The sequence below is a fragment of the Pseudomonas karstica genome (assembly GCF_009707515.1).
GTDB lineage: Bacteria > Pseudomonadota > Gammaproteobacteria > Pseudomonadales > Pseudomonadaceae > Aquipseudomonas > Aquipseudomonas karstica.
On the sequence record NZ_WLYI01000002.1, the window covers coordinates 172,191 to 229,738 of the forward strand.

The window sequence follows — 57,548 nt, forward strand, 5'->3', positions numbered from 1 at the left end:
AGGTGCCGGGGCGCTTCGTCGAACAGCGTCGCCTCGGGCGGCATGAAGGCCCACCACTTGCTCTCGTCGCACAAGTGCAACGATTGACCCAGGATTGGATCTTTTTCCAGTACTTCGTGGAGCAAGGCTTCGCTCAGGCCACCGTTGATCATCTTCACCGCCGGCAAGTAACGCGAAGCACCCAGGGAATGGATCGCCATCGGCAGCTTGAGGTAATCGGCGCTGTTGAAGCATGGCGTCATGGATCGCAGGGACGAGGTGGCGAAGAAGGCCCCGTCATTGAAGCTCAGGCGTTGGCAGTCGCCCTTGGCAAATGCATCGCCCAGTTGTTTGTCGAGCACATGCTCCCATTGCCAAGGGTGGACCGGCAGCGCGATGTGGCTGTCGGCCAAGCCGCGCGCGTGCATTTCCTGGTCGAGCCGGGCCTGCAGATCCTGGGGCAGCAGGTAGTGTGCCGGATAGCACTGGGCCAAGTCGCCAACGCCTTCGCCGCATTGCAGCAAGGTGCGGTCCACCGCCACCCAGTTCAACGCCACCGGGCGGGCGAGTTCCGCCTGGTAACGCAGGTATTCTGCATCGCTGAGCCCCTGCTTGGCCTTCGCCAATGGGTGGTACGGACGGTCACGCAGCGACGCCCATTGCTCCATGGTGCGAAAAAACGTCGCGCCGTCCTGAGCCATCAACCCTTGGTCATCGACGGCGTGAGACAAGGACAGCGCCGTTTGGGTGACGCTGGTCTGCAGCACGTCGAGAAACAGTGCCAGGCCTTTATCGTTGTCCTTGAAGCGCTCGGCCATCGAGCCAAACACGCGCTTCATGAAGTCGTCCGGCGACAAAGTGGTCCACTGCTCATCCTGGCGCGCCAGCACCGGCGTGCCCGGCACCTTTTCCCATTGCTGGGTAATGCCAGGACGCAGGGCGATGCTGATAAAGCGCTGCTCGCTCGGGTCGCAGCTCCATTCCCAGACCTGGTGCGTTGCGCCCAGGGCCGGGGCTTGTGGATGGGCCTGCTGCCAGTCGTCGAGGCTCACCAGCGGCAGTGGATCGGTGCCGAAAAAATGCTCGGCCAGCAGGCAGTCGATCAAGTCTTGCATGACGATGTCGGCGGCTTGGGCCAAGGCCTGTGTGGTCAGGGTGTGCATGTTTCATTGTCCTTCTGAAGAAAGTGTGGCCAAGCGGCCTTGAAGCGCTCGAAACGCGATACCACGTTCGTCGCCCAACACAAAAGTGTTCACCCCGCGAGCCCGCCAGCGGGCGTGGTCATCGGGCTGGCGGGGAATCGCGCAATACGGCACCTGGGCCTTGCGAGCAGCCTGCCAGGTGTCCTGCAGCGCCTGCTGCACCGCAGGCTCGTTGATCCGCCAGGGCATGCCCAACGACTGGGACAGGTCGGCCGCGCCTTCAAGGATCATGTCCAGCCCCGGCACCGCTGCAATCTCTGCAGCCCGTCGCGCCCCTTCGACGCTTTCAATCATCGCCACCACCAGGATTTGCTCATTGGCCAGGCCAACGTATTCGGCCAGGCTGTGTTTACCAAACGATCCAGGGCGCCCGGCATTCAGGCTGCGTCGGCCCAACGGGTGGTATTTGCAAGCAGCAATCGCCTCCGCGAGCTGCTCAGGGCCCTCGATCATCGGCAGCACGATCCCCTGGGCGCCGCCGTCCAGCAGGCGCAACAGGGTTTTCGGGTTCAGGTCCGCAACCCGCACCAACGGCGTGATGGCATAGGCCTCGGCCATGCGGATCATGTGTTCCACTGTTTCCGGATTGATCAGCACATGTTCCATGTCGATGATCACGAAGTCGTAACCGGCCTCGGCGATCAGCTCAATGGCCGCCGCTGACGCAATAGAACTGATCAGGCCATAGGCGGCCTCCCCCGCACGGAGCTTGAGCTTGAGTTGATTGGTTCTCAGCATGCTTGCGACCTGAAGGCATGCAACGGGTTGGGCACCGATTTGAAGCGACGCTCACCATCACCCAGCAGACGCCTTTTGGTGAGTTCTTCCACTTCATAAGAAGGTGCGAACACGTCGAACAGCGCGAACCGCTCGCGATGCTGCGGATGGGCGGCCTGGTACGCGCTGATGACGTCGGCGGTCATCTGCCAGAAGCGGGTTTCGTCCAACTGATAGTGCTGGTTGAGGAAAATCGACATCTCGGCCAGACAGATGAAGAAGAAACAATCGCAGGAGAAGTCGCGCACCGCATTGACGTCATCGGTGAGGATGAACGAGTTGCGGTTCAGCCTGGCGTGGCTGGCGGGCAGCGGTACCAAGGTCGGGCACAGCTGCGGGCGCGCGAGGTGCGCGGGCGAATAACGCACGCCGTCGTGGAAATCCTTGAGGGCGATGCGCTGCGGCCAACCATCCTTGAGGATCAGCACAATGTTCTGCCCGTGGGACTCCATGCCGATGCCTTCGGCGTACAGCATGTGGATGATCGGCGGCACGGTGACTTCCAACAACCGCTGGGTCCAGGCCTGCAAGCCGTATTGGGCGATCCAGGTGTCGATGAAGGGGCTTTCCTCACCGTTGCTGTAACGGTTCTCCACATGGCTCAGGCCGTTGAACGGCACGGCATGTTCGTCCGCTTTCAGGTAGCCGTGGATGCTTTCGCGCCAGATCGCGCCCAAGGTGCCATAGGTTTGTGGCCCACGGGTGGCAGGCAGATGGTCATAACTGAAACTGACGCCGGCCACTTCACCGAGGATCACGAAACCCAGCGCTTGGGCGGTGCTGTCGGTGGCGATCAGTTGTTGCAGCCAGTCGGTGATGATCGGGCCGTTCATCACCGTGTGCCGCGCCAGGATTCGCGTGCTCGAGGTGTTGGTCATGCTCATCGCCAGCTTCACATAGGGCCGCAGCGGCGTACTGGCGTTGGCCAGGGTACGGATCGATTGTTGGGCCTTGTACTGATCGTCCGAAACGCCGAGGTAAATCAGCTCGCCATTGACCAGCTCGGGGTAAAAGTACGGGACAATGGTGTTTTCCCACTGCCACGGGTGGACCGGAATCACCCAGTAATCGTCCGGCGACTTGCCCTGGTTCTGCAGGGCTGTCGCCATTTGCTGCCAGCGGTTCTCCCCGGTTTCCTGGCGAATGAAAGCGTCGAAATCCATCTTCTGCGAATGGTTCATTGCCCCACAAGCCTTCGCCACGGCCAGCCATACAATGGCGATGGGCGTGGCGAATTCCGGCCCGTATTTGGTGTTGTCTTCCAGTGAAAAGCCGATCCGCGATTTGTAGCACGGGTGGTAGCTGTGGGCGTCCATGAAATGCTGTTCCAGCGCATCCACATCCAGCAAATGCACTGGGCGTCCAGCACTGTAGCCCTGGCTGCGGGCTTGCAGGTCCTTGAGCTGGGTCTGCTCCAGTTCCTGGATGAAACGCGGCAGATGGGCGCTGCCCTCGAACTCCCTCAGCAGCTCGGCCAGCGCCTGGTGAAGATTCGGCGCAGTGGCCTGGCCGGTGTGATCGACCCGCTCCAGGCTGGCATGATCCAGGCGAATAAGCTCGAAACTGGTGCTGCGCAGGCCGTTGCAACGGTACTCCACCGGTTGTTGTTCGGCGTCGGTGCCTTGCACAATGAAGCGACGATGGCCGTTGTCCAGCACTTGGTCTTGATAGGGCAGCACATCTTCATACAACAGGGTTTGCAGCAATTGGCCGACCACCCGCTGTTGCACTCGCTGGCACACATCGGGGTCAACGTTCGCCAGCCAGGCACCGGCCGTCAGGGAAGGTGTGGGATGCAGGTTTTTTTCGAAAGTCGTCATGGAAATTCCTTGTCAAATTATCGTTGTTCGAGGGCCACGGATGGCGTCTCGGTCGGCCGTTCGGGCATGGGGAAACGCCAGGCACAGGGCAAGGCCAGCAGAATCAGCACACCGGTGGCAATAAACACGTCACTGATGGCGCCGCTGGTTTGCAGCGCCGATCCGGCGTGGGTGGACAGGCGCATTTCCAGCCAGAGCGAGGCGATCACAATTGCCAGGGCGGACACGAGGCGGCGCGAGATGTTGTTCATCGCCGCGCCCTGGGTGACCATCGGCTCGGGCAAGGCGTTAAGCCCGGCGGTGGTCACCGGCATGTAGGAAAGCCCCAACCCCGCACCGCGCACCATCATCAGCAGGAACACCGTGGTGATGCTGGTTTGCGGCGTCAGCAAGCCCAGGCCCAGGGTCGCCGCGCCGGTCAGCAATATGCCCGCCGACACCACGGCCCGTGGCCCGTGCCGGTCCAGCAGCTTGCCGCCCAACTGGCCGAACAGGCTGGCGAACCCAGCGGTGCAGAGCAGTGCCAGGCCGGTCCAGATTGCGCTGTAGCCCAGCACCATCTGCACCAGTAGCGGCAACAACACCAGGCACTCGAACATGCCCACCGATTGCACCACGGCGATGATCACGCTCAACCGATACCCGCGCAGGGTAAAGATCCGCAGGTTGAGCAACGGCGCCGGCCGGCTCAGCTCCACCCGGACAAACGCCACCAGGCACAACACGCCCGCCAGCAGCATCGCGAGGTTGAGTGGATCGACCAAACCGCCTGCGTTATGCAAACGACTGGTGGCGATCATCAACAAACCAATGCCCGAGGCAATCAACAGGTAACCGGCGAGGTCGAAGGGCTTGCGCTCCGGTGGTTCGGAAGCCGGCAGCACACCAACGCCCAGGATCAGTGCCACCAACCCGATGGGCACGTTCATCAAAAACAGCGAACGCCAACTGAACCACTCCAGCAGCAGGCTGCCACACAGCGGCCCCACCGCCGGGGCGAGCATCACCGCTGCGCCCCACAACCCCGTCACCCGGCCCCGCTCATCCTTGGCATACACCGAGAAAATGATCGCCAACGACAACGGAATCATCAGCCCGCTGGCGATCCCCTGGATCACCCGGGCGGCAATCACCAAGGCAATGGAGCCGGCCAGCGCGCCCAGCAGCGAACCGCCGATGAACAGCGCCACGCCCCAGAGGTACAGGCGTTTGCGCCCGATCCGCTGGCTCAGGAAACTGGTCAGCGGCATGGTCATGCCCATGGCGGTCATGAAGCCTGCGACGATCCAGGTCGCCATCAGCGGCCCGATCGCGAACGCGCTCATGAACGCCGGCAGTGCCGGGTTGAGAGAGCTGTTGTTGAGGCTGACCGTGAGGGTGCCCAGCAATACGTTGATCACCACCCAGTGACGCGGCACCTTCACAGCGACACTCCACGCATGTGCTCACTGACAAACGTCTGCACCGGACGGGGATGGCAGAGAAAGTCGGCGTGGGAAATGTTGTAGCCGTAGGCTCCAGCCATGGGCAGTACCAACAGATCGCCGACCTCGACGCCTTCCAGCCGGCAACCGCGACTCAGCACATCCTTGGGCGTGCACAACTGACCGACCACGGTCCAGGTTTTCGCCGTGTCCGGCCGTGGCCGTGGCCGCTGGGGCAAGTGGATGACCGGGTGATCGTGGCTCTGCGCTACCGGCAGGCGGAACTGGTGGGTGCCGCCCCGGCAGACCAGAAAGTGCTCGCCATGGCTGGTCTTGGTGTCCAGCACCTCGATCACGTAGTAACCACAGAAGGCACTGATAAAACGCCCCGGCTCGAAACGCACCACCGGCGGTTGCTCATGGGCCGCCAGACTCTGGCCGAGGTGCCGACACAGGCGCGACCAGTCAAACCGCTGCCCGGTGAGGTAATCGACGCCGATGCCGCCGCCGACATTCAAGTGAGTCGGTGGTTCGGCTCCGGTCGCCAGCGCCTTCCACTCGGTCCAGCGTTGCAAGTAGAAGTCCAGCAGTTGTTCGTGGCGCTCCACCGAGTTCTGGTGGGACATCGCATGCACATGGAAGCCCTTGAGGCTCAGGTGGCTGAACGCTTCAACCCGGCGCACCGCCTCGGGCAGTTCCGATTCGTCGATGCCAAATGGCGTGGCGGTGCCAGCCATTGCCAGTTTGCTGGACAGCGATGGCGGCAATTGCGGGTTGATACGGATAAACACCGGTTGAACGCGCCCGGCCTGTTGTGCCAAACGCTGCAAGCGATCGATTTCGTTGAGGCTTTCCAGGTGAATGGCCTCGACCCGGTTCGCCAGGGCCGAGCGCAAATCCGAGTCGAGCTTGCCAGGGCCGGAAAACACGTACGGCTTGCGCGTTGGGCAAGCCACGACGCGGTCGATCTCGCCGCCCGAGGAAATCTCGAAACCGCTGACCAAGGGTGCCAAGGCCTCGAGCATCGGCGCTTCGCTGTTGGCTTTGATCGCGTAGTACAACTCCACACCGGCAGGCAGCGCGGCCATGACGTCGCTGACGTGCCGGGTCAAGGCATCCAGGTCGTAGACGAACAATGCCAACGGATCGTCGCTGCGGCGCCGTGCGTCGTCGATGGCGGCCAATACCGTCGCAGGCAGCTTACCCATAACGCACCTCCTCGCCCCAGGGCGAACGCAGGTTGACGTAACCGGCCTGGCGGTCGGCCTTGGCAGCCAGGCGCACCTTGAGGTTGGTCTTGCAGGCAATCGACTCGCCAGCAATCATCGCGTCCAGTTCCGGCGCGGGCCGTACCAGCTCATCGCGGATAGTGCGCAGTTGTTGTTCCACGCGCTGCCACATCAGCGGCGCCAGGTGCGCACGCTCCCAGCTCAGGGCCAGCACGGCTTCAGACAGGTTGTTGATCAGCAGGCAATAGCTGATGCGGCTCCAGCCCTGTTCGCGGGTGTAGAGCAGCGACTGGCGAACCCGGGGATGCAAGCCCACATCGATCCCTGCCATGCCCAGCTCATCGGTGAGCTTGACCCCTTCGAAATCCCGCAGCAGCAGTTGTCGGGGCTGTCCGTTGTCGTGAATCAGGATGCTGTTTTGCAGGTGCGGTTCCATCACCACGCCGTGGTTGAAAAACAGCGCCAGCACCGGGCGCAGCAACATCGCCTGGTAGCGGTCGAACCAGTCCAGCAACTGTTCGTCGTCCAGCGCCTGGCCGTTGAAGCCCTGCAGGAACCGGTGGACCAAGGGTTGTGAATGAATATCGTGGGCGAACAACGTGCCGGCCATCACGCTGAGATCGGCACCCGAGCGACGGCAGAAGTTCTCCCGCAGGATCGCCCCGGTCTGTTCGCGGAACCAGTGGCCGTCAACTTCCATGGCGTGTTTCGGCGCCCAGCTCAACGAACCAGGCTCGGCCACGGTGGACAAGCCACCCAGGGTTTCTGGCTGGGTCTGCTGCAAGCGCTGGAACAGTTGATCGATGATCAGTGTGCTTTCCAGTTCGTACCAGGCGTTCTTGCGCACGCAATTGGTAATGCGCACATTCAGCGAACCCTTGATGAAATAGTCATGCCCTTCGATGTACCAGGTGCGCATCGAAGCGGTGGGGCTGGCGAGTGCACCCGTGGTGCCCAGGTCCCGCAGCTCACCGAGCTCCAGCAATACCTGCACCCGTCGATCCTGCACGAACAACTGCGCCTGGACCGGGTGCAGGCAAATGATCGCCCGGCCTGGCCCGGCGCAGCTTTGGTCGGCAAACCCGGCCAGCACCTGGTCTTCAGTCAAGCCGTTGGCGGTGATGCGCAAACCTTCACGCGGCACATCGAACAGATGCAGTGCGGTGCGCGCCTGGAATTCCGGGGCATAGGTTTCCTGGGCGAGGTGTGCCGGCCACAGCCGTGCCTTGGGGGCCGGATGGTTCGGGTGACCGAACCACAAGCCTTGCTCGCTCGCCAGATAACCACTCAGGGGCGCCGGGCCGCTGCCACCCATGTTGTGGGCGACGATGGCGGCGGTCAGGGACTGGCTTTGCAGCACCTGGTCCAATAGTTCGTCGTTGCTGGCGCAGGTCATGTGCTCACAGGCGGCCAGCAGTTGCGCGACGAATTCGGGAAACATCAGGCAGCGCCAGTTATCGTCAGCCTTTCGCGCATAGACATCGGACAAATAGCGATGGCTGCCAAGGCGATCACGACGATCGACAATCACAAAGAATTGTTGCCCATTGGGCAGGCTAATGGTCAGCGGAATACCCTTCCATTGCAGCCCTTCCAGGTAACTTCCGGGAGCAATACCGCCCATTTCTTGCGGCCAGCTATAACGCAGGCAGTTCTCAGGCAGTGCAAACTCTTTGATCAGGCAATTAAGTAAGGCGCGAGTACTCGCCAACTCACTGACTCGATTGGATAAAACCCGGCGATCGGGATCTTGCATAACTTGCGGCATAACTTGCTCCTCTGTAACCCGTGGGATTACGGACGACTTCATGTCTGGGCATCCAAATAACCATTAGCGATAAAAAACCAATAAGTGTTCATGCCCCTATACAGTCCGGGGCTGGTTTATGGTGTTTTATCAATGGCTCGTTAAACGTTTATATTGACTGGCCCATTAATGGGCAGCGGTTTGACCGCGTTCTTGGGAGAGCGCTGCTGTCAGGGCTCTTTCAAATCGGCTAACAGCCAATGCACATTGCTCGTCATCGATAATCAACGGCGGCAACAACCGGATCACATTGCCCTGGCGGCCGCCGCGCTCCAGCAGCAACCCCTGGTCGAAGCAGTGCTTTTGAATCGCCACCGCCAAGGTCGGGTCCCCTGGAAAACTGTTCAAACGATCCGGCGCCTGGCGCTCATCGACAATCTCGATGCCCAGCATCAGCCCACGACCGCGAACCTGGCCGAGGGCCGGGAAACGCTGCTGCATTTGCATCAATTGCATCTTGAGCCATTGCCCGCGACGCTCGGCCTGGGCCGGCAGATCCTGTTGCTGCAAGGCATTGAGCGTCGCAAGGCCGGTGGCCATGGCCATCTGATTACCCCGGAAAGTCCCGCTGTGGGCACCCGGCTCCCACACATCGAATTCACGCTTGAGCCCCAGCAATGCCAGCGGCAACCCGCCGCCGACGGCCTTGGACATGACGATGATGTCCGGCTCGATGCCGGCATGCTCAAAGGCAAACATCTTGCCAGTGCGGCCAAAGCCGGCCTGGACTTCATCGACAATCATCAGGATGCCGTGCTGGCGAGTGATTTCGCGGATTTTGCGCAACCACTGGACCGGCGCGCAGTTGACCCCGCCCTCGCCTTGCACTGCTTCCAGAATGACGGCGGCCGGCAGTGACACCCCGCTTTCCACGTCCTCGATGAACTGGGCGAAGTAATAGGCCAGCGCTTCGACACCGGCCTCGCCCCCGATGCCAAATGGGCAACGGTACTCATGGGGATACGGCATGAACTGCACGCCCGGCATCAACGATGCGACGGCGTTTTTCGGCCCGGTATTGCCAGTCACCGCCAGGGCGCCATGGGTCATGCCGTGGTAACCGCCGCTGAAGCTAATGATGTTGCTGCGCCCGGTGAAGGTCTTGGCCAGCTTGAGCGCCGCCTCCACCGCGTCAGCGCCGGAGGGACCACAGAATTGCAGGCAATAGTCGCGGCCTTGGCCCGGTAACAGGCTCAACAGTTTTTCACTGAAGGCATCTTTTTGCGGTGTGGTGAGGTCCAGGGTGTGCATCGGCATACCCGAGGCCATGAAGTGATCGATGCTGGCAATGATGTCTTCGTGGTTATGCCCCAGGGCCAGGGTACCGGCACCCGCCAGGCAGTCGAGGTAGGTCTTGCCTTCCACATCTGTCACCCATACGCCATTGGCCTTGGCAATAGCCAGCGGCAACTTGCGCGGGTAACTTCGGACATTGGACTCAAACTGGCCTTGGCGGCCCAGATAATGAGCATTGTCTTTTTGTGGAAACTCGGCGTGCAAAACTTTTTCATTCAGCATGTGTATAAACCCCGATAAGTTCGGCATGCAAATTATTCTCATTTACGAGTTACTGCAACCTGTATCAAGAAATAAAAACATGTCTGTGACGGAGTCGACGTTAGTTAAATAACGCGCAGGAGGGGGCCACCTGGAACAAATCGGTTTAAATATACAACTGATCAAAAAAGGCGCTTTGATATCAGCGCAACATGGCTTTGTTAGTTAGCTGTCATATCGGATTAATCACTCAGTTAATTGCAAAGTAATATCACTTGATATCAATACGTTATATAAAAATAAAACAAACCCCATCCATGGGGTGTACATCGTTTTAGAAATCAACAGTGGCCGAGACCAGCAAAGTGCGTGGTGTCGCCAGGGTCAAGCCCGGCTCACTGTCATCCGAGGCGCCGGCCGAACTCCAGTAGCGCTTGTTCGCCACGTTCTCGACATTGGCACGCAGGGTGATGTTCTTTTCGTCGACCTTGAACCCGTAGCGTGCCCCCACGTCGAATCGCTCCCAGGAATCGATTTCCTTATCATTGGACTGGTCCAGGTACTGCGAGCTCGAATAGATGACGCGGCTGGTCAGGGTCAGGCCCTGTACGTTCGGCACATCCCACTCGGCGCCCAGGTTGGCGTTGTATTTCGGCGTGGCGGGCGCCCGGTTGCCATCGAAGGTGCCATTGGTGGTGTTGGTCAACTCACTGTCGATGTACATGACACCGCCAAGCAAGCGCACACCTTTGAGCGGCTCGCCAAACACGCTCAACTCCACACCCGTATTCTCACGTTTGCCGTTGGGGCCGAAGAGGTTCGTCGTGTCGTCTGTCGCATAGGCCGGCTGCTTGATCCGGAACACGGCAGCGGTGACGGCGAGCGCACCGGCGTCATACTTGGCACCGACCTCGACCTGACGGCTGATGAACGGCGGGAAGATTTCGTCGCTGTTATCAGAGCTAGACGGCGCGATCTTGCCTTGGCTCAGCCCTTCCATGTAGTTGGCATACAGCGACAGCTTATCGGTGGCCTTGAACAGGATGCCGCCCGACGGTGAAACCTTTTCTTCATCGTAGGCGGTAGCGCCTTTGACGTTATTCGTCCAGTCGTCAACCTTGACCCGCTGCCAGCGGGCGCCGAGGGTCAGCAGCAGCCGGTCATCGAAGAAGCCCAGGGTGTCGGACAACGCCACGCCGCTGAAGCGGTTCTCGGTGTAGACCTTGTTATCCTGGCGCGTGGGGTTATTTGGGGTGGGTGTTTGCACCGGGTCATACAGGTTGCTGGAGGGCGAAGCATAACGAGCGCCGCCATTTTCAAAATCCATGGAGTAATAGCTGGAGGCCAGGTTGACCTCATGGCTCACCGAGCCCGTATGGAACCAGTTGCGCACCCCAGCCGTGGCCGTCCAGACACTTTCATCCCGGGTAAAGTCACGGGGTTGGACGTTGAAATCGCCAGCATCGTTGAGGATCGTAACGTTATGCCGCAGGAAGTCGTGATTACTTTTACGTGCCCCCACACCGCCGTACAGCATGACCGAATCGCTGAGATCAAATTCGCCGTTCACCATGCCGAAGGTGTCCACGGTACGCGCCTTGCTCCAGTGCTGCGCATAGTTACGGCTCACATCGCTGGCATGCGGAACCTGCGCCTTGGGGCCAACCAGTACACGTTCCTGCGGCGCATCGGTATCACGCTCGGTGTGCCCGATGTCTGTCGAGAGTCGCAGGCGTTCACCACGAAAATCCAGGCCCAGCACGGCCATCTCACGGTCCACGCTCTGGTGATCCCACTCGGTGTCGCCGGACTGCTTAACGCCGTTGAAACGAATACCGAACTGGTTATCTTCACCAAAGCGCCGGCCGACATCCACGGCAACGCCGGGCTGGTTGTTGGAGGCATAGCTGCCGGTGATCGATGTGATGGGCTTGTCGGTCGCGTGCTTGGGCACCACGTTGATCCCGCCACCCACGCTGCCCCGCGGCGAGATGCCGTTGATGAGCTGGCTCGGGCCCTTGATGATGTCGACGCGGTCGGCCATCTCCATGTCGATCGAATAGGTCGGCAGGAGACCATAGAGACCGTTGTAGGAAACATCACTGTTGAACAGGCTCAACCCACGAATGGTGAACTGCTCATAACGCCCACCCGCCGGGTTGGTGGCGCGAACAGAGGGGTCGCTGGCGACCAGGTCGCCCAAGGTGCGAGCCTGCAAGTTCTTGACCGCCTCGTTGGTGTAGGTGGTCATGCTGAACGGCGTTTCCATAAAGTCCCGCGAGCCCAGCAAGCCTTGCGAACCGCGGCGCGCGACCTGGCCGCCGGCATACGGCTCGCCGCCTTCCGAGCCCTCGGCACCGAGCACCGAGGTGGTCGGCAGTTGCAAACTGCCCTGCTCTGGCGCGGGGGCGACGGTGTAGGCCTGCTCGCCTGCGGCTTGCAGTTGCAGGCCGGAACCTTGCAGCAACCGGGCAAAGCCCTCTTCCACCGCGTATTCACCAGAAAGCCCAGCGCTATTGCGACCGCTCACCAGCGCCGGGTCCACCGACAGGTTGACCCCCGCCTGCCCGGCGAACCGGGTCAGCACGGCACTGAGGCTGCCAGCAGGCACCTGGTAGCTGCGCCGACTGGCCTCGTCGGCCTGGCTGGTGGCGATAAAGAAAGGGCTGGCACTCAAGCTCAACATCAGACTCAGGCGTAACAACGGGCGCAACCCGGCGAAGGCCGGGAGTAAAAGCAGAGGGACTATTGCTGTCATTGGGAATAACTCTCATTTCCGTTCGGTTATCTTGAATGACAAGCGAGACAGAAAAAGGGGACACCCTTCAGGCAATATTTTTTCGAAGTGTCAGCGTGACCCAGTAACGGGTGCGGGTTTGCACGTCCAGCGCCAGGGTGGCCGAGAGCAGCGCGAGGATGCGGTCGGTGTTTTCCAGGCGAAAGCTGCCGGTGACCCGCAGAGATTCCAAGGCTTCGTCCCAGCGCAACACGCCCGGCCGGTAGCGCCCCAGCTCCCGCAGAAAATCCCCCAGCGACTGGTTCTGCGCCACCAGCACCCCGTCACGCCAGCCCAATTGCGCCACATCGAAGGTGTCCACCGACCCAGCCCCCGTCACCTGTAGCTTGACTTGCTGGCCCTCGCCCAGGGTCAGCCTCGGCCCGCGCAGCGGTTGCAGTTGTACCGAGCCGCTGACCACCGACACCCGGCAATCCCGCTCCCCCAAACGCACGCAGGCTTCGCCACGGCTCACGGTGATCAGCCCGTATGGTGCCTGGATCGTCAGCGCGGACGCGCCAACAACCTTGAGCGCCATTTCCCCGCGTAGCAGCACCAGGCGCCGGGCCTTGATATCCAGGTCGACGGCGCTGTCGGTGTTGAGGTGCAAGGTGCTGCCGTCCGCCAGCGACCAGCGCTTGTGCTCGCCGGTGGTGGTGTGCAAATCAGCGCGCCAGACATCCAGCGGCAATTGCTGACCCAGCAGCCACGCCGTCGGCACCAACGTGGCGACGCCCAGGGTGCGCTTGAGCACAGCACGTCGCGCCAGTGCCGGGCGATCGAGCGTGGCCATGCCCAGCGAAGGCGGCACGCCGCAGAATCGCTGGCGCAGCCGTTGAGCCTTTTCCCAGGCCGCTTCATGGGCGCTGTGACTTTCACGCCAGCGTTTTAGGCCGGCATGGTCGAATTCATCAGCGTTGAACTCCATCATGGCCAGCCAGCGTGCGGCCGCCCGGGCGACTTCACGGGCTTCAGGCGATGGGGCCGGGTGAATCAAAAGTCCACCAGCAGGCAATGTTCGTAGGCCTGAGCCATGTAGCGCTTGACCGTACGTTCGGAGACTTCCAGCCGCTCGGCGATTTCCCGATAGCCCACGTCCTCCAACTGGCTCCATAAAAAAGCCCGCCGCACCAAGGTCGGCAGGCCATCGAGCAACTCATCCAGGGCTTGCAGGGTTTCCAGCAGCAGCCAGCGTTGCTCAGGAGACGGCACGCTGTCTTCGGGCAGGCTCGCCAGGGCATCCAGGTAAGCCTGTTCCAGATTGCGACGGGTGTAGAAATTGCTCAGCAGTCGTTTGCCGACTGTCAGCAGATACGCCCGAGGTTCATGCATGTCGGCAATCTGTTGGGAACTGGACAACACCCGTACGAAGGTGTCCTGACGCAGGTCCGCCGCATCCCAGGCATTACCCATGCGGCGGCTCAACCAACCTTCCAGCCAGCTGCCGTGATCACGGTACAACGTATGTAGGGAGTGCCCTGTCGGCGTAGCTGCATCACTCATATCAAGAGGCTCTGCACAAAGAATACTATGAATGAGACTGATTCTAATTAATGCTAACGAACTAAACCAAGCCCTTTATGCGCAGAATGTATAAAAGACGACAGTAGGCATGTTTTGGGGGGCAACGATTACAAGGCTTTTCACAGGACAAAAGGCGCCCACACCGGATGGGCGCCCTGGATTTTGGGGCCCAAGGCCACAATCCGATGAGCAGAAATGCCTCAATGGATGTCTTCGGTCAGCGCCTTGCTTTTTCATGATGACTGCTCCCGCTGGATCACCCTTCTCGGCCAGCCCAGAATTCGTGCCAGCGAATCACTGAGCTGACGCCCAGCGTCGTGAGTATTTTGGGCGGCAACCGATTGGGCCCTGGCGCTTGATTGAAGCTGTCGAGAATCTCGGAGCGCAGCCCCGACGCCAGCTCGGCGGCCATCACCCCGGCCAGGGTACTTTTAACCGTGCCCAACCCGTTTTCGCAGCACGCCGAATACAGGTTTTGCTCAATTTCACCAAAGGCAGCGGCGCTGTTGCGACTTAAGCACAACCGGCCGGCCCAACTGAACTCCAAGGCCGTGGACTTCAACTCAGGAAAGCGCGCGTCCAGCGAACGCCGCTGTTCCTTGGCCACCGAAGCCACGCGTTCGGGCGTGACCTGGATACTCGGGTCGTAGGTGAACTTGGTGCGAATCACGATACGTGACTGCCCACCGGATGAAATCTTGCGCACAGTTGCGCCCATGGGGTCCGCCGGCAACAATGCCCAACGAGGTTTACCCGGCACCTCTTTGTCGAACGCCTCATCGCTGTAGGCCTCGGTCATGGAGGCATAGGTGAACACATGCAGCAGGCGTTTTTGATAGTGACCGAAGTCTTCAATATGCCCGTTAACTGCCAGGATGACTTTGGGCGCGTTCACCGCCCCGCGAGTTGAGCAAGCCGTCCAACCACTGCCTTGCCTGGACAATTCAACGATGGGAGAGCGCTCGTAAAGAGTGATCTGCGTTGCCAGCCCCAGAGCCAGATCGCGGATGTATTGCGCCGGCTGGATCATCACCGCACCGGGTGTGTAGACACCGTTCTGATAGTAAGTAGAACCCGTAATTTCACGCATTTGCCGGGCGTCAAACAGGTGGAATCGCTCACCAATACGCTGCAGTGACTTGGCGTAGTTAGCGTTGAGTTTCACCCCACGCTCAGTGGCCGCCGCATTGATCTTGCCCGAAGGATCGAAGGTGCTTGCAGACATGCCGTACTCCCACGCAGCCGCCTGGGCAAACGCAATCGCAAAACGGTTTTGCGTAATTTCCAGCGCTGTGGCCGACTCACTGGCCACCGAGTACTCGCCGGACGACAGGCTATGGGGCACATCAATCATAAAGCCGGAATTCCTGCCCGCTGGCCCTTTGGCGACCTCGTGCGCATCAACCACTACAATGCGCTCGCCCGGGTGCAACTGGGCCAGCCTGCGCGCAGCGGAGAGGCCGGCAAAGCCGGCCCCGATAATCAACCAGTCCGCTGTCACGTTCCCATCAAGTTCACGGACAGGCGCAGTGCGCGTGGAGACGGCCTCCCAACCTGAAACGCCGGTATCGACCGGCAGGCGCTTGATGGTATGGGTGCTCATTTTTCGGTCTCATCATCCGACGGACCCGACACATCGATCCAGATGGTTTTGAGTTCAGTGTATTGGTCATGGGCAAAAATCGACTTGTCCCGACCACCGAATCCTGACTCTTTATAGCCACCGAACGGCGTCGACGCGTCGCCCTCGCCAAAGCAGTTCACCGTGACGATGCCCGCGCGAATCTCCCCCGACAGCTTGATAGCGCGGCGCAGGCTGCCGGTATAGACCGACGCCGCCAAGCCGTACACCGTGTCATTGGCCAGGGCGATGGCTTCTGCGAGGGTGTTGAAGGTAGTCACCGAGAGAATCGGGCCGAATATTTCTTCCTGAAACAAGCGATTATCGGGGGCAACGCCGTCAATAACCGTGGGTTCCACGTAAGCGCCGTGCCGGGTAGCGCCGCCGTAAATCACGTTCAGCTCTTGGGCGGCAGCCTGTTCCAGGTAGGATTTGACCTTGGCGAAATGCTCCGGGCTGATCAGCGGGCCCACACGGTTCTGCGGGTCCAGAGGGTCGCCCATCTGCCATTCGCGGATGTAAGTGCCCATGCGCTGCAACAGCTCATCCTTGACCGAGGCATGCACGATCAGGCGAGAGGTGGCGGAGCAATTTTCGCCCATGTTCCAGAACGCGCCATTGACGACATGCTGGGCAACGGTGTCGAGGTCTTCGGCGTCATCCATCACCACGGCAGGGTTCTTACCACCGCACTCCAGCACGATGCGCTTGAGGTTCGAGTCCGCCGCGTAGTGCAGGAAGCGACGCCCGGTGGCGGTGGAGCCGGTGAAGCTGACCATGTCGACATCGTTGTGCAAACCGATCGGTTCACCGACCTCTTTGCCGGTGCCCGTGACGATGTTGAGCACACCGGCCGGAATACCCGCTGCAAACGCCAACTCGGCAACCCGCAAGGTAGTCAGCGTGGTTTGCTCCGCCGGTTTGACGATCACCGAACAGCCGGCGGCCAACGCCGGGCCGATTTTCCAGGCCAGCATCAGCAGTGGGAAGTTCCACGGCAGTACACAACCCACCACACCGATAGGCTCACGCACCACCATAGTCAGTGCACCGCTACCTACGGGGGCCGTGCTGTCGTAAATCTTGTCGATCAACTCCGCGTGCCAACGCAGGGTGTGAATGGTGTCGGGCACATCGACCAGCTCGCACTCGCCGACCGGCTTGCCACTGTCCAGACTCTCGAGCACGGCCAGTTCGTGCTGATTGCGCTCCAGCAGATCAGCAAACTTCAGCAGGACGGCTTTACGCTCCCTAGGTGCCAGCGAGCGCCAGCGACCATCGTCAAACGCTTCTTTGGCGTTGCTGACGGCATAGTCGACATCGTCGGACGAACACGCCGCGACGTCGGTCAGGAACACACCCGTGGCCGGATTGTGGGTCGCGAAAGTCTTGCCAGACTTGGCAGGCGTGAATGCGCCATTGATAAAGGCATTGGATGGCAACGCAAGTTCTTTGGCGATGGCTGCATAGTCGGCCTTGGTCAGAAGATCACCCATGGCTGACCTCCGAAACAATGCGTGCGACGTTGCCTTGAAGTTCGGTAACCACCGATTGCAGGGCTTGTTTCTCCGGCGCCTGCAACGGTTGCAAGGGGGCGCGCACCTCGCCGACGTTCAGCCCAATCAACTCGCAACCGTACTTGATCGATTGCACGAATTTGCCACCGTCCAGGGCGTTCATCAGCGGCATCATGGCCGACATGATCTGACGACCCTTGTCGAAATTCTTCTCGAGCACACAGGCTTCATAGAGCGCCACGTGCTCCTTGGGCAGGAAGTTGGAACCGGCGCACACCCAGCTGCGTGCCCCCCAGGCAAAAAACTCCAGTGCCTGATCATCCCAACCGCAAGACAGGCCAATTTGTGGATAGCCGTGCGCCAGTACGTGCACACGACCCATGTCGCCGGAGCTTTCCTTGATCGCAATCACATTTTTGGAGGTGACGACCCGGGACAGGTAATCCTCATCCATCGACACGCTCATGCGGCCTGGGTAGTTGTACAGCATGATCGGCAGGTCAGCGGCACGGTCGATGGCCAGGGCATGGATCGCGTTTTCTTCGCTGGTTGGCAATGCATAGGGCGGAGAAGTGACCAGAATCGCGTCGGCCTTGATCGCCTTGGCATCCTTGGCGTATTGCACCGAATCTTCGGTGCGAATCGCGCCGGTGCTGACGATCAGTTGTACTCGGGTGCCAATCACGTCCTTCGCATAGGCGGCCAACTCAGTGCGCTCTTCCGGCGTCTGCGCATAATATTCGCCGGTGGAACCGCCAATGATGATGCCGTGAACCCTGGCCTCGATCAGTGACTCCAGAACATCCGAATAAGCGTTCCAGTTAATGTCCCCATCGGCGTTATAAGGGGTGACGGCGGGCGTATAAATGCCTTCAAATCTCAAGATACATTCTCCGAATACAAGTTATATGGAAGACCAACAGGCACGTCATCGTTGACCGCTTGAGGCGCGATAAAGCGTTAAAAACTCACTTGAACGTCAGTTACTATTGAACCCAATAACGCCATGCCACAGTTAACCGCGCGCATGACATTGCTCTGCACCCTCTATAAAGGTGAAGTTTTCAACACATGATTAACTAGGCGGATGCATTACAAGGTTGGGAGTACTCTTGCCGCTTTTTCATAAACGACCTCCAGAAGCTATGCACCGTTAATACGGTTTGTTGTTGAATTCAGACTGGCATGAGGAACAGAGGGCGGTCAATAGAACGCTTTGGCGTCGTTTGCACTTCTACTGAGATAATACGGTACGTGGAAAAAATATTAATCCTTTAAAATCAATAACTTGATCTTAAAAATCCTTTGCCCGCCTATGGATCGATAACATTTGATTATGCATTGATCAGCGTAAATGTTTCTTGTTGGGGGCTGTTGACCAACGTAGCCTTTAGAACAGCGCTATTTAACGGGCGCCTCCGTTGTTTATTAATTGAAATTGTAATAACAAAAATATCGAGACGCCTACGTATCAAGACCGTTTAGTCAGGCTTTCCTGGCAGTCCTGCCGTACCGTCCCCTGGCTTTTGGAGTGTATTGACCGTGAGCACCAAATCCGCCGTTTCAAATCTTATCGCACAGCGCAAACCTGATTACGCGCTGCCCGGTGCCCTCTACAGCGACCCTGATGTGTACCGCCAGGACCTCGAGCAGATCTGGCATAAGAGTTGGATCTTCGCAGGGCACACATTTGAACTGGAAAAACCCGGCCAATACCTGTCGCTGCAGATCGGTGATTACCCAGTGGCCGTCGTGCGCGGTGGGGACAAACAGATTCGAGCCTTCCACAACGCCTGCCGCCATCGCGGCTCCAAGGTGTGCCCGCAAGACAGCGGCAAGGTCGCCAAACTGGTGTGCCCCTACCATAAGTGGACGTTCGAGCTGGATGGCAGGTTGCTGTTCGCCGGCAACATGGGTGATGACTTTGATAAAGCCGAGCACGGGCTCAAGCCGGTGCATTGCGAGATCGTCGAGAGCTACATCTATGTGTGCGTCGCGGACGTTGCCCCGGACTTTTCCTCATTCAGGAAGGCCCTGACACCCTTCGTCACCCCCCACGGCCTGGACGACTGCAAGGTAGCGTTCGAATCGAGCATCATCGAGAAAGGCAACTGGAAACTGGTGTTCGAGAATAACCGCGAATGCTACCACTGCGACGCGACCCACCCGGAACTGATGAACTCTTTCCTCGATAACCCTTCGGTGGGCGGTGCAGAAGATGCTGAAGACCTTGAGCTCCAGGCGCACTGGGATCGCTACGAAGCCTCAGGCCTGCCGAGCCGTTTGGTGATGGACGACGATGGACGCTTTCGTATGACACGCATCCCGTTATCGTCAGGTGCCGTCAGCTACACCATGGACGGCAGGCCCGCCGTCACCGGCCGCCTGGATAAGAGTGGCGAGGCCGACATCGGCGCACTGTTGTATTTCAACTATCCGTCGACCTGGAACCATTTCCTCGGCGATCACGCGCTGAGCTTTCGCGTATTGCCGCTCGGCCCGGGCGAGACCATGGTCACTACCAAATGGATTGTGCGCAAAGAAGCACAGGAAGGCGTTGATTACGACATTGACCGCCTGACCAAAGTTTGGGTCGCCACCAATAACCAAGACCGCATCCTGGTGGAAGGCGCGCAGGTCGGCGTCAGCTCCCCGGCCTACGAGCCAGGCCCGTTGTCCCTGGGCAGTGAAATCGGTGTATGCCAGTTTGACGACTGGTACTGCAAAACCATGCTGGAACACCTCGACGACGACAAAATTCCGCTGAGGCCGGTCGGCTAAGCGCTACATTGCCGGTGGTCACCACGCGTTGACCACTGGCGCGCCCTTCCCGTCATGCCCGGTGCGGTCAGGAAAACTGCGCGAGAATCCAATCACGCAATCGACAGCAAGCTTCATCGTTGACCCGGTCTTCACGAAAGGTCAGGTAATGCTGGCTTTCCTGCAATACCACTTCCTGCTCCGCCGCACGCACCAATGAACCGTTGTCGATCAGGTTGGCCACCAGATGGTTCCAGCCCAGCGCAACACCTTGATGGGTCAGCACCATGCTGATTACCAGGTTGTAGTCATTGGCATTGAACACATGGGGGCTATCGTGGGGACGCTTTTCGATATCTACATCGTGATACGCCAGCCACACACCCCAGTCAACGTGCTCCGCCACCTGTGAACGACCGTAGGGGCTGAGGTTCAACAGCACCCCGTCGCGCAGGCCTTCCAGACTGGCAAGCTCCGGATGCTCGGCTTTGTACTTGGGTGTACAGACCGGATAAATCACATCATGGAACAGCGGATAACTGCGGTAGCCGTCCTGCACTCTGGCCATCTTGGTGATGAAGATATCCGGCGTCACGCCAGGCTCCATCGACAGAAAGTTCTGCGTCGTTACCAGGTTCAGGTCAATATCTGCGTTTTTGGTGAAAAAGCCCGGCAGCTTGGCGGCGAGCCACAGTGCCGAAAACGCCGGAGAACAGCAGAGAGTCAGCGTGCGTTTGCCGGCATTATTGGTACGGATGCGCTCAGCAGCCTGGGAAATATTGACGAAGGACAACTGGGCAGCATCAAAAAAAATCGAGCCCGCCTCCGTCAATTCGACGGCCCGCCCTACTCTTTTGAACAGGTCGACGCCGAGGTAGGCCTCAAGCTCTCGAATCTGCCGGCTGATGGCGGCCTGGGTCACGCACAACGCTTCGGCCGCACGCGTGAAACTCTGGTATTTAGCGGCGGCGACAAAGGACTTGACGGCTTTGAGGGACGGCATTTTCAGCAACGTCATGTCTGGATCAATGTGCTTAACCATAACGTGGAGTTTTCAATACCCGGTTTGAGGCCCCTGCACGGGCCATGGAGGATGAAGTCGACGCTGAGCTCGCGCCTGCTGCTGAGGCCAGAGAGTAGCTGAAAGTGTAGTGCCGCAACAGGTAAAACGCCGTTGAGCTTAGGCAAAGAATCGCCGGGCCGAGAAAATCATCCAGGTTGAATATCGATAACATAGCGTTATTGATTGGCCGGACGAAATGTTGTTAGACGCTGACCTTATTAGGTAATAACTTGATACCCAAGGTGCCGTTTAACTCAGCGTCGAAAAAAACAATAAATATCTAATAATAAAGAGGTTAGTCACTATGACTAATTCCCAAGCCTTCCCCGCAAGACTGCCCCCAGAAGCAACGTACTTACCGTACTTACTGATCAAGACTATTTAAGTTTCTTGATCTTACGCCGTAATTGCCGCAGGAGGGATTATGAGTCTTGGTGACGAGATACTCTCGGTAAAGAATATTTATAAAGTGTTTGGCCCACAGCCGAAACTGGCGATGAAAATGTTGGCCGACGGTGCTGATAAAAATGAAATTTTTAGCAAGACCGGTCAGGTAGTTGGCGTATTCGACGCAAGTTTCTCGGTAAATCGCGGGGAGATTTTCGTCATCATGGGCCTATCCGGTTCGGGAAAGTCGACCATGGTGCGGTTATTCAACCGATTGATCGAACCTACGTCCGGCACCATTCACCTCAACGGCCAGGAAATCACCGGTCTCTCGGACAAGGACCTACTGAGCGTTCGTCGTAAAGACATGAGCATGGTGTTCCAGTCCTTTGCACTGATGCCGCACATGAGCGTAATCAACAATGCTGCCTTCGGCCTGGAGATTTCCGGTGTCAACGAAGCCGAGCGCCGCAAGCGCGCGCTTGAAGCCTTGAAACAGGTGGGCCTTGAAGGCCACGCCTACAGCTTCCCTCACCAGCTCTCCGGCGGCATGCAGCAGCGTGTGGGCCTGGCCCGGGCGCTGGCCAACGACCCGTCCATCCTGTTGATGGACGAAGCCTTCTCCGCACTCGACCCGTTAATCCGCCACGAAATGCAAGGCGAGTTGATCCGCCTGCAAGCCGAACAACACCGCACCATCATCTTCATCTCCCATGACATTGAAGAGGCAATTCGAATCGGCCATCGCATCGCGATCATGGAGGGGGGCAAGGTAGTGCAGATCGGTACGCCGCAAGAGTTGCTGTGCTACCCGGCCAATGATTACGTCAAGGCGTTCTTCAAAGGCTTCGATGCTTCCAAGATCCTCAAGGCGGGTGATGTCGCCAGGATCTGTGCAGAACATCCGTATGCCGAGGATCGCTCAATCCCTACGCTGCTGGATGACGCTCCCCTGCAGGACGTCTTTCATATCGTCGCCAATGCCGTTAATCCGGTGGCGGTGCTGGATCACCAGGGTGTTTTCAAAGGCACGATTTCCAAGAGCCTCCTGCTCCAGACAATCAGTCGTCACTAAGCGTCTTACGCTTGCGATAAAAGCTCAGACATTCAGGTGATTAGCATGAACGAATTCAGTCTCCTCGACCCGTTTCAATCCTTCACTATTCCGTTAGGACAGTGGGTGGAAGTTGCGCTCAACTATTTGGTGCATAACTTTCGCGATATTTTTCGCTCGATCCGCTGGCCTATCGACCAAGTATTGAATGGCATCCAGTTTGGCTTGCTGTCTATTCCTCCTTCGATTTTTATCATTGCGGCCACCTTGTTTGGCTGGCAGGTGGGTGGCAGAAGAATCGGCATTCTGTGTTTTGTCACCCTAACGCTGCTGGGGCTGATCGGCGTATGGACCGACGCGATGACCACCCTCGCCCTAGTGCTCACTTCATTGTTTTTCTGCACGATTATCGGTGTGCCGCTGGGCGTATTGAGTGCCCGCAGCGACCGCCTGGAAATGCTCCTGCGCCCCGTACTGGACGCCATGCAAACCCTGCCCGCGTTCGTCTACCTGGTGCCGGTGGTGATGTTGTTTGGTATCGGCAACGTGCCTGGAGTACTGGTGACCATCATCTTCTCGGTGGCACCGCTGGTCAGGCTGACCAACCTGGGCATCCGCCAAGTGCCAGAGGACAAGATCGAGGCCGCCCGGGCGTTCGGCTGCACGCCGCGCCAGATGCTGATGCGCGTGCAACTGCCGCTGGCGGCACCGACGATCATGGCCGGTTTGAATCAGGCCTTGATGCTGTCCCTTTCCATGGTGGTGATTGCCTCGATGATTTCCGTCGGTGGGCTGGGGTTGATGGTATTGCGCGGGATCGGTCGTCTGGATATGGGCCTGGCCACCGTTGGCGGTGTCGGCCTGGTGCTGCTGGCCATCTTCCTCGACCGGCTGACCCAAGCCATGGGCGAGCGCAGCAACCGCGCTATCCGTGGTGAGCATTGGTACCAGGCCGGCCCGGTGGGTGTGCTGTACCGCCTGAAGAGAAAAGAGGGCATCAAGGAGACTCCCGTCAGCGCGAAAGAAAGTTGAACCGCGTAGCAGTCTGGATCATGCCCCCCGATGAATGCTGGCTCTATCCACCACGCAAGGTAGACGATAATGAATGCTAAAAAATGCGCACTGAAAGCCACCCTGATTCGTTCTGTGGCGCTCCTGGCGCTGGCGATTCCCCCGCTCTTCGCTTGCGCGGCTACAGCGCAACTCCCCGGTAAGGGCGTTGATATCACCCCGATTTTCCCGACGATTGCCGAGGAGCGTTTTCGCGGCGAGATCGCCATGGCCGGCCTCAAGGAGCTGGGATACGACGTACAGACGCCGAAGGAAACCGACTACCCCGCGATGCTGCTGGCACTGTCCTACGGCGACGCCGACTTCACCGTGCACGTGTGGGAAAACCTGCATGCATCGTTCTACGAGAAAGCCGGTGGTGACGATACGCTGGTGAAAACCGGCAACATCATGCCGGGTGTGTTACAGGGCTACATGATCGATAAAAAAACGGCTGATGCTTACCACATCACCTCGATCGAAGACTTGAAAAAGCCCGAGATCGCCAAGCTGTTCGACAGCAACGGTGATGGCAAGGCCGACATGACCGGTTGCAACCCCGGCTGGGGCTGTGAAGTGCTGGTTGAGCACCATATGAAAGCCTATGGCTTGGAAAAAACCGTCATGGATAACCGTGGCTCGTACTTTGCATTGATGGCCGACACCATTGCGCGCTATGAACAAGGCAAGCCAATCCTCTACTTCACCTGGGTGCCGCAGTGGATTTCCAGTGTGCTGGTCGAAGGTAAGGACGTCGTTTGGTTGAGCGTGCCACGTACGGATCTGCCCAGCGGTAAAAACGATGTGAACACCCTATACCAGGGCAAGAACCTGGGTTTCCCGGTGGATACGGTCAGGGCTGTGCTGAACAAGGAGTTCGCCGAAAAAATCCGGCGGCCGTAAAGTTCCTGTCTGAAATGCAGATCACCACCGACGATGAAAGTGCGCAAAACCTGAAAATGCACAAAGGCGAAAGCAGCCCCACCGACATCAAGCGCCATGCAGCCGAGTGGATTGTCGCGCACCGTGCAGCGTTCGACGGTTGGCTGACCGACGCCCGCACCGCACGGAAATAAACCCGGCCTTAACGCCGAGCACCGGTTGCCCAGTCCTGGGCAGCTATCGGCTTATTTCGCCCTTCTTCCTCCTGGAGTCGTGAAATGCAGTTGTATTCGTTCGTCCAGAATTTCAACTACAGCGACGCGCCGCTGCACACTCGCGAATTGGTCCAGACGTGCTTGCTGGACATCATTGGCGTTGCTGCGGGTTCGCGTAATAACCGAACAAGCGTCATCCTCAAGGACTTTGCCGACACCCACTACCCTGCCAATACACTCTCCAGCCGCCTGTGGTTTGACGGCCGTACGGTCCATCCGTTGGGCGCCGCATATGCCGGTGGTTTTTGTATCGACAGCCTGGATGCCCATGAAGGTCACTTCACCTCCAAGGGGCATGCAGGTGCGACGGTGGTACCGGCCATCGTCACCCTGGTGGATGCCTACCTGAGCCAAGGAAAGGACATCAGTGGCGAGGAACTGTTGAGTGCCCTGTGTATTGGCTACGAGACCGCATTACGTGCCGGCCAGGTATTGATGGCCACCGCACCGGAATATCACGCATCGGGGGCGTTCTCCGGAATTGGCGTGGTATGCGCGGGCGCACGTCTGCTGAAGCTGGATGAAGCCACCTTTCGCCACGCGTTGGGTATCGCAGAGTATTTTGGGCCCAGGTGCCCGATGATGCGTTTGGTCAACTTTCCTTCCATGTTGCGTGACGCCCATGGCGCTGGCGCATACAACGGGATCAACGCGCTGTTGATGGCGCAGATGGGCGTCACGGGCGCACCAGCCGCCACAGTCGAACCCCAGGAAGTCTCCAGGTTCTGGGACGATATCGGCACTCGTTGGGAAATCGACGAACAGTATTTCAAACCTTGGCCGGTGTGCCGTTGGGCGCAACCTGCCCTTACCGCCATGACCGCATTGATGCACCTACACCCGACCCTCAGCGCTGAGTCAGTCGAGACCATCGACGTCGAGACGTTTTATGAGTCTGTCTGCTTGCAAGGGCACTTTCCGAACAACGCCGACGAGGCACAATATGCCTTGGCGTTTCCATTGGCGGCGCTGATCGCCAGAGGAAAAGTCGGGCCTGACGAAGTGACCGGAGACACGATCCACGCACCGGATATCTTGCACATCAGCGCACAGATCACCTTGCGCGAAGGCGTGGATCTTTCGGCTCTATTCCCTGAGAAAATCCTCTCACGGGTAACGGTCACCTTGAAAGATGGCTCGCGCCTCACCAGCCCGACATCAACCGCCAAGGGCGACCCCGGCAATCCGATGTCGAGTGAAGAGCTCAGCGAAAAATACCATCTGCTGGCGGATGCAAGCCTGGGTGCGTCTCTGAGTGATGCAATCGAGCGCAGCGTCAACGCCCTCCCCGGCCGTGAAAACTGCCAGGCATTCTTTAATTTACTGCTGTCCCCCCCGAAAAATGGCACCTCACATCACGGATGATAGTTTAGTCGGCCCGTGCAGGAGCCAGAGGGAGTTCATGTCATTGGTATTCGAGAGCGTGCTTAAAGACAAAAACATGGGGTACGCCTGCACGCCGGCAAAACCCTTCAAACCGCAGGCTGTCACTTGCGTGGCCTTTGTGCTGTTAAACAATTTCTCGATGATGTCCTTCACGGGTGCTGTGGATGCGCTAGTGACGGCGAACTTGATCAGCGACTCACCGGCCTTCGAAATCATCACCGTGGGGCTCAAGAACCGCCTGGTCATGGGCGACCTGGGTATCGCGATTTCTGCAGACCTGGAACTCGCGCAACTCCCCGATCGGATCGATGTACTGATCGTGGCGGGTGGGTTGCGCGTGCGGCTGCTGAGCGACCTTCATTTGCGGCGCAAATTACGTAATGTCGCGTTTCTGGGGACGACCATGGGTAGCTTGTGGAATGGCGCGTTCTTTCTTGCTGAAGCGCAACTAATGAACGACGTCGAGTGCGCGGTACATCCCGATGGGCGCGCGATGATGACGGATATGTTCCCCACAGTGCGGGTGTCCAACCGTACCCACGTCATCGACAAAAATCGCATCACCTGTGCCGGGGCCAGCAGTTCGTTGCGCATGATGCTGGAACTGATCAAGGTCAAGAAAGATGCGTCACTGGCCCATGCGGTCGAGGAAATACTCGGCTGCGATCAAACCGCCGAAGTGTCCGGGACATCCACTGTACTCGTCGACACTAACCCCACCCTGCCGCAAACACTGAAACTGGCGTTGGAGCTGATGCAGAAGAACATCGAGGAACCTTTGTCGATTGATGAACTGGCCGATTGCGTGAAGATCTCCAGGCGCCAGCTGGAACGGCGTTTCTGCCGTTTTGTAGGCGCGTCGCCGACGCGCTACTACCTTGAGCTGCGCCTGACCCGGGCACGTCAGTTGATCCTGCAAAGCAATCGGGCGATCACAGATATCGCCATTGCCACCGGCTTTTGCAGCCTTGCCAACTTCCATATGCGCTTTCGCGCCTTCTTCGGCGTGGCACCAAGTAGCTACCGCGTCACCTATGAGCGCAGACGACGAAATACGCCATAGAAAAGTGCAAACTATATCTAAATATTATTGATATTTTCCTCCAGGCAAATACCGTTGCTCATTCCCCCCGCTGGCAAAAAAACGAGAATGACCTTTAATCCTACGGAACGTGACGACATGTGTACTTAAAAGGAGCAGATCATGGCTGGATGGTATGAGTTAACAAAAAGCAGCAACGGGCAGTTTCGTTTTGTCCTCAAGGCAGGCAATGCGGAAACTATTTTGACCAGCGAGCTTTACACCACCCGTAGCGCCGCTGAAAACGGCATCGCCTCGGTTCAGACCAATAGCCCGCTCAATGAGCGTTATGAGAAAAAAGTCGCCAAGAACGACCAGCCGTACTTCAACCTCAAGGCCGCCAACCATCAAGTGATCGGCAACAGCGAGCAGTACTCGTCGGAGGCTGCGCGGGACAAGGGTATCGAAAGCGTCAAGACCAACGGGCCTGCCACGACCATCAAAGACAAGACCTGAAGGCCCCCTCGAAAACACAAAAGCCCCGACATGCAAGCGCCGAGGCTTTTGTGGAGCAAGGGTTGTTGCTTAACCGGGTTCTACGCCCAAACCCCAGAATATTTTCAGCCAAAAACAAGCGTTTTTGATTGGTAGTCTGGGCAATGGGAGTTCCCCTGTGCCACCCGATATGAAGCAGGATGGTGCTGTATTTCAGTGGTCCCCGCCGGAACGAAAAAAGGACCCGAAGGCCCTGATTTCAATCGCTTACAGAACTCAATGAAACTCTGCAGCGCTTTTTTACTCCTGAAGCAGAAAAAGACTCAACTCTGGATTGTTATTGGGACGTTTCAAGAGCAAAAAAACCGAGTTCCAAGGCAGGCTATTGGGTTCTGCCCATAGCCACTCAACGCCGCCTGCAATGCGGTTACCGGACGGGCCAAAACCGATGCTATCTAAGCTAGCCGTTTCTGAATTTGATCATCAAAGGTCTCTAGAAATTCGTGCATGCTGATTTCTCCGAGATCTACAGCTTTAGCGCCGCCGGCCGCAATAAAAGTAACGTCGGTGATGCCCAGGACGTTCAGGATCAGTTTCAAATATTGGGTCGCAATGTCACGGTCTCTAATCGACGAGCCGCTGGTGTATACCCCTCCCGAGGCGAGCAGCACGGTGGCCTTTTTACCGGTCACCAGCCCTTTACCATCAAAGCCCAAGGTCAAGCCTTTACGTACCACATGATCCACCCAAGCCTTGAGCGCCGCAGGGACATTATAATTGTAGACCGGCGTTGAAATAACCAGGTGGTCGGTTTCCAGCAGCTCAGCCACCAGCTCATCGGACAGCTGTAACATGGCTTTCATTTCAGGCGAATGTTGGGTACCTGGAGTGAAGTAAGCCTGTAACCAGAGGGCTGTCACGAACGCAAGAGGAGTGTGCGCTAGATCCCGTATCTTGATAGCACCCCCAGGGTGTACAGCTTCCCACGCTGCCACGAATCTGCGAGTGAGCTGCCGGGAGATTGAAGCGTCCCCACGTGGGCTGGTTTCAATGGTAAGAAGTCTGGACATGGAAGTAACTCCTGCACGGTCACGCCGCGGTGTGTTTTGCGTTGTCGCTTCAGGCGATGTGCGACACACTCTACCCAACGCGATCTCTATGCAGGAGTGATGTAAATATGATCGAGTCCATCTATATAAGTGATGGGTCGTGATCGGGAATCTCAGTTTGGATCAGTTGCGCATTCTTGTGACCATTGCTGATACAGGCAGCTTTTCGGCAACGGGACGTCACCTGCGGCGTGCCCAATCTGCGATTAGCCAGTCGATCGCCACACTTGAGTCAGTTCAAGGCGTGACTCTGTTTGATCGCAGCGGCCATCGTCCAACGCTGACCGAAGTAGGTCGGGTGCTAGTGGTTCAAGCACGCGCGGTGCTAGCAAGCGCGGCCCAGTTTGAAGCAATGGCAGCAAGCACGGTAGCAGGGGTCGAACCGGAACTGGCACTCGCTATAGACCCTTTAGTCCCCAGTGCGCCGCTTATCGAGAGCCTGCGCGCTATACGTGAAGCTTTTCCACATCTGGCGGTGAGTTTCTCTACGGAAGGCTTGGGTGGCGCAGAACGCCGATTGCGCAACGGCGATGCCGCATTGGCGCTTTGTGCGTTGATTCCGACAGTGCCCGACGATGTCATCGCACTGCCGCTGCTCAGCGTCAGGCTGAGGCCAGTAGTAGCCAGCGGGCATCCCTTGGCCAAGTTAGGCCGCCAGGTCACGGTTGCTGACCTCAAGCCTTACGTGCAACTGGTACTCTCCGATCCGGTTTCTCCCGGCGGCCCAAGCTATGGAGTGATGGGCAGTCACCAGTGGCGGTTTGTAGATTTGGCACGGCGGCTGGATTTTTTGCTCGCAGGGTTCGGTTGGTGCCGAATGCCAGAGCATCTTATTGCGGATCATCTGGCTTCAGGACGCCTCTTGCCGCTTGAGTTAACCGCCGAACTTCAGAGCACACCAGACTCACTTCCGATCTACGCAGCTCACATGCAAAATCGCTCTTTAGGGAAAGCCGGTCGATGGCTTCTGAATGATCTGACTCGTCGTCTTTGTATGTGATGATGCGAAGACAATCAACCGGGGGCAGTTCACCGCCAGGGCGGTGCTTGTTGTATCGCTATCACTTGATCCGAAGGGGTGTCAGGCACGACTCGGTCGTAGCCATTCGGTCCATAACCCTCAATGTGCCGGGCCAAATCGGACCACAAATCGTCGGTGGTATGATCTGAGCGTTTATATTTCGCCAAGAGAGTGCCCATGGATCGCTTGTCCACGTTGTTGTCGCAGTTCGGAGTGCGCGCAAACCTGTTTTACAGTGGCAAACTGTGCGGCTTGGCGTCCTACGATGGCGCTGAACGGCGTGGTTATATCCATCTGCTCCAGGCTGGTAGCGTCACTTTATTGGGGCCCGATCGCAAGGACGTGCTGCTGACCCGCCCCAGCCTGATTTTTATGCCACGTCCCAACCGGCATCAACTGTTTGCTGATGAGTCCGAGAGCGCTCAACTGTTGTGTGCATCAGTGGAGTTTGAGGGCGGGGTAGATAACCCGTTGTCGGCTTCGTTACCCGATTGTCTGGTGCTGTCTCTGGATGAGCTGCCAATGTTGGCCGATACCCTGAAATGGATGTTCGGCGAGGCGGCAGGCGGACATTGTGGCAGGGAGGCCGCGCTGAATTGCTTGTTCGAATTATTGATCATTTTGTTGTTTCGGCACCTGCTCGACCATCACCAGTTGCGTACCGGAATGATGGCTGGATTGGCCGACTTGCGGCTGGCGCGATCTCTTGTACAGATTCACAACGCACCTCACCGTGCCTGGTCGATCGCGGAACTGGCGAGCGAGTCGAACATGTCGCGTGCAGCCTATGCGGCGCATTTTCGGGCGGTTATCGGGCAAACACCTGCTGATTATCTGTTGAGTTGGCGTATCAGCCTGGCGCAGAAACGTCTACGTGAAGGACGGTCGATTACGTTGATTGCCGCCGAAGTCGGTTATGAAAGCCCTTCGGCACTTGCACGCGCGTTTCGACGCAAGACGGGCTATAGCCCTCGGGACTGGATGAAAGATCTGTCAGGAGAATATGACAGGGCAATGGCCTGAGAGCATCGAACTGCTTCAGGCCATTCCAAGAGGACAACCATCGGTTTAACGGCTTTCCAATTCGGTCAAAGAATGACCGGCCACAAATATCGAAGCGGCAAGCAACCCCAAGTCTTTAAGAAGAAACTGACCCGGCGCAACCGAAATGGCTGGAAAACCGAGGCTGGGCTCAATCACGCCTGGGGTTGAGAACATAAAGCTTAAGGTTGTGAAGAACAATCCGGCAGACAGCGCACCACCAATCAATGAGAGCTTTGGTGACAGCAAGCGTCCTGCAATCAGAACACCGATCGAAACCTCCAGCACGCCGAGCAGGCTGGAGAAGGTATCGACACTGAAAATGCCATAAACCCAACCCAGGAAAGGGCTATTGCTCACCAGCGGAACCAGTCCGACTGCTTCGTAGTGGGTGAACTTCATACCGCCGAACCAGAAGTAAATGACGGTAAGTGCAAAGTAAGCACCGTAGGTGCCTATTGCCATGGTTTTGACCCCGAGCGTTGAATGGTTTTGTACGCTGGCTCTCTGGTTCTTGATACTTAAGGTTTTCATGATCACGGCTTCCAAGAGTGTAGTGAGGGGCGCTAATCAGCAACCTAACGCGGTGTGCGCTGGGAGTGGAGACAGTGTTGCCTTTAACTCCACGCTCGTGGCTTCCGAACGTATTGCGTTCAGTGCAGATCGTCTTGACTCATTGCAGCTCTTTAAAACTGTGCTGGGGAGTGATTTGGCCAGTTGCTCACTGCCTCTACGAACATTCAGAAACGCCTCGTACTGATCAACTCATCAAGCACCCGAGTGACAACACGAAACGGCACCGACATGTGATCCTCGCCCGGTTCGACCTGGAAGTCGCTACGTAGCCCATACTGCGACAAATCCTGCAGCCGCAATTGCAAGGCACGGGCATCCTGGATTTCCTGGACCATATCGCGCTCGCCCATCAATAGCGTCAGACTGCTGTGTGTCAGATCCACCTGCCCGGCGCGCGCCTGTTTGCTGAAAACACGTTCAGACTCCAACAGGTAGCGATCACGCCACCACAGGCTCGGGCTCACCGCCACTACATGCTGGAACAGCGTCGGCCGAGTGAACAGCGTATAAACACCAAACATGCCGCCAAAAGAATGCCCCACCAAACTGCGCTGATCCTGGTCGACCTTGAAACGCTCATTCACCCTCGGCATCAGGCGCTTTTCGATGAAGTCGAGGAACAGATCCTGCCCACCTTGTGGCGGATCGTTGCGCTCCTGCGGCACAGGTGGTGACAAGTCGAACGCTCGGCGCACGAAGTCCAGCGGCGTATCGCTCGGGTAGCCGATAGCCACCAGAATCGAACCACGCAGCCGATCCTGCGCCCGCTTGGCTGCATGGAAGGCCGGGAAATAGGCGTTGCCGTCAAGCAGATAGATCACAGGATATCCGCCGGTGTAAGGCACATCACCCTCAGGCAGGCTGATCATGATGCGGTACTCACGGCCCTCCGCGCTTTTCATCGTCCACTGCTCGGTACCATCCAGGGTCACCGACTCTGCGTGGGCAGCCGAGAAGCCAAGCAGCAACGTGGCGCCCAGCCACATGAACAAAGTACGAATCATCATCTCTCTCCTCACCAGCGATAGCTCAGACTCGTGACGACACTGCGCGCCTCACCCCGGTAGCAATAGCCTTCCTGGCAATTGATGTAGCGCTTGTCGGACAAGTTACGGGCGTTCAGGGCCAGGCGTACACCGTCCAGGCCGCTACCGAAGTCGTAATGCACACCAGCATCGATAAGGGTGTAATCCTCGTTCTTCAGGGTATTTGCGGCGTTACCATAGTTACTGCCGGTGTAGCGCGCGCCGCCGGACAACCCCAGCCCCATGGGCAGGCGGTAATCCAGCCAGAGCGAAGCCAGGTGACGCGGCACATTCATCGGGGCCTTGCCTTCATTGCCGTCATTACTGCGGGTGACTTCAGGATCATTGAAGCTGTAGCTCGCCGTCATCCGCAGGCGTTCACTCAGGTCGGAAACAGCCTCCAGCTCCAGGCCACGGGATACCTGCTCGCCGGTCTGTATGCTGTTGAGGGGATTGGACAGGTCACGGGTCCGTACGTTGGTTTGCGTCAGGTGGTATAGCGAGGCCGTCAGCATCGTGCTGGTGCCAGGCGGCTGGTACTTGAGCCCCACTTCGTATTGCTCGCCCTTGGTCGGCTTGTAGGGTTCGCCGCTGGCGTTGGTGCCACTCTCGGGCAGGAACGACGTCGCGTAACTGGCGTAAGGTGCCAGGCCGTTGTCGAACAGGTAGAGCACGCCGAGCTGTCCGGTGGTCGCCGAATCACTCGTCTTGGTATTGTTGCCGCCCAAGTTGTCGGATCGGCGAACCTTGACCCAGTCACGGCGTAGCCCGGCTGACAGGCGCCATTGGTCGAGCTCGATCTGATCCTGCAAGTACAGGCCGCTGCGATGCTCCAACCCGTCTTCGTCAGCCAGAGGGGTTGTGGGACGATCAACGGGCTGGTGATAGTTCGGCGCGTTGCGATCGATTGACGGTGCGTCGCCCATGGCATACAACAGTGACGTGTCGATCCACGCATAGTCCATTCCGGTGACCAGGGTGTGTTGCAGGTCCCCGGTGGCGAAGCGGCTCACCAGGCGCGTATCGGTCGACAGCGATGACATGTCTTCGTAGACACCTATCGCCGAGCGGTTGAGGGTATGACCATCGCCGGAGTCGCTGGGCTGGAGGTATTGGTTGGTGGTGTCCACCTGACCGTAGCGCAGGTTCTGCTGCACGCTGAAGGTATCGTTGAACGCGTGTTCGAACTCATAACCGAGCGTCCACTGGCGTTGTTCGAGCTTGTCAAAGTACTCGTCACCCTGCCAGAAGTTGGTGAGGTGGTCGCCCTCCTGATACAGCATCGGCGAAGCGCCAGTCTCACGCTCCTGATACTGAGCAAGCACTGTCAGGCGGGTGTCGGGATCAATCTGCCAACTCAGCGAAGGCGCCAGCAGGCGAGTATCGTTGTTCAGTTGTTCGATATAATTCTCTGCATCGCGGTACACGCCAACCGTACGGAACAGCACATCCCCCGCCTCATCCAGGTGCCCACCCACATCGAACTGCGCCTGTTGGTGGTTGTAGTTGCCGGACTGCACCTGCACTTCATTTTTCGCCAATAGGCTCGGACGCTTGCTCACCCGATTGACCATGCCGCCTGGGCTGATCTGCCCATAAAGAACCGATGCCGGCCCCTTGAGCACTTCAATGCGCTCCAAATTATAGGCCTCGGTGGAGTACAAGGACAGCCAGCCACTGCCGGGCTGGCGCAGGCCATCGAGAAAGTCGGCACCGATGGTGGTCTCGAAACCACGGACACTGATCATGTCGAAGCGTGGGTCCAGCCCTGAGCTGCCCACCCGCACACCCGCGCTGTATGCGACGGCATCTTCGACCCTGTCGACCTTGCGGTCAGCGATCTGCTCGGCCGTTACCACACTGATGCTCTGAGGCGTTTCCAGGATCGGCTTGTCCGTCTTGGTGGCGCTGCTGGCATTGCTGGCGAAATAGCCCTCCACTGGCGCGAACGCACTCTGAACCGCGGTGGCATTGATGTTGGTGGGTGCGAGTTGATAGCTTGAGTCGGTCTTGCCGGGCAGCACCACATAGCCGGACGAGGTCTTTTGCGCGACCAGGCCGCTACCGGCAAGCAGCTTCGCCAGGCCTTCTTCCAGCGAGCCACCGCCCGGCTGGCCTGGGCTGCTCAGACCGCGCACCGCTTGCGGGGAGTACGACAAGGTGATATTGGCTTGCTCGGCGAAGGTGCTGAGCGCCTGCTGCAGCGACCCGGCGGGGATACTCGGGGCCGTTTGCCCAGTCGCCGGCGATGCCGCCTGAATCGGCAGACTCACCGCCCCACCAAGCAAGGTCAACGCCAGACAAACGGCCCTTGGTAGAGTACGGGGTCGGAACGGGGCAGAGGTACGCAAAGGCTGTCTGGCAAGGAACATGATGGTATCCATTGAGGAAGTGATCATTCCTAACCGGACGAACCGCAAAAGTCCGACAACTTATTTTACGCCAACGGCATGATGCGTACCCACCAGCGGGTGCGCTCGACGATGTGTACCGGCAGCAGATGAGTGATGTTGCGCAGCATGACCGCCGGCTCATCCAGGTGGAAAACCCCGGACAGGCGCAAATCGGCCACCGTGTTATCACAGCCCAACCAGCCCTGACGATAACGTCCAGCCTCAGCCAGGAAGTCGACCAGGCGGATATCGTTGACCACCAACAGGCCGCGGGTCCAGGCGAAGGGATCGAGCGCCCTCTTGCCCAACACCGTCATCTGCGTTGGGTGAATGCCCAGCCCATTACCCGCTTGCAGACGGCGCTGCCCGAACGTAGTGGAAATCAACACTTCACCGCGCTCGACGTGGATTTCGCTGTAGCCATCACGCTCGCGCAGCACCGCCCTCGCCTGCCTGCCCTCACACTCACCAAAACGGCAGCGCACACGCCAGCCGGCGCCATCCACCAGCACCTCGCCAGTACGCAGCACCCACTCGCGCCCCAGTACGTCCACTGCACTGCCTGTATTTAGCATCAGCTCGGCGCCAGCGCCCAAATCAACCCGACGACGCTCGCCGGTGGTCGTGGCAAAGTCGCTACGCCAGGCGGGCGGCGCTGTCGTGACCAGCAACGTTGCACTGCCTGCCGCCAGGCCAAGGCCGAGTAACTTCAGCGTGCGTCGACGGCTTAGATCAGCCTCGGCACGTCGCAACAGGGGGATGGTTCGTGCGGCATCGGGCAACTGACTGACCTGGAACAACCCGCCTACCTGCTGCAAGCGTTGCCAGGCCAGCTCATGTCGGGCGTCGTGGCACCGCCAGTCGTGCAACTGCCTATGCAGCTCGGCATTGCTGGCATTGGCCCGCAAGCGCATCTGCCACTCAATGGCCGTGCGTATGATTTCCTCCGGTAGCCGCTCGGCAGTCGCACTCACTGCGACCCCTCAAAACACACTCGATAGCAATGCAACAGGGCGCTCGCCACATGACGCTCCACGGTACGGCTGGAAACGCCCAGCGTCTGAGCCACCTGTGCATGGCTCATGTCACCGAGCTGATACAGCAAAAAGGCTTCGCGCACTGCCGGCTTGAGCCCCTCAAGCAACTGCGCGATGCGCTCCAGGCATTGCAGCGCCTCATGACGAACCTCAGGTGATGGATGGCTAGCCTCGGGCAACTGCGCCAGTGCCTCAAGATAGGCTCGCTCCAACGCATCGCGACGCCAGTGGTCGATCACCAAGCCGCGGGCAATACGCACCAGCAGCGCACGCGGAGCACGAGCGCTGATTGGCTGACCGCGCACCAACAAACGCACAAAGGTGTCCTGGACTAAATCCGCCGCTTGCTGCGAGCACCCCAACGAGCGCCACAACCAGCCCTGCAGCCAGCCGCGCTGGGTGCCATACAAAATATCGAGAGAAACGATCGAATCCGTTTCATGGAGCGACATGGAACGCCTCTGGCAGACAAACACGGAAAACGCCATGAATGGACATGACGGACGCGCGCACGATAAACGCGAATCGTTCCTATTACAACCTTTTCGACTGCACTCCTCGACCGCTCATCCAGGGTTTGTGCTAAAGGGCACCGACAGAACCAGGCGTTGCCCCCTCTCCTTGACCGCCACCGTGGTCGTTGAAAGCGACACAGCGAAGTTCTTCTGCGTCATGCATCTTCCTCAAGGCAGATGTTTTTCTATGGGTGATTGCGGTGATATTTTTTGCCTTTGCCATCCTTTCAAGCCTTGCGCTCAAACACCTTGAGCGGCGCTAAAGGCAACGCTGAGGCATTTCTCAGGCACAAAAAAAAACCACTCATTGAGTGGCTTTTTTCTGAATCTTGGAGCGGGAAACGAGACTCGCATCTAGCGTCCGACCCATTAAAATCTAAGGGGTTTATTTTCTTGCCTAAGCAGGAAAAGACTTAATTCTGGACTTGTTTTTGAGGTGCATCAAGAGCCCATTACGCGCTGCATCCAACCAATTACCTAACGCTTTGACCGAGGTATCCAACTGTCAAGCCGCTTCGCCTCGGCCTAGGGAGCCGGTCCAGCCCGACGTCAGCCCCTGTGTCTGCAGGAGTGGCGCCATCAAATTCATGCCCTCGAAGGACGATCTGTCAGCGGCATAAAAAACCGGGCTGTACTCTGACAGCCACTCATCAAGTGGCATCCAGTTGTCGTGTGCAGACTCAACCTCAAGAGAGGCTCCGGGAGTAGCATATGTAATCATTCTTACCACACCGAGGTGGAAACACATCGTAAGCGTTCCGGCAATACATCTCGCGGCCCATTACCAAGTGTTACGGTGTTCACAGTCTGAAGCACAGCGCCTCGGCCAATTTCCGATCAATAAAATCGACCCATAGCAGACACTTAACGTCTCATTTAAGACGTGCGGGATTGCATGTATGGTGCCAGTGCTTACGGCAATTCATGCGCATTCCCGCACTTTCGGGCTCTGCTAAAAGCTCCACTCCTCAGCCCGAACTAGCTGGCAGAACGGCCCATCAAGAGTTGCATTGTGATGAGCAACGATGTCCTCAGCTTTCATCACTGGCGTGTCTGAACAGGTATGGCCTTCGGCGATGAGTACCGCATCGAAGCCAAGATCACGAGCAGCACGGCAGGTGCTGTCGACGCAGTATTGAGTTTTCATCCCAGTGACTACCACACCGGTAGCGCCACAAGAGCGCAAACTGTCAGCTAGGTCGGTCATTTCAAAAGCATTGGGGCGCCGTTTTTCGAACACCACTTCTCCACCCAGCAGCTTCAGTTCCTGTGCAACCATCGTGAGCGGGCTGCCTGGTTCGATTGGAGATCCAGCGGGCCCGATGTGGCGCGCGAGAAAAATCGGAGCGCCTGCGCTGCGTGCTTTATCCATCAGGGTATTCAGTGTTTCCAACAACTCTTCGCCGCGCCATAGTTTTTCCGGGCCGTGAACTAGCCCGACTTGGATATCGAGTATCAACAGGGCGTACATGGGTGCATCTCCTTGCGTTTGAGCCAGCGACACAAGGGCATAAAAAAGGCCCTGTCCATCGCTGGCGGGCCTTTGAAGTTCGTCTGCTATTGGCTCACGAAACCTCGCACGCTCCGCTTTCAGCGGTCGTGGTGGTGGTAGTCGAGGTGAGGCAATAGGTAGTCATGGATCGACACTAGCAATATTGCAGCGAGCTGACAAGCCAGGATCCTAGAGTGAGTGCTTTTGGCGGATAGGTTAGTATAAATTTACGGAAATCAGGTCTTGTGTAACTTAGGCGGGCTGCCAGTTATGCGGCAGCAACTGGTCTATTTCACTCGCCCGCTGCGTCGGAAGGCGCGTGAGAACATCCTTCAGGTAAATATACGGATCATGCCCGTTGAGACGCGCCGATTGGATCAAACTCATGATCGCCGCCGCACGTTTTCCGCTGCGTAACGACCCTGCGAAGAGCCAGTTCTTGCGTCCAAGAGCCCAAGGTCGTATCTGGTTCTCGGCCCAATTGTTGTCAATGGGTACGGCGCCGTCATCAAGGTAGCGCGACAGCGCTGCCCAGCGTTTCAGGCTGTAATCCAGCGCTCTGCTGATAGCCGAACCTTCGGACACCAGGTCGCGCTGTGCGATCATCCAGGCATGCAGCGCATCCATTACCTGTACGGATTTCTCTTGCCGTATTAGGCGCCGTAAATCCGGCTTCAGATCGCGAACTTCGCTCTCGATTTCGTAAAGCAATTGGATGTAGCGCAAGGCCTGTTCGGCCAGCGTGCTCTTGTTGGTGGCATGCAGTTCGAAGAACTTGCGCCGCGCATGGGCCATGCAACCGATCTCGGTCACACCGAGTTCGAAACTGGCCTTGTAGCCACCAAAATCATCACACACCAGCTTGCCCTTCCAGTCTTGCAGGAAGTTGCGAGCATGCTCTCCGGCGCGGCTGGGGCTGAAATCGTAAACGACAGCCGCTGTTTCGCAGAACTGACTGGTGGCGTAGGCCCAAACATAGGAACGGTGGGTTTTCTTCGAGCCTGGAGCGAGCATCTGCACCGGTGTTTCATCGGCGTGGACGACCTGCTGCCCGAGCACTACGTCGCGCAGAGCATCGACCAGAGGCTGCAACTGCACGCCAGTTACGCCAACCCATTGAGCCAACGTTGAACGTGGAATCGCCAAGCCCGCTCGACCGAAAATCGATTCCTGGCGGTAAAGCGGAAGATGGTCGGCAAACTTGGCGATCATGACGTGGGCAAGTAGTCCGGCAGTCGGGATGCCCTTGTCGATGATCTGTGCCGGAACCGGTGCCTGGATCAGCTTTTCGCAGTCATCGCAGACCCATTTGCCACGCACGTGGCGTTCAACGGTAAACACGCCAGGCGTGTAGTCCAGCTTCTCGCTGAAGTCCTCACCGATGCGTTTTAGTGCGCAGCCACAGGGGCAGTGAGTGTTGTCAGGTTCGTGATGGATCAAAGTGCGTGGAAATTCGGCTGGTAACGCAGTGCGCTTGGGCTTTTGTTTTTTCTCGGTCGCCGCTGGCACTGTTTGCAAGGCCTGAAGCTCTGCTTCAATCGCTGCGATATCGGTATCGATCAGGTCATCGAGCAAACTGGCCTGCTCAGGATTCATCTGCTCGCTGCGCTTGGCAAACTTCAAGCGCTTGAGCTGCGCGATCTCGAAGGTCAGTTTCTCGATGACTGTTTGATCACGGTTGATTTTCTTGCCCATCGTGTCGACTTGCAACAGCAACTGCGCTGCCAAAGCACGCAGTTGGTCGGGGGACATTTGGTCGAGATTGGACGAAGAAGTCATGCTCCGGATTTTGCCAGAGCAGGCGCTTCGCGGCGATAGACCGATAGGCTAATGGCAGCCGTCAAAGCAGTGTGATCGAGCCTCCAGAACCTGCGCGTTGCCATGGCAGACCCAGCACCAATGCCTGGAGTTGCTCGGTATCCAGTTCCACTTCAGAGCCATGGCGAATGCCAGGCCAGTGAAACTTGCCTTGGTTCAACCGGCGCGCCGCCAGCCATATTCCGAAGCCGTCATGCACCAGCACTTTCATGCGATTGGCGCGGCGGTTGGCGAACAGATAAGCATTGTGCGGCTTCGCCGCACCGAACACCGCAACCACCTTGGCTAACGCCGTTTCGGTACCCGCGCGCATGTCCATCGGCTCAGTGGCGAGCCAGATGGAGTCGATGCGAATCATCGCAGAAGGTCTCTAAGAAAGGTCGCGCAGGCAGCAGCATTTTCAGTGGGCCAGTTCACTTTGGCGGTGCCTCGCGGGTGCTGTATTTCAACGCAAATATTCGATGATGATGAGTGGGGTGTTGCCCCGGCCAGCGGCACGGGTAACGGAATAAATGCAGGTTGCAGCGCTGTGCTTTTCTGCGCTTGCAGGCGAATCCATTTGTGGACGAGGTTTGCATTGAGGCTATGGTTGAGCGCGATGCTGGCAATCGAAGCGCCGGGATCGGCACACTCTTGAATGACCTGGGCTTTGAAGGACTTGGAATAGGAACGGCGTGTTGGCTGCATGAAATACCCGCTTAAAAGGCTAGAACTGGTGCCCACTTAAATTTAAGTGCACACCATGTCTTGGCTTTGTGGGGCTGGGTAGATGACTTGGCCGGACGCATACAACACATCTCCACAGCACCATCGAGGTGTGCAACGGAAAAAGCCATGCGCCCCACGCCAGGCTCGACCTGAAAGCCCAATAGCTCCCATTCAGCCAGCCGGGAGTAACAGTCACGACCTTGGGGCGCAGCACGATATCGAAGCCTGGGGTTAGTTTTGAACCCTTGTCACGGCCAGTTGGCTGCAATGACCACATTGGGCAGGCAGAGTAACTTGGTAGCAATTCGCACCTGATCCAGCTGCGTTGCAGTGATGGGAGCATCGCCGGAAATCCGCGTATTTAACGTTTGAATCCACTCGACGAAGTCTGGAGTGGAGAGGCGCTGATTACTCCTAATACGCGAGCTACTACTCGCTCCCACCGTTTCACGAATGTGCCCGTTATGTAGTGCATCCCACGCTTAGCAGCGATAACCAGCAGGCTAAGAATGAGTGGGCCTAGAGGATGAATTTATTTCCTCTCAATTAAAAGGTCACGGATGCCAGCTACCGCAGCTTGAACTTCCAACGCATACCAGGCAGAGCCTACGCACCATTTCAAGTAGGCGCCAGCGAACGAGGTCGTCTGAAATAAGCGCTTGGACTATCGAAATATTGTCCACTAAGAACTTCCCTTTTCGAGCTAGGCAGGCATCATCATTGTTGATACTGTCGAAAAATTCATGTGCAGAACTGTAGTTATAATCGGGAGTTTTGCGACGAATAAAGAGAGCGGATGACGATGGAAAATCCGCTTGGTATTGGCCCACATAACGGCAAAGGGTTTGATTTGATGATGTCTGGAAACATGACGCTGCAAGCGTTCTATCGCGCCTACCTAGACTGCCTGAATCGCCAAGATTGGGATGCGCTAGGGCGGTATGTTGCCGACGATGCCAAACACAATGGCCGACCGTTTGGGCTGTCAGGCTACCGCTCGATGCTGATCAAGGATTTCGAGGATATTCCCGATCTACGTTTCGTCATCGATCGTCTGGCGTGTGACTCGCCGCTTATTGCTGTGAGGCTATTGTTCAATTGCTCACCAAAAGGATACTTCCTTGGCCTGAAGATCAACGGTCGGCGCATTTCCTTCGCAGAGAACGTGTTTTACGAGGTAAAGGATGGCAAGATTGCCGATGTGCTCTCCGTCATCGATAAAACCGCCATCGAAGATCAGATCACTTGAGACGTGTTTGTCGCGTAACTCATGAATTTGCCGCCAGATCGCCGACACTGAAAAATCAGGGGAAAGTCTGGCGCAAAAGCCGTGACATTCAGGGGACTTTTGCGACATCTGACGGCCGCTTCATTGCCAACCAATCCGAAAGCTGCCCGACCGGTATCCACCCCGTTTCTTCCATTTCCTATCCGCCAAATAACGCGATCAGCCAGGACTCGACTTTGTCTGAGCTGTTGCCGCTGACCGAAAACTGCCCCAGTAAAGGCTGGGTCAGTTTTCAATCAGCGCCAACAATCTAAGACCGCTTTCGTTCCATCCTTGTCCCCAGCATGTCGATTGGACGCTTCGAACCAAGCCCACGAACCGGCGAGCTCATCCATCCAGCAGCAGCAGCGGCGACGTCGTTCTCGAACAGGGAAACCGCTTCCTCACAAACAGTTATCAATGCAATCAGCCGGTCGCTTTCTAGGGTGTTTAACCGTCCTACTTTCGCCCTACGCGCCATCGTTGCGGGTGACATGCAAATAGCCTCGGAGATCACCTTCCGCTGCACCTACAGAAGGCTCGCTATTCGGTCGAGGAACTCAAAAGGCAGTCCTTCGTGAATTAGGTCATGAAGCCTGGTACCGCGTGACGGCAGCCCGAGGGTCATCCAAATACGCTGTGAAATCTGGGGCTCTGGTTGGTATTCCATGATCGTTGACAGAACTTTCTCCTCCATCTACGAATCCTACAACTAAGCCGGGCCTGCGGCCCGAACCACCGACTTCTCCATTGCCCTCTGCGTAGGTCTATCAGACACAGCACAACGTGATTTCGATGGGTAGCGTAATCATCCGAGCTCAGGCGTCTTCGTGACTCCCACGAACGGGTATGCACCGCTTTGCTCCTTCAGCCTTTCCATCTCGCGAGCCTCCTCTCGAGTCAAGGTCACGGTAACTAACACGTGGCAACGCTGCTCCAAAAAGACCTGCCTACCAGCTTCAGTTTTCAAATCGAAGCCAGTAACTGGTGAACGGAAGAATAAATGCTTCGCAAGTATCGACTGCTTGCTCATCACATCACTCGGGTTGCTCCACTGCCCTCCTTCCTTTAGCTTGAGACGAGACTGCCGGGATTGCCTGTGCTGAACAAGTCGTTTGCGCAGGTTGCCGCTGATGCCTACCTTCAGCATCCCGCCTTCATCGGTCACGATTTCATATAGCCCTGGTGCTGCAGGGACGGTGGCTTCGATCTCGGAGAATCGAATTCTAAAACTCTGTTCAATCACTTTGAGACTCCCAATGGCCCCTACTGCATAAATCAAAGCACAGCTGGACGATTGGCCTCATTCTAAGGCACGGAGGTGTCTACAAAACTAGGGGCTATTCACTCAAATCAACCGCGCAGCCACCAGGATATCCGCCACTGCCTGGAAGGTGTTGTCTGGCACCGGGTCCCCCGGCACTGCCCGTCGGGCGATTTCCTTGGCGAGGGTGGTATCAAGGCTATGAGCGATCCCCAGGCCCGTGGCCTGCGCGAGCATCTGCGCCGCCTCCCCGGGTTCGGCCTTGCACACGACCACCGGCACCGGAGTTTCACCGCGCACGTATCGTATACCCACCACCCAGCCACCGGCGGAGCCGAGCATCAACGATGCACGGTTCACGCCCAGCTTGGTGGCCAGGGCTTGCATTTCGCGGCGCTGGCGCTGGCGCTCTTGCTTGATCATCGGGTCGCCGTCGCTGTCCTTGCGTTCGCGCTTCTGTTCGCTGCGGGTCATTTTCATATCTCGGCCGAACAACCAGCGTTGCATCAGCACGTCTGCCGCGCCGACGAGCAAGAAGGCTGACAGTACCGTGAATACCAGAGGCTTAAGCACCAGATAGAAGGTCGATTCGATGCAGCCAGCGCCGCAGCGCGATGACTCCATCAGCGCCTGTAATGCCATGCGCCCGACCACGTAAAATGCCAGGCCCAGGAGTACGACTTTGACCACACCCTTTAGGAATTCGACGAAGCTGCGCATCGAAAAAATGCGTTTGAAGCCTTCGGCCGGGTTGATGCGTTTGATGTCTGGCTTGATGGGTTCGACCGAAAACACCACGCCACGCATGGTGATGATGTTGGTCAGGATCACCGTCCCCACGGTCACGGCCACTATCGGCAGGGTGAGGTTGATCAGCAATTGCTCGGCGGTGCCCAGCACCCGTGGCCAGACGCTGTGGAAGGGTTCGATATAGATCAGCGCGATCAGGTCCAGCAACGCAGTGATCTGTGCCTGGGCCCTGGGCACCATGATCGAGATGCACAGCGTGCAGAACAGGATGACCATGCCCGAGACCAGATCCTGACTCTTCGACACCTGGCCTTTCTTGCGCGCCTCGCGCAGCTTCTTGTCCGTTGCCGGCTGTGATTTTTCTTCGCTGCTATCGCTCATCGGTGCTTCGCACGATAAAGGGGGTCATGCCGAGCCTGCCAGGGTCTTGAGAATCTCCACGATGCCGCGAAATTCGCCGAGTTGGTCGATCATCACCGGGATCAGGAAACTGATGTAGACCACCATCAAGATACTGAAGAACAGATTCTTCACCGGCAACGACAGGTCGAAGATGTGTAGGTTGGGCGCCATGCGCGACAGATAGGCGAGCATCAGGTCGGTCACCAGCATGCAGATGATCAGCGGCCCGACCATGATCACGCCTATGCGCATCACCTGGTCAAGGATCTGCAGCACCGCCATCAGCGCCGAACTGGCGAACAACGGGGTGAACGCGGTAACCGGCCATAAAAGGTAGCTGTGGTAATAGCCGTCGACCATCATTATGAAACCGCTGGACATGAAGAACAGGGCGATCAGCATCACCGTCAGCAAAGTGGCCATGACACTGGACTCGCCCGATGACAACGGGTCAACCAGTTGGGCCATGGTCGAGCCACGCTGCAGGTCGACCAATTCGCCAGCCACCTCGGCGGCCCAAAACGGAATGCCGAACAGCAGGCCGATGAGGATGCCGATCAGGAATTCCTTGACCAGCAAACCCGCCAGGAAAAACCCACCATGTTCTGGCAATGCCGTGAAAGCGCCGTACACCGGAACGAACATGGGGATGGCAATGGACACCGCGACGCAGCTGCGAATCATGCCGGTCAGGCCCAGACGGTTGAAGGCCGGGGTAATCACCACCACGCCCATGGCGCGGCTGGCGGACAGCGCCGCCGAGCTGATGACTGGGTAGGCGACTTCGATGAACTGGTTGGCAAGTTCTATATTCATGCCATTCAGCGCGTCCACAACGGAAAGTTGTCCAGCACCTGGTTACCCAGTTCAACGACCTGGCTGGCCAGTAGCGGGCCCACGAACACGATCGTCAGCAGCACCGCCACCAGCTTGACCGCCTGCGGCAGGGTCTGGTCCTGGATCTGGGTCAGGGCCTGCAGCAAACCCACCCCCAGGCCAACGATAATCGCGACAACCAGCGCCGGTGCGGACAAAAGCAGCACCGTCATCAGTGCCTGATTCATCAACGAAAGAAATACATCCTGGCCCATTACGTCCCCCCATAGCTGAGAATCAGGCCATGCATCAAGCGCGACCAGCCGCTCAAGGCGACGAAAAGAAAGAGTTTCAGCGGTATGGAAATCAGCGTCGGTGACACCATGGACATACCCATGGCCATCAATACATTGGCCACCAGCAAATCCACCACCAGAAACGGCACATACAGCAGAAAACCGATCTCGAACGCGCGGGTCAGCTCAGAACTGACGAACGCCGGCACCAGCACCACCAGGTCATCGTCGCGCAGGTCGGCCCGGGCTTCGGGGGACCAGATGGTTTCAGTGGCCTGGATAAAAAAACCGCGCTCGCTTTCGTTGGCGAAGCGCGCAAGGTGTGCCTGCAATGGCGGCCTCAGTGCATCACCGAAGGCGGTAAGTTGTTCGATATTCTCGATGTTGAGATCGCGGCCCTGCACCTGCCGGTACATGTCGCCAATCAACGGTGTGGTGACGTAGACCGACAGGATCAGGGCGATGCCGTACAGCACCATATTGGGCGGTGTCTGTTGCACGCCCAGGGCGTTACGGATCAGAAACAGCACCACGGAAATTTTCATGAAGCCGGTCAGGGTCACCACCGCCAGCGGGATCAAACCGATGGTGGCGACGACAACGATGATTTCAATCAAGTTGGGCTGGTAGCCATTCATGATGCGGCGATACTCAACACTCGTACGCCCAGGCCGGGACCGATCCTGACCAGTTGCCCCTGGCCGACGCGACGCCCGTTGACCATCAGGTCCACACTGTCCTGGCGTTGCTCGGTGAACGACAGCAGGCTGCCCTCACCCAGTTCGCGCAGTTGCGCCAGGGTCAATTCGACACTACCGGCCTGGCAGACCATTTTCAGCGGCAGTTCGTCCAGGCACGAATCCAGGCTCTGCCCGTGCGGTGCTTCACTCATGGTAGGTGCTTGGCTCACAGAGAATTCCTTGGGAAAGTTGATGCACATCGGTGTTTCAAGCAATTTCAGCGTGGTGCCGTGCTGGGCAGCCCGGGCGTACAGACGATGGTTCACCACCAGCCGCACTTGGGCCGTGGGCCAAGGATCGAGCATCACCACGTCGCCTGGATTGAGGCTGCACAGCTCGCCAATACTCAGTTCGGCTTCACCGGCCTCCACCGCCAACCACAGGCGCAGGCCTGTCAACGCATGGAAGGCCGGCGGGGCATGCTGGTCGAGCCATTGCGCGATCTGTTCGCCGGCCTTGGCGCTCAGGTGCAGCACTACGGGCATGGACGAACCGTCGAGCGCGACCCGCGCTGCCAGATGCAACGGGCAAGGTTGCGCGGCCAAAACGGCATGTGCCGGGTCGGTGCGGTCAATGAAACGGATTGTTTGCCTGATCAGGTGCTCCAGGGGTTCGATCAGGCTCAGCAGCGCCAGCTCCAGCAGCATTGCACCAGGCAAGGTCTGCAAGTCCAGGGCAACGGGCACGCCCAGCACGTGCAGCGCCTGCGTTGGCAGGTACAATCTGATCGCCGAGGCATCGCCCTCTTCGCCCAGCCCCAGTAACAGCTCAATCGCCGTGGCGTCAGGCTCGGCAACGCTGCCCCAGTGCACGCCGATGGCCTGGCCTGCACATTCACCGTTCCAGGCTTCGCGGGTGCGATGCAGGCGGTTGTGCAAGTCCAACCATCGAGAGTCGACACAAGTCAGTTGCTCGGCAAAGAGCGTCCAGGGCGGGTCCGGGCGACAGTTCACGCACGACCTCCGGTGGCAATACGAGGAATCTCATCGGCCTCCAACCGGTGTTCGTCGACGCGGCGTTCGAAGCGCTCGCGGTCGTCGAGCAAGGTGTCGCAGGCTTCGCTCTGGCGCTGTCGAGCCACATGGGCAACCCGGAACACTTCGCGCTGGTGCTCGTGGGTTTGCAGGGTGCGGGCCACTTCGCCGACGCTCACTTCCAGCTGTCGCTGCCCCCCCTCGTACAGCGCCTCCAAGTGATCTTGGGCCGCCTGCCAGTCACTGATCGACACACCCTGGCTGATCAACCCGTAGATGCGCTCGGCTTCGCAAGCCAGGGCCTCACGATGCAGACGCAGCTTTTGCTTGGCATCGTCCAGGGCCACGTGAGTTTCCCGACAGCGCTGCTGCTGAGCGACCAGTTGGCTGGACGCACGTTGTTCGCGCAATTGACGCAGGGCTTGAAGGTTGCGCATGTCATTGGTTTTCATTGGACCTCCAGGGTTGTCATGCCATGACCCTGCGCATGTGCTTCAGGGTTTCATCGGGGCTGCTTGGCTCGTTGGCACCTTGGCGCAAGAACGCCTCGATAGCCTCATGCCGCTCAATCGCCTCATCGGCCAGTGGGTCGCTCCCGGCGGCGTATTCACCGACCCGGATCAGCATTTCGATCTCGTTACGCCGTGCCATCAGCTCGCGCATACGCATGGCCAGGTGACGCTGCTCGTCGCCACACACCTGGTCCATCAGTCGACTACGGCTTTGCAGCACATCCACCGCCGGGAAAAAGTTGCGTTGTGCCAGGTCGGCGCTGAGCACGATGTGCCCGTCGAGGATTGAGCGGGTTTCTTCGGCCACCGGGTCCATCGAGGCGTCGCCTTCGGTGAGCACGGTATACAACCCGGTGATGCTGCCGGTCGCGCCGGGGCCGGCGCGTTCAAGCAAGCGTGGCAAGGCCGAGAAGAAAGACGGCGGGTAACCGCGACGGGTCGGCGGCTCGCCCACCGCCAGGCCGATTTCCCGCTGGGCCCGGGCAAAGCGGGTCAGGCTATCCATCAGCAGCAGCACGTTGCGGCCCTGGTCGCGATGGTATTCGGCCAGAGCCGTGGCAACGAAGGCTGCACGCACCCGCTCGGCGGCCGGGCGGTCGGAAGTGGCGACCACCGCAACGGTGCGCCGCCGGGCCTCGGCGCCCATCTGCACATCGAGCAGTTCGCGCACTTCACGGCCTCGCTCACCGATCAGGGCAATGACGATCACGTCGGCATTGGTATTACGCACAATGCTGGCCAGCAACGACGACTTGCCCACCCCCGGTTCACCGAAAATGCCCATGCGCTGGCCCTGGGCCAGGGTCAGCAGGCCGTCGATGCTGCGCACTCCCAAGGACATCGGATGGGCGATCAGTTGACGGCTGAATGGCGCCGGGGGTTCGGCATGCAAGGGGTAACGCAGCAGCACACCCAGCGGCGGGCTGCCATCGAGAAACTCGCCCATGGGGCTGATCACCCTGCCCAACTGCGCATCGCCGACGCTCACCCCCAGGGTCTCGCCGGTGGCGATGATTTCGGTACGGGTCGACAGTCCGTCCATCGAGCCGATGGGCGAGAGGATCGCCTCGTCATCTTCGAAGCCGATGACTTCGGCAGCCAGGCTGCGGCCGCTACCGGGTTCACGCAGTTGACACAGTTCACCAATGTGTACACCGGCAACGCTAGCGCGCAGCAGCACCCCGCGGATGCTGCGGATGGTGCCCTTCATCGGACGCGGCCGGGCATTGGCCAAGCGTTCGGCCAGGCGCGGCAGCAGGTCATGGGGAATCACGGTCACGGCTGTGCCTCGTCGGAGAACGGCAGCAGGTTGCGGCGCAGGTTGAGCAACTGGGTTTCGAGGCTCAGTTCTACCGAACCTACCGGGCTGCTCAACCGTGCCTGGCCACCTTGCAAGCGATCGTCTGGCTCCACGGCAATCGCCGGCAGCCCATACCCTTGCAGCTTGAGCTGCTGGCGCACGGCTTCGGCGTCCTGGCGCGAGACAAACAGGGTCAGGGCCTGGTCCTGGCGGAAGGCCCCCAACGCTTTACGTGCGCAGCGCACCACGCGCTCGGCATCGTCCATGTCATCGAGTATTTCGTGCACAATGCCCAGCGCCAGGTCAGCCAGGGAAGTTTCCAGCCCAGCCAGCCAGGCATCGATCTTCAGCGACGTTTCGCCCAGCAGTGCACTGACCTGTTCGGCCCCCTCCTGGCGGCCGCTTTCAAACCCTTCGGCATGGGCTTGTTGCAACCACTGCTCACTGTCTTGCCTGATGGCTTCGGCCTGGTCACGGGCGGCCTGCAGGAACGCGTAGCCGTCAATCCACAGGTCGGCCTGCTCGGCACGCAGGATACGAACTGCAGGACGGGTTGGCAGCTCGCTCATCGGGCACCCTGCTCTTCAAGCGGTTGGAGGCTCGAAGCGGCGCGGCGCACGATGGCCCGGGCATTGGCCACGGGTGTGGGAGTCACGGGCCCGCCCTCGGCTTGCAGCTCGGTAAAACGCAGGCACAACCAGGGCCGAAGAGCGGCTGGTTGCGCCTGCAGCCAGGCGCTTATACAGCGGGCGCCATCGCGGTCGATGGCTTCAAGCAGTTCGGCTGGCTGGCGCAGCAAGTCGGCACCGCTGCCCAGGGCACGGTTTGCCAACGCCAGGGCAAACACCTCGCTGCCCAGCAAATCGCGCAACTGGTTGACCCTATCGCCACGAATCTCGCGGCTCAGGGTACTGCTATGCAGGATCGCGCCACACAGGCGCGGCAAGCGCTTGAAGGCCTTGGGCGGCAGCAGCAGCACCGGCAGATCGACGGCATCAGGCAGTGGCAGGCTATCAGGGGCTTGCAGTTCATGACTGCTGAGCAGCAAACGCAGCAAGCGCGCCTGGAAGCGTGGCTGTTTGCGCAAGGCACCCAGTTGCGCGCTGCCGGGGTTATCCGAGAAGCACGCCGCAAGGGGCTGCGTACCGACGAAATCCAGCGGCTGCCCGATCAGACCCTGCCACTGCTGCAACGCGGCATCACTCATTTAACATCCTCCAGCACATACAAGGCTTGGGAGGAGCGTCGTTGCCAGTACTGCCAGCCCAACACGCCGGCCATCGACAGCGCGGCCAGCAGCAGGACCCCGAACAGCATCCAGGCACGGGGCAGGTTGTCTTCGAGCATCCATAGGCCCAGGAAGCTGGCCAGGCGCGGCTGTGCATCGGCGCGACTGCTGCCGGAGGCGGCTTTGATCACAGTGACCGAGACCCCTTCGTAACTCAAACCGGAAATGCCGTTGGCCACCAGGGTTTTGATCTGCGGGATCAACGGATTGATGTCGGTATTGGGGTCGTAGCGCACCAGCACTGAAGCCGACGACGGGGAAATCACCCGTTTGAGCAGGTCATTGTCGGGCAGCACCACATGCACCCGGGCAGAGACCACACCGTCGATCAGCGAAACGCTGTGCGAGAGCTCTTCACTGAGCGCATAGACCATCTGCGCCCTTTCCTGCACCGGGGAAGATACCAGTCCATTATTCTTGAACACGGCCCCCATGTTAGAGAAGGTCTGGCCCGGCAAGCCGGCTTCGTCGAGCAGGCTCATGGCCTCGGCAAAGCGCTTTTCGTCCACCACCACGGTGAGCTGTCCGTTTTCCTGGACTTTGCGAGTCGCCGGCACGCCATCGCGCAGCAGCACTGCGACCATGGCATTGGCCTCGCGCTCACTGAGGTTGGTGTACAGGTCGATATCGCAGCCCTGCAGCAAGCTGGCAAAGGTGAGGACAATCATCAGACGCACGGCATGGCAACGGCGGAACATGGCTTTATTGACCTTTCAAGAGCGTGTTGGCGGCGCCGGAAATCTGCGTCGCGCCACGAACGACCATCTGAGTTTCAATGGAGTAATCGAACATGCGGCCCAATGATTGGACGATTTGGTCGATCTGTTGATCTGCAACCTTTGTTGCCGGCTCGCCCGCAGCGGCACCATTGGGTAGCGATGCGAATTGTTGGGTGCCGGCAGGTGCCACAGCGTTGCCAACCATAGGCCCATTGGTCAGCGCATCGGCACGTTTGGAGAAGTTTTGCGAGCGGTCGATGAAGCCGTTCAGGCGCTCCATCAGGCCTTCACCTATTTGCTGCGGGCCGGCGCCAGCAGGCATGCCCTTGGCGCTGTCAGTCATGTGTTCGAACAGGTTCTGGGAGGCCTGCAGATCGACCTGCCCCCCTGACGGCGGCAGGGCCGCCGTGGCTGTTGTTGCGAGACTTACAGTCATGGCGTGGGCCTATTCGTCGTCGTCCGACTGGGCTTCGTTCAGGATTTCCTGGGCACGAGGCATGATGATGAACTGGCCACCGATAGTAACGGCCTGAGTGATCAGGGCCTCGGTGAGCTCTTCATCGCTCAGCTCGCTCTTGGCGTTGTCCACAGCGGCATTGAACTGCGCTTCAGAGCTGGCAGTAACAGCGGTGTTTTCGCCGATAGGGGTGACTGACATGGTGACTCTCCTTTACTGGGTTGATGAAAGATCGAACGGATAATTGAGCCTACAGGCCTGTGCTTTCATTCTTGTGTCACTGCACCGCCCCTGAATACACGCACGCCGCGCTCGCGGGTCGCCGCCATCGGCGTCGACGTAAGCTGCTGGTTTTGGTGCTGCTCGATCATGGCCAGCCAGGCCGGCGGCCCGGAGACGAACAACTCATCGCCATCGGGCCCGGTGCGCACTGACATAGGCTTGCCATACACATCCCGGCTGGCGACGTACGCCTGTAATTGCTCCAGCTGCCGACCATGGACCTTGAATATTCGCGTATCGGTTTCGGCGTCGGCGGTGAGGTAAAGCACATTGCCGTCGAAGTACCAGGCCAGCCCGTTGAAGTCGCACAGCGCCGCCAGGAAATCCCCGGCAGTTTCGGCGCGTACCCGGCTGCGCGACTGGCCACGCACCTTGTCCGACATGACCACGCTCAGGCCCATGTTATGGCCGAACTCTTCCAGCGCACCGCGCACGTCCTGCTCGACCAGCACATAGGCATAGGGCCGAGTGAACCAGCTCGGCTGCCGGTTGGCAGGGTCCGCTTCAGTGGGATTGGCGGCCAGCGAGTTAAGCGCCGCCATCACCAACGCCAGACCGACAGCAGCCAGTGTCAGGTTGCGCATGAAATTGCTCCCCACAACCGACCTGATGTCCTGACCCGAGCAAAAAAACGCTGTTTTTTACGAATCATGTCAAGAAGATGACTTAAACGTCGGGCAACCTGTCGGGTCTGAGTGATCAACACTCCTTGGTTTTTCCCTCTGCAAAATTCGCCGAAAGAGCTCTGTTCATGCCAAATCGTTTTGCCTACACATCGTTGTTGCTTGCCAGCGTCATGCTTGCTTCCTGCGCCAACCAACCGATCTCCGATGGCAGCTACCAGCGCTACATGCAACTGGCCGGCGACCTGCAAAAACGCGGTGATGCAGGATCTGCCGCGTCCTTGTACGAAAAAGCCACCCAGGAATCGGACGCCCAGATCGAGTCCTGGTTGAAGTTGGGCGAGGCTCGCCTGGCCAGCGGCGATGCGCGTGCCGCCGAGCGCGCCTACCAGCAAGCGCTGGAACGCCAACCCGACAGTGCCGCGGGATTGCTCGGCGTCGGCACTGCCCAACTGCGCCAGGGCAAACTGGAGCGAGCGATCACCTCCCTGACCCAGGCCAGCGCGGGCAACGATGGCCCCGAAGCATTCAACCGCCTGGGTGTGGCGCAGATGCTGCGTGGCCAGCCAGCGGCGGCCCAGGTGGCATTCACCCAAAGCCTGGTCCTGGTTCCCACCAACCTGGATACCCAATGCAACCTGGCACTCGCCTACGCGTTGGGCGGCCAGTCGCAACAGGCGCTGCAAACCATCAAGACGGTACGCGAGTCGCCCCGCGCCCAGGCCAGCCACCAACGCAACGCCCTGCTGGTCATGGTGTTGACCGGCCACGAAAAAGTCCTCAAGACCCAGAGCCTGGAAGACATCACGCCCAAGCAATACACCCGGCTGCTGACCGAGGCCCGACGCATCAAGGCCATCCAAGACCCTGTGATCCAGGCCCGTGAGCTGGGGCTGGTCGGCAGCCGCTGAGCCAAAATGCTTCATTGACCCTCCTGCTTGTCGGCCTTGGCCTGCTGTTCGGCCAACCGCCGGCGCAGCTCTTCACGATCGTAACCTTCGATGTAGACCTGGGCTGCCCGGCCAACCGGAGCGGCCATGGTTGGGCCGGTCGCCCGGCCCTCGATCAGGTCCGAAGGCTGCTCGACCATCTGCAACAACACCAGGTTATTCGCACAACCCGGCGACAGCAGGTGCGAGTAGGCCCCTGCATCGGTATAGAAGCTGTCTTCGACCGGTGGTTCGAGGCAAGCCACTGGCACCCGTTCAATGCGACCATCGGCCCGGATGAAGGCCTGGTAGTCCGGCGAATAACTCACCGGATCAAGCTGCGTTTTGCAGGCAGCCAGTAGCCAGAGCACGCCGAACAGCAGAGCGGTCAGGGGCAGATGGGACGGTTGAGGGTTCATGCTCGCTCCTGGCTCAATTGATGTAGAAACCAAACATGTCGCTACTGCGCGGCCCGCCAGGCGTGTTGGTCGCGCCCGTGAGCTGGGCATCAAGCGGCGTGGCCAGGGCGCGCGTGCGAACCGGTTCTACCAGGTACGGAGTGATCAGGATCACCAATTCGGTTTCGTTGCGCTGAAAGCGCTTGGAGCGGAATAGATTGCCCAGGATTGGCATCTCGCCCAGCATCGGCACTTTCTCGATGTCCTGGGTGCTCTCGCGCTGGAACAATCCGGCAATGGCGAAGGTCTGGCCACTGCCAACCTCGACACGGGTATCGGCACGCCGCACCCGGAACGACGGTACCTGGTAGCCGCCGACAGACACGGTGCTGGAGCCCATCAGGCTGCTGACTTCCGGGCGCACTTGCAGGGCGATGCGGCCGTTGGGCAGCAGGGTCGGGTTGAACATCAGCGAAACACCGTAGGGCTTGTATTCGATCCCTACGGTGTCGCGGTTCACCGGCACCGGCACTGCGACCTCGCCTCCGGCCAGGAAGCTGGCTGTCTGGCCGGTCATGGCGGTGATGTTGGGTTCGGCGAGGATTTCCAGGATGCCATTGCTTTGCAACGCTTCGAGCATCGCATCGATGTTGACGTTGCCCGAAGCCAGCCCGGCGCTGACCACGTTGGAGGCGCCAGAAGCCGCGCTGGACGCCAGGGCGCCGCCAGTCAACAGGCCAAAGGAAAAGGTGCCGTTGTTGAACAGGGCATTCCAATTCACCCCGTAGCGCAGCAACTCCGAGCGCGAGACTTCGGCGAAACGCACCCGCAGGTTGACCTGGGCCGAGCCTGAGTAGGAGGCCGTGTTGAGGGCAGGACCAAAGTCCTGGCCTTCAGTGTTGAGCAGGCTGTTGAGGTCGGTTGCTTCGCCGACGCTGTTGACCATGCCACTGGTCACCATGCGGTTGCCGACGGCGCTCACCTGCACATTGCTCCCGGGGTGCAGGTCTTTCAACGGGCGGATCACTGCCTGGGTGCCTCGGTTGATTGCCAGGCTCAGGCTGGCCAGCTCTTCACCCTCGGCGTCCAGGGCAATCAGGCTGGTTTGCCCGGGCGTCTTGCCGAACACATAGATCACACCAGGCGAAACCACCTGCAGATCAGCGATGCCAGGCTCTGCGACCAGAACCGACTCGACCGGGCCCTGGAAATGCAGGATGCGACCTTCGCCCTGGGCCAGATCCAGGGTGGCCCTGCTGCCCAGGGCGATGTCCTGTGCCCTGGCCAGTTGCGGCAGCAGTACGACTGACACCACAGTGACCCAGAAACCGAAATACACAGGCACGCGCCACAGCGCAAAACACATCATTAAGCAGTCGCCATTGAAGTAAGGGAGACATCACCGGCGGACCGGCGGTCGGTAGTTTCAGTCAAGCTGATGGAGCCGATGGCCTGCAGGTTGTACTCACCGGCCAGCTCGCGGAACGACAGCACCGCCAACTCCAGCTCACCACGCAGCACCAGCCGACGCAGGCTGCGACGCAAATCGGGGTGTACCAACAGGACGCTGCGATCACCTTCGGCCAGGTGCCCGCAAACGGCACGCAATTGGATCAATAATGAACGGCTGGCATGCTCGTTGAGCAACTCGCGCGGGTTGTCGGCTCGGCGCAGGTAAGCACGCAACTGCTCTTCCACCCCGGGGGTCAGCACGAAGGCGGTGATGACACGGTTACGGTCGGCGTACTGGTGGCTGATCTGCCGCGCCAGGCTGGCGCGCAGGTGATCGGCCAGGCGCGCGGCATCCGGCTCACGGGCGCCCCACTCGACCATCGCTTCGAGCAAGGCGCGCTGGTTGCGGATCGACACACCCTCGGCAATCAACAGACGCAGGGTTTCAGCCAGGCGCTGCAAGGGCACGTTGCGTAATACTTCCTTGACCAACTCGTCATAGCTGGCTTCCATGCGCTCCAGAATCCTGCGGGTTTCCTGAATGCCCAGGAAGCTCGCAGCATTACGGCGCAGGCTGCGCTCGATGATCCCTCGCAGGACTTCGGCGACGCTGAGAAAGCCGATACCGGCCTCCTCCAGTAGCCCCTGGTGAGTGCGCTCGATCCATTGCGCCGCACGGCTGTGCAGCGGCGACGGTGCCTCCAGCGCAGGGATTTCCAGTAGCTGGACGTGCACCAGGTCGTCCTTGAGCATCAAGCAACCGACCGGTAACTCGCCCTCGCTGATCGGCACACCCTCGAGTTCGACCACAAAGCCGTTGGCGGGCAGGTTGCGGTCGATGTAGATGTCCGGCACCGGCACCTCGATCCCCAGGTCGCCGCGAAGCTCATGGCACAAGGCTTCGATGCGCTGGCGCAACGGCAGTTCGGGTGCCACCTGGGCCACTTCCAGGCCGATGCTCAGCAGCACGCGGCTGTCCAATGGCTTAGCCAGGGTTTCGTACTGCTCGACCGGTTCGTCTTCAAGCACCGCGACTTCACTGGCCCCTTCCACCACCTCAGCCTGGGGCGTCTTGTCGCGGCGGTAGACCATGAATGCGGCCCCCCCCAGCAACGCCGACAGCCCGATAAATACAATGGCGGGAAAGCCCGGCAACAACGCCACGCCCAACAGGATCAAAGCAGTCAAGCCCAGGGCCTGGGCGCTATAACCCAACTGATGAAGAATCTCATTGCCCAGGTTGCCTTCGGTAGTGCCACTGTTGACCCGGGTCACCACCATACCGGCCGCGACCGAGATCAACAGGGCCGGGATCTGGGCGATCAGGCCGTCGCCGACGGTCAGCAGCGAATAGGTGTGCGCCGCATCGGCGAACGACATATCCCGCTCGACCATGCCGATCATCATGCCGCCCAGCAGGTTGACCGCCAGGATCACCAGGCTGGCAATCGCATCGCCCTTGACGAATTTCATGGCGCCATCCATTGCGCCGAACATCTGGCTTTCACGCTCCAGACGTGAGCGTCGACGGCGGGCTTCATGCTGATCGATATCGCCGTTGCGCAAGTCGTTGTCGATGCTCATCTGCTTGCCTGGCATGGCATCCAGAGTGAAGCGCGCCGCGACCTCGGCCACGCGTTCGGCACCTTTGGTGATCACCACGAACTGGGCCACGGTGATGATCAGGAAGACCACCAAACCAACCACGACTTGGCCTGCGATGACAAAATCGCCAAACGCCTTGACGATGTGCCCGGCGTTGCCATCGAGCAGGATCAGGCGCGTGGTGGTGATCGACAGGGACAGGCGAAACAGGGTACTTAGCAGGATCAGCGGCGGCAGTGCCGAGAACTCCACCGAGTGCTTGATGTAGAAGGCGACGATGAGGATCAGGAGGCTCAGCGAGATGTTCAGGGCGATAAGCGTATCCACCAGCCAGGTTGGCAGCGGAATAATCATCATCACGATAGCCATCAACATGAAGACGACGACAATCACGTCGCTGCGCTGGGCGGCCATGCGAGCCAATGCGTTGAGGCGGTCGAGGAACATTATTGCGCGGCTCTGCGGGCGGTCAGGTAACGTTTGAAACATTGACGCGCCTCATCCTTGCGCCCGCCGCTCCATAGCGCACGGCTGCGCAACAACCAAAGGCCAGAGGACTCCCCTTCCAGTTCGACCATGCGGTCCAGCGCCGACAGTGCGCGCTCGGCCTGGCCGCTGTCGGTAAAGGCCATGACCAGATTTCGCAGCAACATAGTGTCGTCGGGCGCCATCTGGACGGCGATCAACAGCAGCACCAAGGCACGCTGCGACTGGCCGCTGCGGCGATACAACTCGCCCATGCCCTTGAGCAGATCGACGCAGTCCTGTTCCTGACGATTCATGACTCGATCACCTGGGCGCGTTGCTCTTCGAGCAAGCTGCGCAGGGCGATTTCTTCGCTGATCAGTTCATGAGCCAACGCCTTGATTTCGGGCTCGGCATCCAGGGTGGGGATCACGTTGTCCAAGACGTATTCGAGAATTTCCATTGAGCGGCGACTGCCGAACAACTCGGCCGTCATGCCCTCAACGAGGCCCGACTGCTCAACCTCGGCACGCAGCGAACGACGTGCCGACACCGCACGCTGGCCCAGCACCGCCTCGAAGCGTCCACCTTGGCGCGCTTTGGTCGGCTGGACGCTGTCTACCGCCGGGGTTCTTTCGGCGGTTGTCGGTAAGGGAGCACCTGGGTCGATTCTCATAAGGTGAGCGTGAACCTTTCTTCACCACGGGCGAGAATCACCTCATGGTTCT

55 protein-coding genes and 1 pseudogene (2 of these 56 cut by a window edge) are annotated in these 57,548 nt (G+C 58.8%); 11 read left to right on the forward strand and 45 right to left on the reverse strand.

Annotation, left to right across the window (positions count from 1 at the left end; translation table 11 throughout):
* The 13 genes from GIR22_RS02270 to GIR22_RS02330 form a co-directional block, all read right to left on the reverse strand.
* Positions 1–1,142, reverse strand: partial view of an IucA/IucC family protein gene (locus GIR22_RS02270; RefSeq protein ID WP_154741725.1) — the 5' portion only. It extends 733 nt beyond the left edge of the window; 1,142 of the gene's 1,875 nt are visible here — the first part of the coding sequence; its start codon is at positions 1,140–1,142; its stop codon lies beyond the left edge, outside the window.
* Positions 1,143–1,145: 3 nt separating this feature from the next.
* Positions 1,146–1,919, reverse strand: a complete 774-nt coding sequence (locus GIR22_RS02275; protein WP_154741726.1) for an HpcH/HpaI aldolase family protein — start codon at positions 1,917–1,919, stop codon at positions 1,146–1,148.
* On the reverse strand, positions 1,913–3,778 hold the full coding sequence (locus GIR22_RS02280; RefSeq protein WP_154741727.1) for an IucA/IucC family protein: 1,866 nt from the start codon (positions 3,776–3,778) through the stop codon (positions 1,913–1,915). Before GIR22_RS02280 ends, GIR22_RS02275 begins: the two co-directional genes overlap by 7 nt.
* 17 nt (positions 3,779–3,795) lie before the next feature.
* Positions 3,796–5,202 carry a DHA2 family efflux MFS transporter permease subunit gene (locus GIR22_RS02285; protein ID WP_178122042.1) on the reverse strand — a complete coding sequence of 469 codons (1,407 nt, stop codon included), beginning with the start codon at positions 5,200–5,202 and terminating at the stop codon, positions 3,796–3,798.
* The gene (locus GIR22_RS02290; protein ID WP_154741728.1) at positions 5,199–6,410 is read right to left on the reverse strand and encodes a type III PLP-dependent enzyme; all 1,212 of its coding nucleotides are present in this window, start codon (positions 6,408–6,410) and stop codon (positions 5,199–5,201) included. Before GIR22_RS02290 ends, GIR22_RS02285 begins: the two co-directional genes overlap by 4 nt.
* Positions 6,403–8,187 carry an IucA/IucC family protein gene (locus GIR22_RS02295; protein WP_154741834.1) on the reverse strand — a complete coding sequence of 595 codons (1,785 nt, stop codon included), beginning with the start codon at positions 8,185–8,187 and terminating at the stop codon, positions 6,403–6,405. The genes GIR22_RS02290 and GIR22_RS02295 overlap by 8 nt, the downstream gene beginning before the upstream one ends.
* A gap of 177 nt (positions 8,188–8,364) precedes the next feature.
* A complete protein-coding gene (locus tag GIR22_RS02300) occupies positions 8,365–9,756 on the reverse strand; it encodes a diaminobutyrate--2-oxoglutarate transaminase (protein WP_154741729.1) in 1,392 nt (463 codons plus the stop codon).
* A 313-nt stretch (positions 9,757–10,069) separates the two neighbouring features.
* Positions 10,070–12,493 carry a TonB-dependent receptor gene (locus GIR22_RS02305; protein ID WP_154741730.1) on the reverse strand — a complete coding sequence of 808 codons (2,424 nt, stop codon included), beginning with the start codon at positions 12,491–12,493 and terminating at the stop codon, positions 10,070–10,072.
* Between the two features lie 67 nt (positions 12,494–12,560).
* Positions 12,561–13,505, reverse strand: coding sequence for a FecR domain-containing protein (locus GIR22_RS02310; protein WP_178122055.1), 945 nt, complete (start codon positions 13,503–13,505; stop codon positions 12,561–12,563).
* A complete protein-coding gene (locus GIR22_RS02315) occupies positions 13,505–14,014 on the reverse strand; it encodes a sigma-70 family RNA polymerase sigma factor (protein ID WP_154741732.1) in 510 nt (169 codons plus the stop codon). Before GIR22_RS02315 ends, GIR22_RS02310 begins: the two co-directional genes overlap by 1 nt.
* A 277-nt stretch (positions 14,015–14,291) precedes the next feature.
* Positions 14,292–15,638 (reverse strand): NAD(P)/FAD-dependent oxidoreductase, encoded by a 1,347-nt coding sequence (locus GIR22_RS02320; RefSeq protein ID WP_154741733.1) that lies wholly within the window; start codon positions 15,636–15,638, stop codon positions 14,292–14,294.
* Positions 15,635–17,152 carry an aldehyde dehydrogenase gene (locus GIR22_RS02325; protein WP_154741734.1) on the reverse strand — a complete coding sequence of 506 codons (1,518 nt, stop codon included), beginning with the start codon at positions 17,150–17,152 and terminating at the stop codon, positions 15,635–15,637. The genes GIR22_RS02320 and GIR22_RS02325 overlap by 4 nt, the downstream gene beginning before the upstream one ends.
* Positions 17,145–18,056: a dihydrodipicolinate synthase family protein gene (locus tag GIR22_RS02330; RefSeq protein WP_154741735.1), complete on the reverse strand. Its 912-nt coding sequence runs from the start codon at positions 18,054–18,056 to the stop codon at positions 17,145–17,147. Before GIR22_RS02330 ends, GIR22_RS02325 begins: the two co-directional genes overlap by 8 nt.
* A gap of 659 nt (positions 18,057–18,715) precedes the next feature.
* Between GIR22_RS02330 and GIR22_RS02335 the strand changes: the two genes are divergently transcribed.
* Positions 18,716–19,954 (forward strand): SRPBCC family protein, encoded by a 1,239-nt coding sequence (locus GIR22_RS02335; RefSeq protein ID WP_178122043.1) that lies wholly within the window; start codon positions 18,716–18,718, stop codon positions 19,952–19,954.
* Positions 19,955–20,021: 67 nt separating this feature from the next.
* Here the strand turns inward: GIR22_RS02335 and GIR22_RS02340 are convergent, their stop codons facing one another.
* Positions 20,022–20,975 (reverse strand): LysR family transcriptional regulator, encoded by a 954-nt coding sequence (locus tag GIR22_RS02340; RefSeq protein ID WP_178122044.1) that lies wholly within the window; start codon positions 20,973–20,975, stop codon positions 20,022–20,024.
* A gap of 445 nt (positions 20,976–21,420) precedes the next feature.
* On the opposite strand from GIR22_RS02340, the gene GIR22_RS02345 reads away from it, so the two are divergent.
* The 6 genes and pseudogenes from GIR22_RS02345 to GIR22_RS02370 all read left to right on the forward strand — a co-directional run bounded on the left by GIR22_RS02345 (position 21,421) and on the right by GIR22_RS02370 (position 27,567).
* Positions 21,421–22,458, forward strand: a complete 1,038-nt coding sequence (locus GIR22_RS02345; protein ID WP_154741737.1) for a quaternary amine ABC transporter ATP-binding protein — start codon at positions 21,421–21,423, stop codon at positions 22,456–22,458.
* Positions 22,459–22,503: 45 nt separating this feature from the next.
* Positions 22,504–23,469, forward strand: a complete 966-nt coding sequence (gene proW, locus GIR22_RS02350) for a glycine betaine/L-proline ABC transporter permease ProW (protein WP_154741738.1) — start codon at positions 22,504–22,506, stop codon at positions 23,467–23,469.
* A gap of 69 nt (positions 23,470–23,538) precedes the next feature.
* Positions 23,539–24,563 (forward strand): annotated as a pseudogene (proX, locus tag GIR22_RS02355) (glycine betaine/L-proline ABC transporter substrate-binding protein ProX).
* A gap of 84 nt (positions 24,564–24,647) precedes the next feature.
* Positions 24,648–26,009, forward strand: coding sequence for an MmgE/PrpD family protein (locus GIR22_RS02360; RefSeq protein ID WP_154741739.1), 1,362 nt, complete (start codon positions 24,648–24,650; stop codon positions 26,007–26,009).
* 37 nt (positions 26,010–26,046) lie between these two features.
* Positions 26,047–27,093, forward strand: a complete 1,047-nt coding sequence (locus tag GIR22_RS02365; RefSeq protein WP_154741740.1) for a GlxA family transcriptional regulator — start codon at positions 26,047–26,049, stop codon at positions 27,091–27,093.
* A gap of 141 nt (positions 27,094–27,234) precedes the next feature.
* Positions 27,235–27,567: a YegP family protein gene (locus GIR22_RS02370; RefSeq protein WP_154741741.1), complete on the forward strand. Its 333-nt coding sequence runs from the start codon at positions 27,235–27,237 to the stop codon at positions 27,565–27,567.
* A gap of 434 nt (positions 27,568–28,001) precedes the next feature.
* Here GIR22_RS02370 and GIR22_RS02375 read toward each other — a convergent pair whose 3' ends face one another.
* A complete protein-coding gene (locus tag GIR22_RS02375; protein ID WP_154741742.1) occupies positions 28,002–28,616 on the reverse strand; it encodes an FMN-dependent NADH-azoreductase in 615 nt (204 codons plus the stop codon).
* Positions 28,617–28,773: 157 nt separating this feature from the next.
* On the opposite strand from GIR22_RS02375, the gene GIR22_RS02380 reads away from it, so the two are divergent.
* Together GIR22_RS02380 and GIR22_RS02385 are read left to right on the forward strand one after the other, a co-directional pair.
* Complete coding sequence (locus tag GIR22_RS02380) at positions 28,774–29,655, forward strand: LysR family transcriptional regulator (protein ID WP_154741743.1); 882 nt, start codon at positions 28,774–28,776, stop codon at positions 29,653–29,655.
* A 198-nt stretch (positions 29,656–29,853) separates the two neighbouring features.
* Positions 29,854–30,699, forward strand: a complete 846-nt coding sequence (locus tag GIR22_RS02385) for a helix-turn-helix transcriptional regulator (protein ID WP_154741744.1) — start codon at positions 29,854–29,856, stop codon at positions 30,697–30,699.
* Positions 30,700–30,744: 45 nt separating this feature from the next.
* On the opposite strand, the gene GIR22_RS02390 is transcribed toward GIR22_RS02385, so the two are convergent.
* The 9 genes from GIR22_RS02390 to tnpA form a co-directional block, all read right to left on the reverse strand.
* Entirely contained in the window at positions 30,745–31,251 is a 507-nt protein-coding gene (locus tag GIR22_RS02390) for a YkgB family protein (RefSeq protein WP_154741745.1), read from the reverse strand.
* 206 nt (positions 31,252–31,457) lie between these two features.
* On the reverse strand, positions 31,458–32,297 hold the full coding sequence (locus GIR22_RS02395; RefSeq protein WP_154741746.1) for an alpha/beta hydrolase: 840 nt from the start codon (positions 32,295–32,297) through the stop codon (positions 31,458–31,460).
* Between the two features lie 11 nt (positions 32,298–32,308).
* Positions 32,309–34,591, reverse strand: coding sequence for a TonB-dependent siderophore receptor (locus GIR22_RS02400; protein WP_343039628.1), 2,283 nt, complete (start codon positions 34,589–34,591; stop codon positions 32,309–32,311).
* A gap of 164 nt (positions 34,592–34,755) precedes the next feature.
* Complete coding sequence (locus GIR22_RS02405) at positions 34,756–35,685, reverse strand: DUF4880 domain-containing protein (RefSeq protein ID WP_178122046.1); 930 nt, start codon at positions 35,683–35,685, stop codon at positions 34,756–34,758.
* Complete coding sequence (locus GIR22_RS02410) at positions 35,682–36,200, reverse strand: sigma-70 family RNA polymerase sigma factor (protein ID WP_154741748.1); 519 nt, start codon at positions 36,198–36,200, stop codon at positions 35,682–35,684. Before GIR22_RS02410 ends, GIR22_RS02405 begins: the two co-directional genes overlap by 4 nt.
* 1,015 nt (positions 36,201–37,215) lie before the next feature.
* Positions 37,216–37,734 (reverse strand): cysteine hydrolase family protein, encoded by a 519-nt coding sequence (locus GIR22_RS02415; RefSeq protein WP_154741749.1) that lies wholly within the window; start codon positions 37,732–37,734, stop codon positions 37,216–37,218.
* Between the two features lie 273 nt (positions 37,735–38,007).
* Positions 38,008–39,534: an IS66 family transposase gene (gene tnpC, locus GIR22_RS02420; protein WP_154741750.1), complete on the reverse strand. Its 1,527-nt coding sequence runs from the start codon at positions 39,532–39,534 to the stop codon at positions 38,008–38,010.
* A 61-nt stretch (positions 39,535–39,595) separates the two neighbouring features.
* Positions 39,596–39,931 (reverse strand): IS66 family insertion sequence element accessory protein TnpB, encoded by a 336-nt coding sequence (gene tnpB, locus GIR22_RS02425; protein WP_154741751.1) that lies wholly within the window; start codon positions 39,929–39,931, stop codon positions 39,596–39,598.
* Positions 39,928–40,260, reverse strand: a complete 333-nt coding sequence (gene tnpA, locus GIR22_RS02430) for an IS66-like element accessory protein TnpA (protein WP_154741752.1) — start codon at positions 40,258–40,260, stop codon at positions 39,928–39,930. Before tnpA ends, tnpB begins: the two co-directional genes overlap by 4 nt.
* Positions 40,261–41,077: 817 nt before the next feature.
* Here tnpA and GIR22_RS02435 point away from each other — a divergent pair.
* Entirely contained in the window at positions 41,078–41,530 is a 453-nt protein-coding gene (locus GIR22_RS02435) for an ester cyclase (RefSeq protein ID WP_377665227.1), read from the forward strand.
* 289 nt (positions 41,531–41,819) lie between these two features.
* On the opposite strand, the gene GIR22_RS26220 is transcribed toward GIR22_RS02435, so the two are convergent.
* From GIR22_RS26220 to GIR22_RS02510, 15 genes are all read right to left on the reverse strand, one after another.
* Positions 41,820–42,044 (reverse strand): antitoxin Xre/MbcA/ParS toxin-binding domain-containing protein, encoded by a 225-nt coding sequence (locus tag GIR22_RS26220; RefSeq protein ID WP_425502930.1) that lies wholly within the window; start codon positions 42,042–42,044, stop codon positions 41,820–41,822.
* Between the two features lie 312 nt (positions 42,045–42,356).
* On the reverse strand, positions 42,357–42,794 hold the full coding sequence (locus GIR22_RS02445; RefSeq protein ID WP_246207745.1) for a GIY-YIG nuclease family protein: 438 nt from the start codon (positions 42,792–42,794) through the stop codon (positions 42,357–42,359).
* Positions 42,795–42,896: 102 nt separating this feature from the next.
* A complete protein-coding gene (locus tag GIR22_RS02450) occupies positions 42,897–43,943 on the reverse strand; it encodes an EscU/YscU/HrcU family type III secretion system export apparatus switch protein (protein WP_154741754.1) in 1,047 nt (348 codons plus the stop codon).
* 24 nt (positions 43,944–43,967) lie between these two features.
* Positions 43,968–44,780: a type III secretion system export apparatus subunit SctT gene (gene sctT / locus GIR22_RS02455; protein WP_154741755.1), complete on the reverse strand. Its 813-nt coding sequence runs from the start codon at positions 44,778–44,780 to the stop codon at positions 43,968–43,970.
* A 5-nt stretch (positions 44,781–44,785) separates the two neighbouring features.
* Positions 44,786–45,055, reverse strand: coding sequence for a type III secretion system export apparatus subunit SctS (gene sctS / locus GIR22_RS02460; protein WP_154741756.1), 270 nt, complete (start codon positions 45,053–45,055; stop codon positions 44,786–44,788).
* A complete protein-coding gene (gene sctR / locus GIR22_RS02465) occupies positions 45,055–45,714 on the reverse strand; it encodes a type III secretion system export apparatus subunit SctR (protein ID WP_154741757.1) in 660 nt (219 codons plus the stop codon). The genes sctS and sctR overlap by 1 nt, the downstream gene beginning before the upstream one ends.
* Positions 45,711–46,769, reverse strand: a complete 1,059-nt coding sequence (sctQ, locus tag GIR22_RS02470) for a type III secretion system cytoplasmic ring protein SctQ (RefSeq protein WP_343039630.1) — start codon at positions 46,767–46,769, stop codon at positions 45,711–45,713. Before sctQ ends, sctR begins: the two co-directional genes overlap by 4 nt.
* Positions 46,766–47,242 (reverse strand): YscO family type III secretion system apparatus protein, encoded by a 477-nt coding sequence (locus GIR22_RS02475; RefSeq protein WP_154741758.1) that lies wholly within the window; start codon positions 47,240–47,242, stop codon positions 46,766–46,768. Before GIR22_RS02475 ends, sctQ begins: the two co-directional genes overlap by 4 nt.
* 16 nt (positions 47,243–47,258) lie before the next feature.
* On the reverse strand, positions 47,259–48,572 hold the full coding sequence (locus tag GIR22_RS02480) for a FliI/YscN family ATPase (RefSeq protein WP_377665380.1): 1,314 nt from the start codon (positions 48,570–48,572) through the stop codon (positions 47,259–47,261).
* Positions 48,573–48,577: 5 nt separating this feature from the next.
* A complete protein-coding gene (gene sctL, locus GIR22_RS02485; protein WP_154741759.1) occupies positions 48,578–49,171 on the reverse strand; it encodes a type III secretion system stator protein SctL in 594 nt (197 codons plus the stop codon).
* Positions 49,168–49,809 carry a type III secretion protein gene (locus GIR22_RS02490; RefSeq protein ID WP_154741760.1) on the reverse strand — a complete coding sequence of 214 codons (642 nt, stop codon included), beginning with the start codon at positions 49,807–49,809 and terminating at the stop codon, positions 49,168–49,170. The genes sctL and GIR22_RS02490 overlap by 4 nt, the downstream gene beginning before the upstream one ends.
* Positions 49,806–50,588, reverse strand: coding sequence for a type III secretion system inner membrane ring lipoprotein SctJ (gene sctJ / locus GIR22_RS02495; protein ID WP_154741761.1), 783 nt, complete (start codon positions 50,586–50,588; stop codon positions 49,806–49,808). Before sctJ ends, GIR22_RS02490 begins: the two co-directional genes overlap by 4 nt.
* Before the next feature lie 4 nt (positions 50,589–50,592).
* Complete coding sequence (locus tag GIR22_RS02500; protein ID WP_154741762.1) at positions 50,593–51,045, reverse strand: hypothetical protein; 453 nt, start codon at positions 51,043–51,045, stop codon at positions 50,593–50,595.
* A gap of 9 nt (positions 51,046–51,054) precedes the next feature.
* Complete coding sequence (locus GIR22_RS02505; protein ID WP_017847096.1) at positions 51,055–51,267, reverse strand: hypothetical protein; 213 nt, start codon at positions 51,265–51,267, stop codon at positions 51,055–51,057.
* Between the two features lie 65 nt (positions 51,268–51,332).
* On the reverse strand, positions 51,333–51,932 hold the full coding sequence (locus GIR22_RS02510; protein WP_154741763.1) for a type III secretion protein: 600 nt from the start codon (positions 51,930–51,932) through the stop codon (positions 51,333–51,335).
* Positions 51,933–52,099: 167 nt separating this feature from the next.
* Between GIR22_RS02510 and GIR22_RS02515 the strand changes: the two genes are divergently transcribed.
* Positions 52,100–52,882: a tetratricopeptide repeat protein gene (locus tag GIR22_RS02515; protein WP_154741764.1), complete on the forward strand. Its 783-nt coding sequence runs from the start codon at positions 52,100–52,102 to the stop codon at positions 52,880–52,882.
* 11 nt (positions 52,883–52,893) lie between these two features.
* On the opposite strand, the gene GIR22_RS02520 is transcribed toward GIR22_RS02515, so the two are convergent.
* The 6 genes in view from GIR22_RS02520 to GIR22_RS02545 are tightly spaced (at most 13 nt apart) and all read right to left on the reverse strand, a layout consistent with a single transcriptional unit that may run on beyond the window.
* Complete coding sequence (locus GIR22_RS02520) at positions 52,894–53,319, reverse strand: hypothetical protein (protein ID WP_154741765.1); 426 nt, start codon at positions 53,317–53,319, stop codon at positions 52,894–52,896.
* 13 nt (positions 53,320–53,332) lie between these two features.
* The gene (locus GIR22_RS02525) at positions 53,333–54,667 is read right to left on the reverse strand and encodes a type II and III secretion system protein family protein (protein ID WP_377665213.1); all 1,335 of its coding nucleotides are present in this window, start codon (positions 54,665–54,667) and stop codon (positions 53,333–53,335) included.
* Complete coding sequence (gene sctV / locus GIR22_RS02530; protein ID WP_178122058.1) at positions 54,667–56,805, reverse strand: type III secretion system export apparatus subunit SctV; 2,139 nt, start codon at positions 56,803–56,805, stop codon at positions 54,667–54,669. The genes GIR22_RS02525 and sctV overlap by 1 nt, the downstream gene beginning before the upstream one ends.
* Positions 56,802–57,137, reverse strand: a complete 336-nt coding sequence (gene sctY / locus GIR22_RS02535) for a type III secretion apparatus assembly chaperone SctY (protein WP_154741767.1) — start codon at positions 57,135–57,137, stop codon at positions 56,802–56,804. The genes sctV and sctY overlap by 4 nt, the downstream gene beginning before the upstream one ends.
* Positions 57,134–57,496, reverse strand: coding sequence for a hypothetical protein (locus GIR22_RS02540; protein ID WP_154741768.1), 363 nt, complete (start codon positions 57,494–57,496; stop codon positions 57,134–57,136). The genes sctY and GIR22_RS02540 overlap by 4 nt, the downstream gene beginning before the upstream one ends.
* Positions 57,493–57,548, reverse strand: partial view of a SctD/MshK family protein gene (locus GIR22_RS02545; RefSeq protein ID WP_154741769.1) — the 3' portion only. It continues 883 nt past the right edge of the window; the window shows 56 of its 939 coding nt (coding positions 884–939); its start codon lies off the right edge, out of view — the gene reads right to left on this strand; it ends in the stop codon at positions 57,493–57,495. The genes GIR22_RS02540 and GIR22_RS02545 overlap by 4 nt, the downstream gene beginning before the upstream one ends.

Coding starts and splice junctions, on each gene's coding strand:
- GIR22_RS02275 (WP_154741726.1), bottom strand. CDS start 1,919: ATGCTGAGAACCAATCAACTCAAGCTCAAGCTCCGTGCGGGGGAGGCC.
- GIR22_RS02280 (WP_154741727.1), bottom strand. CDS start 3,778: ATGACGACTTTCGAAAAAAACCTGCATCCCACACCTTCCCTGACGGCC.
- GIR22_RS02290 (WP_154741728.1), bottom strand. CDS start 6,410: ATGGGTAAGCTGCCTGCGACGGTATTGGCCGCCATCGACGACGCACGG.
- GIR22_RS02295 (WP_154741834.1), bottom strand. CDS start 8,187: ATGCAAGATCCCGATCGCCGGGTTTTATCCAATCGAGTCAGTGAGTTG.
- GIR22_RS02300 (WP_154741729.1), bottom strand. CDS start 9,756: ATGCTGAATGAAAAAGTTTTGCACGCCGAGTTTCCACAAAAAGACAAT.
- GIR22_RS02305 (WP_154741730.1), bottom strand. CDS start 12,493: ATGACAGCAATAGTCCCTCTGCTTTTACTCCCGGCCTTCGCCGGGTTG.
- GIR22_RS02315 (WP_154741732.1), bottom strand. CDS start 14,014: ATGAGTGATGCAGCTACGCCGACAGGGCACTCCCTACATACGTTGTAC.
- GIR22_RS02320 (WP_154741733.1), bottom strand. CDS start 15,638: ATGAGCACCCATACCATCAAGCGCCTGCCGGTCGATACCGGCGTTTCA.
- GIR22_RS02325 (WP_154741734.1), bottom strand. CDS start 17,152: ATGGGTGATCTTCTGACCAAGGCCGACTATGCAGCCATCGCCAAAGAA.
- GIR22_RS02340 (WP_178122044.1), bottom strand. CDS start 20,975: ATGGTTAAGCACATTGATCCAGACATGACGTTGCTGAAAATGCCGTCC.
- GIR22_RS02345 (WP_154741737.1), top strand. CDS start 21,421: ATGAGTCTTGGTGACGAGATACTCTCGGTAAAGAATATTTATAAAGTG.
- proW (WP_154741738.1), top strand. CDS start 22,504: ATGAACGAATTCAGTCTCCTCGACCCGTTTCAATCCTTCACTATTCCG.
- GIR22_RS02360 (WP_154741739.1), top strand. CDS start 24,648: ATGCAGTTGTATTCGTTCGTCCAGAATTTCAACTACAGCGACGCGCCG.
- GIR22_RS02365 (WP_154741740.1), top strand. CDS start 26,047: ATGTCATTGGTATTCGAGAGCGTGCTTAAAGACAAAAACATGGGGTAC.
- GIR22_RS02370 (WP_154741741.1), top strand. CDS start 27,235: ATGGCTGGATGGTATGAGTTAACAAAAAGCAGCAACGGGCAGTTTCGT.
- GIR22_RS02375 (WP_154741742.1), bottom strand. CDS start 28,616: ATGTCCAGACTTCTTACCATTGAAACCAGCCCACGTGGGGACGCTTCA.
- GIR22_RS02385 (WP_154741744.1), top strand. CDS start 29,854: ATGGATCGCTTGTCCACGTTGTTGTCGCAGTTCGGAGTGCGCGCAAAC.
- GIR22_RS02390 (WP_154741745.1), bottom strand. CDS start 31,251: ATGAAAACCTTAAGTATCAAGAACCAGAGAGCCAGCGTACAAAACCAT.
- GIR22_RS02395 (WP_154741746.1), bottom strand. CDS start 32,297: ATGATTCGTACTTTGTTCATGTGGCTGGGCGCCACGTTGCTGCTTGGC.
- GIR22_RS02410 (WP_154741748.1), bottom strand. CDS start 36,200: ATGTCGCTCCATGAAACGGATTCGATCGTTTCTCTCGATATTTTGTAT.
- GIR22_RS02415 (WP_154741749.1), bottom strand. CDS start 37,734: ATGTACGCCCTGTTGATACTCGATATCCAAGTCGGGCTAGTTCACGGC.
- tnpC (WP_154741750.1), bottom strand. CDS start 39,534: ATGACTTCTTCGTCCAATCTCGACCAAATGTCCCCCGACCAACTGCGT.
- tnpB (WP_154741751.1), bottom strand. CDS start 39,931: ATGATTCGCATCGACTCCATCTGGCTCGCCACTGAGCCGATGGACATG.
- tnpA (WP_154741752.1), bottom strand. CDS start 40,260: ATGCAGCCAACACGCCGTTCCTATTCCAAGTCCTTCAAAGCCCAGGTC.
- GIR22_RS02435 (WP_377665227.1), top strand. CDS start 41,078: ATGACGATGGAAAATCCGCTTGGTATTGGCCCACATAACGGCAAAGGG.
- GIR22_RS26220 (WP_425502930.1), bottom strand. CDS start 42,044: ATGTCACCCGCAACGATGGCGCGTAGGGCGAAAGTAGGACGGTTAAAC.
- GIR22_RS02450 (WP_154741754.1), bottom strand. CDS start 43,943: ATGAGCGATAGCAGCGAAGAAAAATCACAGCCGGCAACGGACAAGAAG.
- sctT (WP_154741755.1), bottom strand. CDS start 44,780: ATGAATATAGAACTTGCCAACCAGTTCATCGAAGTCGCCTACCCAGTC.
- sctS (WP_154741756.1), bottom strand. CDS start 45,055: ATGGGCCAGGATGTATTTCTTTCGTTGATGAATCAGGCACTGATGACG.
- sctR (WP_154741757.1), bottom strand. CDS start 45,714: ATGAATGGCTACCAGCCCAACTTGATTGAAATCATCGTTGTCGTCGCC.
- GIR22_RS02475 (WP_154741758.1), bottom strand. CDS start 47,242: ATGAAAACCAATGACATGCGCAACCTTCAAGCCCTGCGTCAATTGCGC.
- sctL (WP_154741759.1), bottom strand. CDS start 49,171: ATGAGCGAGCTGCCAACCCGTCCTGCAGTTCGTATCCTGCGTGCCGAG.
- GIR22_RS02490 (WP_154741760.1), bottom strand. CDS start 49,809: ATGAGTGATGCCGCGTTGCAGCAGTGGCAGGGTCTGATCGGGCAGCCG.
- sctJ (WP_154741761.1), bottom strand. CDS start 50,588: ATGTTCCGCCGTTGCCATGCCGTGCGTCTGATGATTGTCCTCACCTTT.
- GIR22_RS02500 (WP_154741762.1), bottom strand. CDS start 51,045: ATGACTGTAAGTCTCGCAACAACAGCCACGGCGGCCCTGCCGCCGTCA.
- GIR22_RS02505 (WP_017847096.1), bottom strand. CDS start 51,267: ATGTCAGTCACCCCTATCGGCGAAAACACCGCTGTTACTGCCAGCTCT.
- GIR22_RS02510 (WP_154741763.1), bottom strand. CDS start 51,932: ATGCGCAACCTGACACTGGCTGCTGTCGGTCTGGCGTTGGTGATGGCG.
- GIR22_RS02515 (WP_154741764.1), top strand. CDS start 52,100: ATGCCAAATCGTTTTGCCTACACATCGTTGTTGCTTGCCAGCGTCATG.
- GIR22_RS02520 (WP_154741765.1), bottom strand. CDS start 53,319: ATGAACCCTCAACCGTCCCATCTGCCCCTGACCGCTCTGCTGTTCGGC.
- GIR22_RS02525 (WP_377665213.1), bottom strand. CDS start 54,667: ATGATGTGTTTTGCGCTGTGGCGCGTGCCTGTGTATTTCGGTTTCTGG.
- sctY (WP_154741767.1), bottom strand. CDS start 57,137: ATGAATCGTCAGGAACAGGACTGCGTCGATCTGCTCAAGGGCATGGGC.
- GIR22_RS02540 (WP_154741768.1), bottom strand. CDS start 57,496: ATGAGAATCGACCCAGGTGCTCCCTTACCGACAACCGCCGAAAGAACC.